We start from the raw sequence: 57,671 nt of genomic DNA on the forward strand, positions 1-57,671 counted from the left end.
AAAACTAGTTTAATACCTAGAAGTGCTGCTGCTAAAGGTCTTGAGTATAGCCAATTATTAGATAAACTTATAGAATACTCTTTAAATTAGATAATACAATTTGAGGTGGTAATTTGATATTTTCAAATCTAAGATTAAATGATAGTGAACCAATTTATATACAAATTAAAAATTATATAAGTGATATGATATCAAAAGGATTAATTCCAGACAATAGTAAGCTCCCTTCTACAAGGGAGCTTAGTCAGCTTTTACAAGTTAGTAGAAATTCCATAGTCTTAACTTATGAAGAACTAAAATCAGAAGGCTTAATCTACTCTGTTTCAGGAAAAGGTACATTTGTTAATTCAAAAAATAAATCTTCGAACACTACATGGTCTTTAAATTGGGATTGTTTAGAGAATACATACTCTAAAAAAGCTAATGAATTAGATATTATAAAAAGTGAAATACCTTGGAGCTCTAACCTAATATCATTTAAAAGTATATCTCCCGATGGAGATTTATTTGATATGGAGGAATTAAAAAAATCTTTTTTAAATAGAATCTCATTAGAAGGTCACAAACTACTTAACTATGGATATGCACAAGGTTATAAACCTCTTATTGACTATTTGCTGGAATATATGACAAATAAGGGGGTTGATATTAATAACAAAGATATATTAATTACAAATGGATTTACAGAAGGCTTTGATATTATTATGTCCTCTTTCACTCAAGAAAAAGACTATATAATCTGTGAAAATCCTACTCACAACACAGCTATAAAAATTATGAAGTCACACAATCTCAATATTTTAGGTGTGGATATATGTGAAAATGGTTTAGATTTCAATATTCTCGAAAATCGTTTAATTGAGTACAAAAATAAAATAAAATTTGCATATATTACTCCTTCTTATCATAATCCAACGGGAATTGTAATGACTCCTGAAAATAGATATAGATTCTATAACCTTATGAAAAAATACAATATAGCAATTATAGAAGATGGCTTTAATGAAGAGTTACTCTACAATAGTTCTCATATATTTCCCATCTGCTCTCTTGATAATATGAATAATGGCGTTGTGTATATTGGTAGTTTTTCAAAAATTTTATTTCCTGGAATGAGGATTGGATGGATATTTGCAGATAAAAAAGTTATAGATAAGTTAGAAAGTGTAAAAAGGTGCAGAAATATACATGTATCTTTTTTAGACCAAGGTATTTTATTTGATTATTTAAGTAATGGGGGATTTGAAAAATACGTAAAAAAAATACGTAAATTCTATGGGGATAAATTTAACTTCGCCTATGAATGTGTAAAAAAATATATACAAACGGAATATATCTTAGGTGATGGTGGCTTGCATATATTTATAAAGCTTAAGAATATAGATACTAGAAAGTTACTAGAAAAATGTTATAAAAAAAATGTTATCTTCATGCCTGGAGATTTATTCTTTACAGATGGCTCTGGTTCTGACACTTTAAGACTTGGATTTTCGAGACTCTCTTTTGAGGATATTGAAACTGGTATAAAAATAATAGGAGAAACTATATATGAAATGTCCTAGGTTAACTAAATATTGTTAGCCTAGTTTATTTTTATGAGGTATAATATATATAGTTTATATGAATCTAACATGGGGGATAATATGAGTAAAAAGTCAAAACGAAAGAAGATTAATAAATTAAAACTAACAATTGTAATAACTGTATTATTTCTTGCCTTACTATCTATATATGAGATATTTTTCTCTAAATCCAACAAAAAAGATAATATAAAAAGTCAAGAAACTATGCAAGATAAAAATAATACAACAGATGATTCTAAAAATAATCAAAACTCTACTAAAAAGCAGGAAGATAACAATATTAAGCCTACTTTTTCATCTTCTTCAATACCAGATAATATAAAAAACAAAATGATTGGTAAATCTATGCCTTCTGATGAACCTATAAGCTTTGATAGTTTATCTTACTTGAAACTTACCTACTACGGATTTGATGAAAAAACTCATCAAGGTGAAATGATAGTAAATAGTGAACTAGCTCCAGAAGTTGTCGATATTTTTAAAGAATTATATGAAAAAAAATATCCAATTGAAAAAATTAAATTAATAGATGATTATGACGCTGTAGATGAAAAATCTATGTCTGATAATAATACATCTGCATTTTGTTATAGAACTGTAGCTGGTACAAATACTGTCTCAAATCATGGTAAAGGACGAGCCATAGATATAAATCCATTGCAAAACCCACATGTTTCTGGAGACAATATTAGCCCTAAGGTAAGCACTGTTTATGCAGATAGGTCTACTTTAAAATTTGGAATGATAAAAAAGGGTGATGATTGTTATAATGCTTTTGTAAGCAGAGGTTGGAGTTGGGGCGGATATTGGAAAAACCCAGATTACCAACATTTTGAAAAATAATAGATTAGAAATAAAGGTGAATTATATGAATTTAATGACATTGGAAAACATAAGTAAAAGCTATTCTGAAAAAAAATTACTTGAAAATATATCTCTTGGTATCAATGATGGAGAAAAAATAGGACTTATTGGTGTAAATGGTACTGGTAAATCTACTTTACTTAAAATTATTGCAGGAGCTGAAGAAAGTGAAACTGGCAATATAACAAAGGCTAATGGTACTAGAGTAGAATATCTTCCTCAAAACCCAACTTATAATGAAAATTCAACTGTTCTAGAACAAGTATTTAATGGGACTTCAGAAGAATTAAAACTACTTGGTAAGTATCAAGAAACTTTAGAAAAACTTAATTCTAATTTTACAGATGAACTAAATAAAAAGTTATTATCTATACATGAGAAGATAGATGCTTTAAATCTTTGGGATTTAGAAAGTGAAGCCAAATCTGTACTTACTAAGCTTGGTATAAATGATTTTAATCAAAAAATAATAGAGCTTTCTGGTGGTCAAAGAAAAAGAGTTTCTCTAGCCTCAGCTCTTATTACTCCTTGTGAGCTTTTAATACTAGATGAACCAACAAACCATCTAGATAATGATACCATCGATTGGCTTGAAGAATACCTAAATTCAAGAAAAGGTTCATTGCTTATGATAACTCATGATAGATATTTTTTAGACCGTGTTACAAATAGAATAATTGAATTAGATAAAGGTAGATTATTTAGCTATGATGGTAATTATTCAATATTTTTAGAAAAGAAAATGGAAAGACTTACATTAGAATCAAGTATGGAAGATAAACGACAGAATTTAATTAGAACAGAGCTTGCTTGGGTTAGACGTGGAGCTCAAGCTCGTAGTACAAAACAAAAAGCTCGTCTACAAAGATTTGATGAACTCGTAAATAGAGACTCTTTCAAACTTGATGAAAATATCGATATATCTGTTGCCTCAAGTAGACTTGGAAATAAAATAATAGAAATACACAATATATCTAAATCTTTTGAAGAAAATACAGTCATAGATAGCTTAGAATATACTTTAGCACGTACAGATAGAATTGGTATAATAGGTAAAAATGGTATGGGTAAATCAACTCTAATAAACATAATAAATGGGAAATTGGCCCCTGATAGTGGATATATCTCAATTGGAGAAACTGTAAAAATAGGTTGCTTTTCTCAAGATGATTCTCATATGGACATTAATATAAGGGCTATAGACTATGTAAAAGAAGCTAGCGATTATATAGAAACTTCTGATGGTACTAGGATTACAGCTTCTCAAATGTGTGAAAGATTCCTTTTTAATGGTACTATGCAGTATACTTTGATAGGTAAACTATCTGGTGGTGAAAGAAGAAGACTACACCTTCTTAGAATTCTTATGACAGCTCCTAATGTACTTCTTTTGGATGAGCCTACAAACGACTTAGATATTGAAACACTAAAAATATTAGAGGAATATCTTGATGAATTTAAAGGTGTAGTAATTACAGTATCACATGATAGATACTTCCTAGATAGAATCTGTAATAAAATATTCGCATATGAAGGAAATGGAAAAATTCATATTTATACAGGTAATTATAGTGACTATCTTATTTATAGAGAAATTCAAGGAATTGAATTTGAAGAGTCTAAAAAAGAATCACTTAAAAATGATGATTCAACTACTCCAAAAAAAGAAAAACCTAAAAATGATAAAAAACTTAAATTCTCATATAATGAGCAAAGAGAGTTTGAAAATATTGATTCTGACATAGAAAAACTTGAATCTAAAATTGCAAAACTTGATGAAAGTACTTCAAAATTTGCAACTGATTTTACTAAACTTCAAGAAATTTTAGATGAAAAATCAAAACTGGAAAAAGAACTTGAGTACAAATATGAAAGATGGGAATATCTAAATAATTTAGCTGACGAAATAGCTAATAATAAATAATATTAAAATATCTAAGTTTAGTGACCTTTACTTTAAGTTTATAAGTTATAAATATTTAAAAGAGCTATATGTCTTTAAAAACATATAGCTCTTTTATAACTATCTTCTAATTTTTATATTCAGATATATCCTATAATAATTCTTTCTTATATGTCTATATCCATTCTTTCAACATAGTGACAATTGACATCAATATGATTTAAAAAAACCAACAACCTTTCATAAAGTGGATGAGATTCTTCTCCATATTTGGATTCTAAGTTTTCACCTATTTCTCTAACAGTCTTTTGACCATCAATTTGTAAAAATACGAAACTAGAATATTCATCTAGCTCTATTTTTTTATATTTAGGTATTCTAGCTTTTAACTTTCTAAAAAATCTTTGAATCTTATGGTCCTGTTTTTCAAGTATAGTTACAATACTATTTTCATCTACTTCATATTCAAGTCCATCAGTAATTTTAAATACAATATCTAAAACATCATTACTCTTGCTCATTATTTTTTACTTTAGATAAAATAATAGGTAATGCTGTAAGTACAACTAGAACTACTAGTAAAGCAATTGCCATTGAATTTGTCGCAGCAAATCCACTTGGTACTTTTGGAGTTATAACTCCAGTTACTTGTAATATTATACCTATTAAACCAATGATAGATCCACCTGCAACAAGACCAGAAGATAAACTTATACCATTAGAAACTTTAGCTTCTTTTTCTTTTTCAGATTTAGATACTAATTCAACAAATAGACGAATTAATGCTCCAACTAATATTATAGAAGTTGTTGCTATTGGTAAATAGAATCCTATAGCTATAGTCATTATTGGTAATTTTAATGCATATAACACAATTGCCATAAATACTCCAACAATAATCATAACCCAAGGTAAACTACCTGACATAATACCAGAAGTTAATGTTGACATTAAGTTTGCTTGTGGTAATGCAAATTGTACATTATCACCAGTAGCTTTAAGTTGGTCAGAAAGTAATAAGATTACTCCTACAACAACTATAACACCAACTATACTTGCAATTGTGAAGTAACGTTGCATTTCGTTTTTACTACCACCAATGATGTAAGTTACTTTTTGAGATTGAGTATATCCTCCAGCTATAGCAATAGCAACAACTATAAATGACCCAAATAAAAGTAATGATTTATTAGCTTCTAAATCAGTCCATCCCATTACAACAAATACTAATGTTACAATAACTAAAGAAGCTATAGTCATACCAGAAACTGGAAGATTTGATGTTCCTATTGTTCCTGTTAAACGTCCAGCTACTATGACGAATAATAAAGATAATAAAAGAGATATGATAGCTCCAATAATTGCCATAGCAATGTTACCAGAAATTAAGAACGCTGCTAAGAATCCAACTACTACTCCACCTAATAAAAGTATCATTTGTATAGATGAACCTTCTTCTGCATCTCCAGTACTTGATTTAGCTTTAAGTGTTTCTTTTATAGAAGCGATTATAGTTGGAATAAGTTTTATTGCACCAATAATACCTCCACAAAGCATCATACCAGCACCTATATATTTTACATAACTACTAGATATAGCTCCAACATCCATTTGATTAAGAGGCATCGCAGGATTATTCCATACCATAGCTCCATCTTTAGCCATATCAGTAAAGTAACCTATTAAAGGTGCAATACCAAAGTTTGATAAGATACTTCCTGCAAACATTGTTAAAGAAACTTCAAGTCCTACTATAAACCCAATTCCTAAAAGTAGAGGGTTTACTTCAATATCAAATTTCCATTTGTAGAATTTACTTCCTACAAGACTCATTACATTGTTTGCTACATTTAAAAATGAACCAGTTAATACAGTGATAAATCCACTTATTACAAATCCAATTCCCATGTATTTAATTGAGTCTCCACCAGCCTCTGAAGCAACAAGTGTTTCAGATATAGCCATTGATTCTGGGTACATAAGTTTACCATGTTCTTCAACTATTAAATAATTGTGAACTATTGCTGCAACTCCTATACCAAAGAAAACACCACCAACTCCAACAGCTAAGCCTTCTAAAAATGTAATTTGGCTTCCAATTAAGATAACTGCTGGTAATACGAAAATGAATCCACTTGCAACAGATTCTCCACCACTTGACATACCTTGGATTAAATTCTTACCAAGAATACCCTTTTGACGAGCAAATGCTCCAACAAAAGCAGAACCTATTATAGCTCCTGGAATACCTGCTGCAACTGTAAGACCAGCTTTCATTCCAGAATAAGTTGTAGATGCGGCAAAAATGGCAGCTAAAATAATACCGATAATCAGTACAGCTACATTTCCACCGGTTCTGGACTTATCTGTGATGTATGGAACGTAATCTTTTCCACTAACCTCACCATAAGCTCCCTTAGGTAATTTTTTGTTCATAAAATTTTCACCCCTTTTCAGTTTGTATATATTATAACATATATACATATAAAACTTAACTTTTTATTATTTTACAAATAGCGAGTAAAAACTATTAAAATTTAATACCATATTATTAATTTCTACTTTTAGATATTTTTATGCTAATTTTCTTTTTATTTTTCGATTATACTAAAAATAATTAAGATAAAAAGTAAAAAAAAATTTTATATTAAAATTAAATTTGTTATAAAAACACTTTAAAACACGGAAAAGTATAAAAAATACAATAATCATCCCTATAAACAGATTTTCACCACAGTAAAAATGTACAGAAAATTCTTTCTTTTATGTCAATTGATTAATTCTTAAAAATAGGTGTCATAAAGAAATTTTTATAGTCCCTTTATAACACCTGTCATAATACAAAATCACTCTGGCAATGCCCTTTTATTTACTTTTCCAATTGGGGTAACTGGTATTTTATCTATCCTCATTATTATCGTTGGAATCATATATGGAGGTAAATGCTCATTTAAATATTCTCTAACTGTTATGTCATTTATTTTTTCGCTATCATTATCATCAATCACATAATATGCACATATATACATATCTCCGTCCTCATTTGTTCTTGATATACAGACAACACTTTTAATTTCTGCAATATTGTTTATTATGTTTTCAATCTCATACAACTCTATTCTAAATTCATCAATTTTTACTTGATTATCCATCCTACCAATATAATCTAAGTTTCCATCATCTAACCATCTTACCAAATCACCAGTCCTATACATTAATTTATTGTGTTCACAAGTTTTGTAAGGATTTTCTACAAATACTTGCTCTGTTAACCCTTTTTTATTTAAATAGCCTCTTGATATTTGGATTCCTGATAAACAGAGTTCTCCTGGAACTCCAATTGGACATAGTTTATTTTTTTTATCTAATACATATGCATAAGTATTAAAGATTGGCTTACCTATTGGTATTTTCCCATACTCTTTATCCACATGAAAAGAAGTTGATACAACAGTAAATTCTGTTGGTCCATACTCATTATATAACTCATAGTTACGTTTTCTATATCCTTTTAATCTTTCTCCTCCAGTCTGCACAACCCTAAGTGAACTATTGTTACAGTTTTGTATAAATAATCTTGCAAACGCTGTTGGTAATGCTAATATAGTTATATCATTTTCCTCACAATACTCATTTACTGTATATTCATCAAATTTTGCTTCTTCTGGCATAATGTTTATTGAAGCACCCATCAATAGATATGGAAATAGTTGTTTCATTACAGCATCAAAACTAAAACTTAAATATATTCCACATCTATCATTTTCTGTAGCACTTATAGCTTCTATACTATAATAACACATGTTTACTAAACTCTTATGCTCTATAGCTATAGTCTTTGGCCTACCAGTTGACCCTGATGTAGATATTGTATATGCACAGTTTGATGGTGTTATTTTTTCAGTTAAGTCATATCTGTTTTTAAATATGTCTTCATCATTTATATCAATTACTATTGTGTTTTCATTTATAACCTTACATCTAAGTTCGTCTGTAGTTATTACTACTTTTGCATTACTGTCTTCAAGAAGGTAATTTAATCTTTCTTCTGGATTACTTGTGTCTATCGGAAAGAATGCTCCTCCTGATTTCATAATTCCTATGGCTGTAACAATTATATTAATGTCTCTTGGCAACATTACAGCTACTATATCTTCACTTTTTACCCCTATATGATTTAAATAACCTGCAAGTCTATCAGTTAATTCATCAAGTTCTCTATATGTCAAATTTCTATTTTCATCTCTAGCACCTACATTATTAGGTGTTCTCTCAACTTGTTCCCTAAATAAATCAATATAACTTCTGTCATATGGTATCTCACATTTATTATCATTAAAATCTTTCAATAATATTCTTTCTTCTTTTTTACATACAAATTCCAAATCTTCTATTAAAATATTGTTATTCCTTATTATCTGTTCTATTATATAATCAAATTGATTTAATATTCTTCTAATAGTTTCTCTTTTATATATAGATGGCTTATATTTTATTTTTATTTTTAATGCCCTTTTAGTATAAACTATTACAGATAAATCATATCCTTTTTTTTCTATGTCATAGTCATATGATAAATCAAAACTTTTAGCTACAAATATTGTATTTATAAGTTTAGTGTTCAAATGATTTTTATTCTCTATATCTGATAGTAAATAATATCCATATTCTAAAGACCTACTCCATTGCCTTTTCAATTTTTTTACAACATCTATAAATTTTTCGCTTTGTCTAACCTTAACTCTTATTGGAATTATATTTATTGTTTTTCCAAAAACTACATCATCTTCATATGTATACTTTTGTAATATCAGTCCATAGATAGTTTCTATAATAGAACTTATGCTTATATTATTCATTTTAGAATACTGAATTAATTTTTCATGTTTTTCAATATCAATCTTAAAAATTTCATCTACAACTTCGTCAGAACAATCTTTATAAAAAAAATCATTTGGAATTTTTGCTAGATTGGTATAATCATCTAGCAAATCCATCCAATAATTCATAGCTCGTTCTAAATTAACTTCATACATATCAAAATTCCCCCTTACTACTAAATCTATAGAAAAAATTCTTTTGGAATTTTATTTTTTTAAGTACAGAAATATATTAATAATACATATGCAAGCTCTAAACACATGAGCTTGCATAAACTTATACTTATATATTATGACTATTAAATTCGTAATATTTATAATGTTTAAAATATATTATAACACATATATGATTTTATTTTCTTACATTTATATAATATATAAATTGTTATTTAATTAATGTATAATTATATTGTTTAGAATATGATATATTATATTAATTAAAATTTTATAAGAAGAAGTTATATTTATTGAAAGGAGTTTTACAAATGAACATTTATGCTCACAGAGGTTTTAGTGGAAAATATCCAGAAAACACTATTCTCGCTTTTAAAAAATGCTTAGATATGGATATATACGGAATAGAACTTGATGTTCACAAGACTAAAGATGGAAAAGTTGTAGTTATTCATGATGAAACAGTCGATAGAACTTTTAATGGACATGGTTTTGTAAAAGACCTTACTTTAAGAAAACTAAAAACCTTAAACTCATCCTTTGAAGGTTACCAAAACAATAAAGAATGTAAAATTCCAACTTTAGAAGAAGTATTAATTTTAATTTCGCCTACAGACTTAATCTTAAATATAGAACTAAAAACTGACAAAGTAAATTACACTAACATAGAAAAGGATGTTTTGAAACTTATTTTAAAATACAATATGAAAAATAGAGTTCTTATATCTAGTTTTAATAGTAATAGCTTAAAAAATTTTCATAAATTAGACCCCAGTATAAAAACAGCTTTATTGTGCTACTTGCCCATAAACAATGTAGTTGAATTTGCTAAATTTCTAGGAAATAGCTATCTTCATCCTCCTTTAATTCTAGTAAATGAATCTCTAGTTGAACTTTGTCACAAAAACTTACTAGGTGTCAATGTATATACTGTAAACGAAGAAGAAGATATGCTACACTGCCTAGCCCTTAATGTAGATGGTATTTTTACTAACTATCCAGATATAGCTTTAAAACTTTTACAATCAAAGCAATACAGCTAGTTATATAGTAGTTTATACTCCTTGACTTTTATATGATTAATATGTACAATTTTATTAAATTTAGCTTGGAGGTATACTTATGGATAACTTATTAAATGAACTTGAAGCTTTAAAAAGTAATTTAGATAATTTACCAATAGAAAAAATAGAAAATTACGATTTGAGTAAGACAGCTTTATTTATAATTGATGTAAATAATGGTTTTGCAAAACAAGGTGCCTTATACTCCCCTAGAGTAGAATCTTTGATAAAGCCAATTGAAATTTTCACAAAAAAAATATCAAATAAACTAAATAAAGTAATTGCATTTACTGATTGTCATACCCCCAAATCTATAGAACTTTTAAGTTATCCAGTTCACTGTTTAGAAAATGATGTGGAAAGTGAATTGGTTGATGAACTTAAATCTATAGAAAATCTACAAGTTCTACCTAAAAACTCTACTAACGGATTTTTCGCACTAGAAAATCTGAACTTTGATGGTATAGATAATATAATTATAGTTGGTGATTGCACAGATATATGTATATATCAATTTGCAATAACACTAAAATCTTATTTTAATCAATATGATATGAAAAAAAACATAGTTGTTCCTATGAATTTAGTAGACACTTATGACATTCCCAATGTTCATCCTGCGGAGATTTTAAACCTAGTATTTTTTAATAGTATGCTTCAAAATGGAGTTAATGTATTAAAAGAAATTCGTTTATAATAAATACTTTATATATTTGTATAGAGATACAGTTTTGATAATAAGATTATTCTATACAAATATTACTTAATACAATTAATTTAACATAACTAAAGTATGTAAATATAGAAATCGCAATTTAAATGTTCTTCTACATGTCTTCTGTAAGAGAAATTAAATTGCGATTTCTATTTTTTACATAATACTAATCAACTATACTGCTTCAATAGTTAAATTTATTTTTTAATAATCGTATTTATTTGTAGTTTCACACATAACTACTTTTATCTTTTTATTAAACATATTCTTATATTCTAATAAAAACTCATTTAATTCTGAGTCCATAAGATTTATTTTTTTATCACTACAAAGCATTATTTTTTCTTGATCTATTATTACATTAATATCATTTAAATCATTTTTTATGAATGTTGTTATACAACTCTTAGGTTGAATTTTTTCACCATATTTCTCATAAAATCCTGCACTCTTTTTAAACGATTCTAAATCTTCTGTAGATACTTTGCTGGAAGTATTATTACTCATAAAACCTGCTGTAGAAGGGTCGATTCCAAAGTTTCTAAGTTGTTTTTCTACTTCTTCAGTGTCCATACCATATCTTTCCATGAACTGTTTTTGTATTTTCATAAACTTTTCTTGAGATATGTCATTATCTTTCATATAATCAAATATTTTTCTTGAAAATTCAGCCATCGACATCTTTCCATCCATAACAGAAAAATATAAGTTATATATGTATTGCTCAAATTTATCTACATCAGAATCTTTAACTTTGTTTTTTAATTCGTTAAAGTCAATTATTCTATCATCAGACATTTTTTATCCTCCTAGCTAAATTTTTACTTGTATAAGATTATACCATACTTCTAATATATTTATATACACACTATTTTTTTAATTTAACCATTTTTTCTGTTGCATCTAATTCACACATTCTTCCTAAAGGAATAGTTATCATTGGTATACAGTGCCCAGATTGTAGATTATATATAGCTGGCTTATTAACCTTCTGTGCAAATTCCTCCAATAGTTCTATTAAATCATCTTCTTTGATACAGTTTTTAAAATCTCCAAAAATTATACCATTACATTCATCCAGTTTTCCTAAAGAATACAATTGAGTTAACATCCTGTCTAATTTATATTGACATTCTCCAATTTCTTCAATAAATAAAATTTTATCCTTTGCATCTATTTCATATTTAGTTCCTATTGTAGAAATTATTAGAGATAAGTTTCCTCCCATTATTATTCCCTCTGCTTTGCCTTCACATACAGTATAAATCTTTTCTTCTTTTGGATTTTCTAAATATAGCTCATCTTTAAATTCTAAAGCATCTACTAGAGATTTATAAGTAAATTCATCCCATTTTGCTACATCTGCTGCCATTATTCCATGATATGGTAAAAGACCACAATTTTTATAAAAAGCTAGATTTAAACCTGTTATATCAGAAAAACCTATAAATGGTTTAGGATTTTGTTTTATTATTTCATAATTTATTTTATCTAGTATTCTTGTTGTTCCATAACCTCCTCTTAAACACATAATCATATCTACTTCTTCATCTAGGAACATCTCTTCTATATCTCTTACTCTAATATCATCATTCCCAGCTAAATAACCTTTATAATTTAGTCCACAACTTTCAGAAAATTTAACTTCATAACCATACTTCTCTAAATTAAATTTTATTTCTTCTAGACTTGTATTTCTCAATGGTCCAGAAGGCGCAATTACTCCTAACATCTAAACACCTCTTATTCTAAAATGATATATTCTAATTTATGCTAAACCTCTCTACTATAATTATAAGACATTTTATTTATACTTGATACAGAATAATGATTTATATAGAATAATATAATTATAATAATGAAGAAAAATAAATTTTTAATATAGTTAGGATGTGTTTTATGATTAATATTAAAGCTCTTTGCCATGATATAAATGATTGGGTTATAGATATTCGAAGAGATTTACACAAAACTCCAGAACTTGGATTAGAAGAATTTCAAACTAAGAAAAAAATTATTAAGTATTTGGATGAAATAGGTATAAGTTATATTGAATATGAAAATCACACAGGATTGACTGCATATATAAATGTAAATCCAAACTTTGAGACAGTTGCTATAAGAGCTGATATAGATGCTTTGCCTATAACAGAAGAACTCAATCCACCTTATAAATCCATTAATCTAGGCAAAATGCACGCATGTGGCCATGATGCACATACTGCTATTTTACTCGGTACTTGTAATATACTATTTAAATTAAAGGATTATTTAAATGTAAATGTAAAGTTTTTTTTCCAACCTGCTGAAGAAACTATTGGTGGTGCCAAACTTATGATAGAAGATGGATGTATGAAAAATCCAGATGTAAATTATATATTTGGTCTTCATGTAAATCCCAATATTGATAAAAGTTTAATTGAACTAAAATACAATACTTTAAATGCATCAACAGATACACTTTGTATAACTGTATATGGCTCAAAATGTCATGGAGCTTATCCACATCAAGGTGTTGATGCTATAGTTATCTCTGCTCATATCATAACTGCTTTGCAAACAATTGTTAGCCGAAATACAAACCCTACTGATTCTGTAGTTATTTCTTTAGGAAAAATTGAAGGCGGAATTAAAGAAAATATAGTTTGTGATAAAGTTATTATAAAAGGAACCTTAAGAACTTTAACCCAAGAAACCAGGGACTTTTCAAAAAAACGAATCAAAGAAGTTTGTTATTTTACTTGCAAAACATTTGGAGGAAAGATTGATGTTGAAATTGAAGAAGGTTATCCTGCCCTTATAAATTCAAATTCTCTTGTGGATTATGTTAAACAAAATGCAGTAGAATTATTTGGAAAAGAAAATATTTTGATTAAAGATACACCTACTCTTGGTGCTGAAGATTTTTCATATTTTTTGAAGTATTGTGAAGGTGCTTTTTATCACCTTGGTTGTGCAAATCAGGAAAAAAATATTAATTCTCCTCTTCATACAGCTACCTTTGATATTGATGAAGATTGTCTTATCACTGGCGTTATGCTTCATGCTAAAAATGTATTATCCTTTTAATCATATACTTCTATCTCCTTTTTATATTGACTCTCACATGGTGTTAGGGTTTACTCTAAAATTACAAATGACAAACCAAATAATTGGAGGTAATATTATGAAACAAAGTTTAGTAAATCCTATAGGAAAAATACGTGTTCAAGGTGAAGAAATTTCTATCGAATTGGATAAAAAGTATATACCTGCATTAAAAGAGCTTGATGAATTTAGTCATTTAAATGTAATCTGGTGGTTTGATGGATTTGATAACGTTGAAGCAAGAAGTATCTTAGAAACTCCAAAACCTTATAAAAAAGCACCTGATGTTATGGGAATATTTGCAACAAGGTCACCTATTAGACCTAATCCAATAGCATTAACTACTGTACAAATTATTAGCATCGACCATGAGCATGGTACAATAAAAATTCCATATATTGATGCTAATGATAATAGCCCTGTTATCGACTTAAAACCATATACTCCAAGTATTGATAGAATTGAAAATCCATCAGTTCCTGAATGGTGCAATCATTGGCCTAAATGTGTAGAAAAATCAGAAGAATTTGATTGGGAAAATGAATTTGAATTTTAGTTTATTTAAAGTAGAGTATTAAATTAAGAGATTTTAATTTAATACTCTACTTTATTATATTTTAATTATATAAAGTATTCGTTGTATTTAATTTTCTTGAATTATATAATTGCTTTTATCCACTTTCATATTGGCAAATTATCTTGTATACTTAATGTAAATAATTATAAAGGAGAATACTCATGACAATATTTAGTCTACAAGCAGCAAATTTATTTGGATGGATAGCTATGGTTCTTGGCGTTATTATGTCAATTAATGATAGTAAAAAGCATTTGCCAAAATTTAAGAACTTAAACTATATTTTCTTTGCTTTTATGGGCTTATTCTATGCATTTACTTTATTTGCACTTGCCCAAAGTTTTACATCACATATATTTAGAATAGTAAATTGTATCATTTATATAATAGTTTTAATTGCATGCAATAAAGTTTCTACAAATAAAAATCTCAACAGTAGTTTTTGGACATTAGTAGGATTTTCAATAAATCCTATTTTAGCAATAATCATTGTATTTTTTATAAAAAACAAAAAATATAATTAGAACAAAATATTTTATTAAGGGTTATTTGATAACTACAAAATATACTTGAGTATATATTATTAGTTTATTATAACCCCCTAAATATCTTCTTTCTTACTAATTCTATAGAATGATTCTATAACTCAACTCTTTCTACTAATGTTAAAACGCTACAATCATTAAACAAGCTTAAAAATAATATCTATCAATGTTTTAAGTATGTTAAACTAGTAAATGTAGCTACTTCTATGTTACAATCTTATATAAATATTGTATATAGCAAAACTGGTCTAATAGATACTAATAGCGTTATATTTTTAATATCAGTTATTTTTCAGTTACAGATTTAATAATAATTAATAATGAGACATAATATTTTTCTGCCTTTTATTAATTGTATATTTACTGTTATCTATTGTTATCATTAATAATAAATTTAAGGGGGATTATATTATGAAGTTATATTTAAGTGCCGATATAGAAGGTACTTGTGGCATTGTAAATTGGGATGAAACAAAGCTTGAATGCGAATTTTCAGAGCACTATAGAACACAAATGAGTAAAGAAATAGCTTCTGCATGTAATGGAGCTACTCAGTCTGGTATGCAAGAAATACTTGTTAAAGATGCACATGATAGTGGCAGAAATATTAATCCAGATATTTTGCCTGAAAATGTCAAAATACTTAGAGGATGGACTAAAGACCCACTAGTTATGATGGCTGGGATTGATGAAAGTTTTGATGCATGTGTATTTACTGGTTATCATTCTGGAGCTACTTGTAATGGTAATCCACTTTCTCATACTATGGATATTGACTATGACTACTTTAAAATAAATGATGAGATAGCATCTGAATTTACTATAAATGCTTATGCTGCTGCATACTATAATGTTCCTGTGGCATTTTTAAGTGGAGATGAAATGCTTTGTGAAAGTGCAAAAAAACTAAACCCAAATATAATCACTGTTCCTGTTTCAAAAGGAATTGGAAATGGCTCAATTTCAATTCATCCAAATCTTGCACTAAAAAAAATAGAAGAAGGTGTTAGAGAATCTTTATCTGGAGATTTATCTAGACATTTAATAAAATTACCAAACAAGTTTAAAATTGAAATAAAGTTTAGAGAACATTACAAGGCTTTTAAAGCTTCTTTCTACCCAAATATGAAGAAAATAGATTCTCAAACAATACTATTTGAAACAGAAGATTATTATGAATTTTTAAGAATGTTGTTATTTATATAAATTTCATGTTATACATAAGGAGTTGATTGAGATAAGTAATAAAAGAAGGATTCCTTTAGGCGAATTTATTTCTGTATTTTTATTTTTTGCTGTTTTTTTTGGTATAACTTTTTGTATTTTCACTGTTATAGGAATTGGCTTCTTATCATTCTTAGGTTTTGAATATAAATCTCTTGGGTCTGTACTAATTTTCTTTTTAATATATTTTTGTATAACTACCCCAATTGATTTTCTATGCACTACCATTTTAGATATATTTAGATATGTAAACAAATTGCCGTATTCAATTTACAAATTTTGCGAATTTATAATTTATTTTATACTAACTTTTTTAGCTATGAACATAATTGATACATTTATGGGTTCAATAACGATTCCTTTAAGTACAGAAATTTTATTTGCCTTACTTTCTTATCTCTTATCTGAATGCATGGATTTTTTTGATAAAGATAAGAAAAAATCTTAATAAAAAGATAGATTACTTAATAGAAGATTTATATATTCCTATTATCTAATCTATCTTTATTTGTGTAATCTTTTATATTTAAAATATAGTTTCTTCTATTTCTTTAGTCATCTTTATAGCATCATCGAAAAATTTATCTATATGCACCACTTCATCACTCACTCTTGAATACTCTGCTGCAAATGCCATTATATGACTTTCTATAGCATCTTTTGCTGCTACTTTTCCTTTTTCTAAGTTTTTACTTGAAACTAATTTAATGAACTCAGCTATGAGATTTCTATCATATTCTTCTACCATATTTTTCTTATTTGATGGATTTATAACTACTTCTTCATTTTTTCCAAATTCTTTAATTCTTATCTCATTTTTATTTAAATCTCCACCAACTTCTCCATGACTAAACATCATCTTTATAGTTCTTCCATTTTCTTTAGTAAATGCACATAGATTAAAAGTAGCTGTTACTCCATTTTCAAATTGTAATATATTTACCATGTTATCTACAACATTATTATCACATCTGTAAACACATCTTCCATATGGGCTTGTTTCAAGTATCTTTAAAAGATTCTCTTTTGTAGGATTTATATGTACAGCTCTATTTATATTTCTGTCATTTTCTAGATAAATTTGTTTTGAAGAATATGGACATTTCTTTTCTACTAAACATTGAAGGCAATTCTGTGCCATTTCTCCCCCAGCATTTTCATTGTTAAGATGCTTTAAACTTCCAAATGCAGAGATTTTTTTACATCTACTACCTACCAAATATAATAGAATATCCATATCATGACAACTCTTCGCCAAAATCAAAGGGCTTGTCTCATTACTATTTCTCCAATTTCCTCTAGTAAAACTATGAGCAAAATGCCAATATCCTATATTCTCATTATATTGTATACTAACTAACTCTCCTAATTTTTTGCTTTCTACAATTTCTCTTAATTTATTGTAAAATGGAGAGTATCTAAGTACATGACAAATCATAAAAATCTTATCTTTATATTTATCACACAGGTCATTTATATGTACTAATCCATCTAAACTATTAGACATTGGTTTTTCCAATAATATATGATAACCCTTTTGAAGAGCTAAACTTGCTACGTCATAATGTCTATCATCATTTGTAGCTATTATGACTGCATCTGCCATTTTATCCTGTTTAAAGAATTCTTCTAGAGTTTCAAATACATTTTTGCTATTTAAGTTATACTTTTGTGCAAACAATTCACGTCTTCCTTCTTTAGGTTCTGCTACAGCAACTATCTCACATATATCAGAATTTTCATAAACATATGGAGCATACGCATATGTACCTCTATTACCTGCTCCAATCACAGCAACTTTTACTTTTTCCATACTTTAAATTATCCCCTTTATATTATTTCTACTACTTTATTATATTCTATTTTTATATATATTTGGATATTTTTGATAAAAGAAACAGCAGTTATAGTTTTTTACTTTTAACTGCTGTTTTGACTTAATATGCTATACCTTTTTAGCTTAATATTATTTATTTTTAATATAAACTTTGATACTATTTGTTCATTTATTTTGCTTGTCAATTTCTTTATCCAATTTGTCTAATTTTTTATTGTATAAAAACATATAAAATGCTGCTGAAAATACTATTACATATCCCACAATACTTAGTGTATCTGGATAAACATTAAACAAGAATATACTCAAGATTGCTGAAAATATTATATTACTATAGTCAAATATAGAAATTTCTTTGGCTGGCGCATACTTATATGCTAAAGTTATACCAAATTGACCTAAACTTGCAAATACTCCACCCAATAACAAATACACAAGTTGCATAAGAGTCATTGGTTCATACACTGCAAAAGCTATTGGTCCTACAGTAACTAATGAAAAAACTGAAAAGAAAAACACAATTGTATAATAATCTTCTCTATCTCCAAGAATTCTTAAACAAGTATATGCCATTGCTGCAAATACAGCTCCTGCGACTCCTCCTAGATATGGAATTACTTCAACACTAAATGTTGGTTTTATTATAAATAAAGCTCCTATAAATGCAATTATAATTGCCCCTATCTGTTTTATGTTTATTTTTTCTTTTAGAATAATTGCACAAAATATAACTACGAGAAAAGGACTCATTTTATTTAGCATATTAGCATCTGAAAGCATCAACTTATCAATTGCATAATAATTAAATATAACTCCTAAAGTTCCAAAGATTGACCTATATAAAAGAACCTTCATATTTTCTTTTTTACCTGTTAAACTTCCTTTATGTTTTATAATAAGCCAAAACGCTATTATAGCCGATACCAAGTTTCTAAAAAATACTTTTTGAAAACTTGGCAAATCGCCTGCCAGTTTTACAAATGCAGACATCATTGCAAAACCAAGAGCTGATGCCATTATAAACATTATACCTTTTATTCGATTTGATTTGATTGTACTACTCATATTTACCTCTTTTCTATAAAAATACATAAACCTATATTTAAAAACTACTTAAAAACTAAAATTTATAAATTGAAATAATAATTATCTAAATATTCCAATTTATACTATAATTAAAAGTATAAATTATGTCAAGTAACTAATAAACCTTTTCAATTAATAACAATAATAATTATAAGTAAAAAGTTATATCTTTTTATAGATTATTCTCCAAATATATAATATAATTCTATATAGTATAGACTTTTTTTAATTTATTATTTAGATTTTTAGTGGATTTTTTAATTATGGAGGTATTTAAAATATGGAAATAAAAAGATATGAAGGAACTGGAAGAATGAGTAGAGCTGTAGTTCACAACAATACAGTTTATTTATGTGGACAAACTCATGCTGAAGGAGGAGTAGTTGAGCAAACTACTGAAGTTTTAAATAAAATAGAAGATTTATTAAACAAATACGGTTCAGACAAACAACATTTACTATCTGTTACTATTTATTTAAGAGATATGAAAGACTTTGAAGCTATGAACTCTGTATGGGATGCTTGGGTTGAAAAAGGATTTGAACCTGCTAGAGCTTGTGTTGAAGCTAGACTTGCTAGAGAGCACTTATTAGTTGAAATGAGCGTTGTTGCGGCTACAAAATAATTTCTTTAACTTTAATAAGTAAATATAATCACTTTAACCTATAAGGAGATATAGTATTGATTTATACTATATCTCCTTATTATTTAATTTATTAATTTAATTATTTTCTATTGGCACTATCAATCTAGATGGGTATTTACTTCCATGATAAATTGTATTTTTTGCTTTTATATACTCAATACTGTTATAACCATCTTTAGTGTTACTATTTTGGAATATAAAGTTTTTTGCACTAGATGTTATATCTAACCTAATTCGATGTCCAGTTTTAAATGTATTTGATATTTTTGAAGTTGTTATTGTGAACTTATAAATTTCTCCTTCTTCCATAAATTCTGACTTATAAAAACTATTTCTGAATCTAGCACTTAGTATACCATCAGCTAATTTAATTGAGTTTCCATCTGAATCCACATCCATAATTTTTATGACCCAATCAGTATCTTTTGCAGAACTTGATGCAAAGAATTCCAACTTTATATCACCTGTTATAGTAAATTCTTCACTAAAAGCATCTGATGTATAACACAACATATCACTTCTTTTCTCCAAATCTTTATAATTATTTGGAACTCCCACTTCATTTTCTGACATATCAATCAACTGTATTGAAGGGTCTTTTGGATTATATATGTAGCTATCATAACTATATTTTGAACATTCTTCAAAAGATAGTTTTCCATCCCCTAAAGATGTATTAGCATTTCCACCACTTATTAAATAGATGCTTTTATCTATTTTATTTTCTATTGGCCAATTTTCTGCCATCTTCCATTCATTCGAACCTACTGAATAATACTCTATTGGAGCAGTCTTATCTATATCATTTTCTATTCCTTTTAAGTATTTATCAAACCATAATAGATAGTTATAGTCTACATCATACCTCAATGAATTATCTCCAAAAGGAATATCATTTATATCCCTTATAGTGTTTGAATTATGCATCCATGGACCTAATATAGCCTTTCTCTTTCCTCTTTCATAATTTTTTATTACATCCAAAGCTTCTGTAGTACCCATACCATTATCATCATACCATCCAGATATGACTAATGCAGGCACATTTATTTTATCTTTTTTTAGATGCCAATCCATCCTATCCCAATATTCATCCTTTTCTACTCTTTTTATCCACTCTTCTAAAAATTCTATTCTATATCCAAGTGCTTCAATAGGTATATTTTGTATTGGTCTTATATTTAAAACATCATCCCAGTCATCTCTTATCATTTTACTTCTATCAACTTTATTTCTTGATACCATAAATGCCCATGCAAGCATTCCAGATACAAAAGCTCCACCTTTTCTTGGTATATCAATGAAAGGGCTACCTGCTGTAACTATACTAATTAAAGCTTTTAGGTGTTTGTTTCCTGAAGATGCAGCTGCCCATTGAACATAACCAAGGTATGATGCTCCCAGCATTCCAACAACTTCATTTGACCATTCTTGTGCTACTATCCAATTTATAGTACTATCTCCATCTTCTCTTTCATATATCATAGGCTCCCACTTACCTTCTGATTCATTTCTTCCCCTGACATCTTGTATTACAACAGCATATCCCCTTTGTACATACTTATAATATATTTCTTTATCATTTTCTTTTCCATATGGAGTTCTCATAAGAATTGTGGGTACTTTTTTAGTAGAGTCTTCAAACTTAGGAAGATATACATCTGTAGAAAGTTTTATTCCATCTTTCATATCAATCATGTAATTTCCATCAAATTTTATAGGATATATCTCTTCATTTTCATGTGTTTTTTTCCACTCTTTTAATATCGTATAATCCTCATATCCATCCATAATTAATATAGTACAAGTTTCCCTAGACAAACATATAAATCCAACTACTTTATTATCCAAAACAATTACATCTAAAGGAAATTTTTTATTTCTTTGAACCCAGATATAGTCATTAAACTTAGAATATGTTTCTCCTAACTCATTTACAACTATACTTTTGTCTGTGTTTATTAAACTATTGCTATAAACATTAAATTTTTCAAATAAAAATTTCAAATCTATTTTTGTAAGATTTAAATAATATGTGCCTTCCTCTTTACTCATAGGTTTTATTTCTTCTATTTCATTTGTAAAAGGATTCAGCTTTTCAATAAGTAAAACTTCGTCAAATACTACATTACCACTATATAAACCAGATATATATAACTTAAACTTTCTCAATAAAGTCACCTCCTATAGACCAAGAAACATTTTTATTGCATATGCCACCGATATGCCTGCATAATTTCCTAATACTCCACCAATTACCCCCATAACTACAGCTACACTTACAAGCGAATTCCATTTTGCTGAAGCAGCTACTAAAGCTGATGTTGGACCATCAGCAATTGCTCCTACTATAGAAAGTATTACATATTGGTACTTTATCTTTAACATTCTAGTTACAAATAGATGGAAGGCAAATGAAGCAAATATTATGCTAAAGCAGTAAAACGTTATAGTAAAAGTTGAACCTAAAAACTCTTTTATATCTACTGAAAATCCTATTGTACATAAAAAGAATAATGCAACAAATAATCCTAAATCTAAATTACCCTTTAATTTTTTTACTGGTTTTAACTGAGCAATTATAATCGAAATTGTTGTAACTAAAAGAATTCTTGCTGCACTACTAAAACTTGAACTAAAATATCCTGAAAGTATTGTTGCAATCTCTGTAACAACAAAACCTATAGCCAACATCCAAGCAATATCTTTTATACTCCACTCTTTTGATTGCATAAATTCTTCGTTCTGGCAATCTTCTAATTCCGATTCTTCTACATGATATGGCCAAAACTTTTGAAATTTCTTCGAATTTTTTAATACTGCTGGAAGTGCAAACATAAATATTAATGTTGGAACTCCAATTACATAATCTGCTGCATTTGCTGCTGCTAGAGTCTGCCTACTTACATTAAGACCAGTTCCAATAGCTGTAAGATTAGCGCTTCCTCCAGTATATGTACCTACAAACATCCCTGCGACTTTCCATCCTTCTGATATTTCGCCTGCAAATACCAATCCAAATAAAAACGCCATTATGCTTACTGTCAATACTGCCACAAAAATTGCTATTAAAGGCTCTCTTGATAGCTTTGTCATTTCTTTTAAGTCAACACTCATCAACATTATAGTCATGGAAACTGGTATAGCATATGTAGAAATAGTTCCATATAATTCTGTACTTACTGGAACTACTTTTAAATTTGAAAGTATTATTCCCATTATGATTATTGTAAGTGCTGGTCCTAAGCTTTTAGTTACTTTATATTTTTGTAAGTAAAGTCCAAATGCAATCATAGCTGTCATTATTGCAAGTATACTACCTGTACTTGAAAAAAGTGTATTCATATTTAACCCCCTAATTTCATCATAAGTTCACTTCTATTCCTAAACCTGGTTTATTTACAAGATTCATAATATCTCCATCCATTTCAAATCCTCCAGATATACTTTCTAATTCTTCACAAAACATAAAACTATCAAGGTCAGCTTCTGTTATATTCTTCTTAGATGCTATTAAATTGGCTGCTGCTGTTATACCAATCCTTGTTTCAAGCATACATCCTAACATACAATTAACCCCACTTGCTTCAGCTATATTGTTGATTTTTATTGCAGGATAAATTCCGCCAGATTTCATTAACTTGATATTAAACGTATCAACTGCATTTTTCTTTATAGCTTTAATTGCATCTATTGGTGAATGTAATGACTCATCTATCATAATCTTGGTATTACTCTTATTTCTTATGTAGGCAGTTCCATCTAAATCCCAATGTGGAAGTGCTTGTTCAATCGCATCAACACCAAATTTTTCTAGTTTTTTGATAGTATTTATACTACTATTTACATTCCAACCTTGATTTGCATCTATTCTAATTCTTATATTATCTCCAACAGCTTCTCTAATTAATTTTACAGCTTCAATATCTTCTTCAGGTCTTATTCCAGCTTTAAGCTTCAATATTCTAAAACCTTCTCTAACTCTTCCCAGTGCTTCTTCCGCCATTTTCTCTGGTTTATCTATACCTATAGTTACATCTGTTTGAACTTTGTTATCATATCCTCCAAGAACCTTATAAAGAGGTACATTCATAATTTTACCTTTAAGGTCATACAAAGCTATATCAATTGCTGCTTTAGCAGAAGTATTACCTATTATGATTCCATCCATAATTGTATGTATAGTTTCAATATCCAATGGGTCTTTACCTATAAGTTCCTTCTTAAACATAATTAATATAGAAAGTACAGTATCTAAAGCTTCACCTGTAACTGCTGCAAGAGGAGCAGCTTCTCCAAATCCATAGTAACCTTCATCAGTCTCAATTTTTAAGATTATGCTCTCTCCATATTCAATTGTTCCAAACGAAACTACAACAGGCTTTCTTAATTTAATTCTTAATTTCTCAAATTTAATATCTGTTATTTTCATGTTAACCTCCTTATTTTTGAAGTAATAATTTAATTTTTTTACTTTTACACTTCAAATTATATTATTACTTCAATACTTCTGTCAATATAATTTACTGAAAATTTACTTTTTTCTAAAATATTCTACAATACCACCCTTTAAATTAATAATCATAAATTAAATTCTTCTGCATTATATTAATTCATCAATAATTTATTTTTATAAGATTTTATTTGCATCTCACTAATTGCTAATTCTTAAAATCTTCCATGCATCTTTCTTGCTACTACTTCTATGTTATGCTATAATTACTTTGTTTTAATCGAATATTTTGTATAAATTTTATTATTTGGAGGTTCTTATGCTAGGGGAAAAAATGAGAAATATAAGAAAAAACAAGAAAAAAACACTAAGTGATGTTTCCAAATTGACAGACTTATCTATAAGTTATATATCTCAAATCGAAAGAGATGCTATCGAACCATCCCTGTCTTCATTAAGAAAAATCGCTGAAGTTTTAGATACTCCTTTATATATGTTTATGGATGATAATAATACTGATGATTTAGTCATCAGAAAAGAAGATAGAGTTATGATGAAGTTTCCAAAAAGTGAAATGTTTTATGAGATAGTATCTCCAATGCCAACAGCTGATTTTGCACCTTCAATTTTACTTGTAGAATTTGAACTTAATCCAGAAAGTGAAGATGCTAAAGATTGTATCTATCATGCATCAGAGGAAATCATGGTAGTAACAAGTGGTATAGTTGATATTTGTATGGGTGAAAAAATAGTAAGATTAAATCCAGGGGACTCAACATTTATAAAAGCCAATGTACCTCATAAAATCATCAATCCAAGTAAAGATACAATAGCTCGTGGATATGGTGTTATATCACCTCCCATTTGGCCGATAAAGTCCAAGTAAATATCTATAATACAATTGTTTAATACTTAAAATGTTTAATACATAGAACCAAAACGTAAGCTCTTTTAAAATTAATGTATCTACTCAAATAAAAATAGCTATTTGACTAATTCAAACCATTTTAATAATGGCAAATAGTAAATAGCTATTTCTAAATTGTATTTTAAATTGTAACAAAAATTAATATTAATTAAATTTAAATTAAACCGCTATATCATTTAATACTTTGGCTTTAACAACTCTTATATTTTTCATACTTTTATATATATCTTGAATCTTATCTTCTTGTTCTCTCAATAATCTATGAGCTTCATATATATCTACAAACTCAAACTTTACTACATCATTTGGTTTTGCTTGTGACAACTTATATAAATCTACACTTATAACATTCCCTATTTTAGTATAGCCACCACTAGTCTGTCTATCTGATAGCATTATAATAGGTTTCCCATGTCCAGGTACTTGTATAGCTCCATAAGAAATACCATCAGAGATAATATCTGCTCCATTAAGGTGCTTTATACTCTCTCCATCTAGTCTACAACCCATTCTATCTATTTCATTTGTAACTTTGTATTCATTTGATAAGAATTTTTCTACTTCATCTTTAGAAAAAGCATCAAATTGAGGGCCTTTTACAATTCTCAGTACTATTTCTGAACTATAATTTGGAATATATTTTGAATTTAATTTTTTATTTATTGTAAAATCTTTTTCCTGAGCAAAAGTATTTATATAATCGCCTTTTTTAAGTGCTCTACCTTCAAATCCACCAATCTTAGCTCTTGTATAAGTTGATTTACTTCCCATTGCAAGTGGCACATCTATTCCACCAGCTATTGATACATATGCTCTAGCTCCTGATTTTACACCTCTAAATGATAATATGTCACCAGGATTTATTTGATATGACCTCCAATTTTGAATCTCTTTTCCATTTATTCTAGCTCCTAAATCTCCGCCAGTTACTGCTATTTGTGTATATTCATCAAAGGTAATTGTAGGACCTAACATTAGAACCTCCAAAGAAGCTTCATCTTCAGAATTTCCAACTAATATATTTCCTACTCTATGTGCATATTCGTCCATTGCTCCACACCCAGATACACCATATTGTCCATATCCAACTCTACCTCTGTCTTGTATTAATGTTTGGAAACCTCCTAATTCTACTTTAAATCCCATATATACCACTCCCTGCATTATCACTATTTTTAAACACTTAAATTATTTTTTTCAATTTCTATAAATTCATCTAAAGTTATTGGAACAAACTTTATAAAATCTCCAGCTCGAAGTAAAATTTGCTCTTCTCTATTTTCATCATATAGTTTTAAAGGTGTTCTCCCAATTATTTGCCATCCACCAGGGCTATCTATAGGATATACACCTGTCTGAGAACCAGCTATTCCCACACTTCCACCGTAAATTTTAGTTCTTGGTACTTCTAATCTAGGTGTAGCTATTCTTTCATCCATTCCACCTAGATATGGAAATCCAGGAGTAAATCCTAACATATATATTAAATACTCTCTGCCTGTGTGTATATTTATGACTTCATCTACAGTCAGATTATTGTAGCTTGCAACAGTTTCAATATCTATACCAAATACCTTATCATAACATACTGGAATTTCATGCATTTTAGGTTTTGGTAGCTCTATACTTTCTAAATTATTTTCTATTTTTTTTAAACTCTCAATTAAACTATCAAAATCTATTTTCAAGGGATTGTAACTTATCATAAGTGACCTGTATGTTGGCACCATTTCTGTAACAATACCTTTAAGATTTGATATTTCTATCGCTCTCATAAACGAAATTACTTTTTTATTTATATCTTCTGATATCTCATTTCCAAATTCAGCAACTACTGCTTTGTCTCCTGATAGCAAGTATCTAGTTTCCATAAATGTCACCTCTTCTAAATTAAGCAAATAAAGTACTTAGACTACTAAGAGAAGTTATTCCTGCATAAGCAGATATTAAAACTACTATTAATCCAAATATCAAAAGCCATGTAGGATGTTTATAATCACCAACAATATCTTTTCTCTTAGATGCTATAAGCATTATTCCTAAAGTTATTGGAAGTATTAAACCATTTAAAGCACCTGCTAAAATTAATAGAGTTGCTGGTTTACCTATAAATGCCATTATAAGTGTTGATATAGCTATAAATGCTATTATAAAGTACTTTTCATTTTTTGCTATAAAAGGATTTAGCGTCTTTAAGAAGGAAACTGATGTATAAGCAGCTCCTATAACTGATGTAATTGCAGCAGACCATAATACAAGCCCAAAGAATTTATATCCTATCGCTCCTGCACTAAACTTGAAAGCTGAAGCTGCTGGATTTTCTGGGTCAAGTTGAAGCCCTTTTGAAACTACTGCTAATATTGCTAAAAATAGAAGTACCCTCATCATAGTTGCAACCAATATCCCTAAAAGAGATGATTTAGTTATTTCTTTTATATTTTCTTCACCTGTTATTCCAGCATCTATTAATCTATGTCCTCCAGCAAATGTTATATATCCTCCAACACTTCCTCCAAGTAGAGTTATTATTGGAAATATCAATGTCTTTGGATTTTCTGGTTTTACCATTCTATAAACTGCTTCTCCAACAGGAGGATGATTTGATATTGCTACATATCCAACTATAATTATCATGCCTAATGCTAAAAACTTAGTTATCTTATCTACTAAAGAATTTGAATTCTTTGACATAAATACAAATATTGCTATTAACCCACTTAATATAGTTCCTAATGTCATATTCATATTAAACATTACATTCATACCAAGTGCAGCTCCACCAACATTTCCTATATTAAAAGCTAATCCACCAAGGCCTACTAAAAAAGCTACAAAGTAACCCAAGCCAGGTACTATTTTATTTGCTATATCTTGACCTCTAAGCCCTGATACACCAATTACTCTCCATACATTTACTTGAGCTCCTATAAAAAGGATAGTTGTAATTAATACTACAAATGAAAAACTTGGCCCAAAATCTTGAGTAAACTGTGCTGTCTGAGTTAAAAACCCTGGCCCAATTGCTGATGTTGCCATTATAAATGCGGCTCCTATAAGTGCCCCAACGTCTTTTTTACCTTTTTCTTTATCAGTAATATTTTTTGTACTCATATTTTATTTCCCCCTCATATTATCAACCTTACAATATGTCCTCTGATGAACAAACTTCCATATTTTCTAATGGACAAACTTCTATACTTTCTAATTCAAAACGTTTTCTTATTTCTTTAACAAACTCTATTGCCTTTGGATTGTCTCCATGCACACATATAGAGTCTGCTTTAATATGTATAATTTCACCAGTTATAGTTTCCACTGTTCCTTCTTTTACCATCTTAACAACTCTATCTATTGCAGTTTCTGTATCATGTATAACGGCTCCTTCTACATTTCTTGGAACCAAAAAACCGTTGCTATCATAGGCTCTATCTGCAAATACTTCATTTGCAAACTTAAGTCCAATCTCTTTAGCTGAACTTATCATTTCACTATTATATAGCCCTAACAAAGTAATATCTTTATTAACTTCATATATAGCTTCACAAATAGCCATGGCTAAATTTTTATCTTTTGCAGCCATATTGTATAAAGCTCCATGTGGCTTTACATGCTGTATATTACATCCATTTGAACTTGCAAATGCCATTAATGCTCCCAATTGATACTTTGTATAATCTTTAGCTTCTTGTTTTGTTATTTTCATCTCACGTCTTCCAAATCCTATTAAATCTAAAAAACCTGGATGTGCTCCTATTTTAACTCCATTTTCTTTGGCAAGTTTTACTGTTTTATCCATGTGACTAGGATCTCCTGCATGAAATCCACAGGCTATATTAGCTGATGAAATATATTTTAAGACTTCTTCATCTAAACCAATCTTATATGTTCCAAAACTTTCTCCTAAATCGCTATTTAAATCTACTTTATACAATTTATGACCCCCCTTGCTAACATTTTGATAGAATAAGTAGTTTTAATTTTTAAATTTTGTTTATTATATATATTGCATGAAATATTTTATTACTTGTATGCATTTTTATTTTTCCAACTATTTCAATACATTTAATTAATATAATTTTACCATTTAAGGAATTTTTTTGCAATTATTTTAAATCGACATTCATTTGTAGTTCTTTTTCAAAAAACATTTTTCCTATTTTTTAGTTAATAATTAATTATTTATAGATAAATTATAGCTTTTGACTTTCATTTTTAAAGCATTTTTCAATTTTAATAACTTTATATGCAAGACAGAAGTGTTTTTTTTCATTCATTTGTTTATTTCATCTATATAATTATTTATTTTTCTCCATAGAATGTCTTTACATTCCCTTAAATACTTCATTACATACTTTGAAGAGCAAAATAAAAATATGTATACTAAATGCACGTTAAAATATTATTTTAAAAAAACGACAATATTTGTACATAATGTAGACATATAAATTTATAAATTATACAATAGTATTATTAAGATTATATATTTTTTAACATAAATTTTATATTGGAGGAAAAACAATGGAAAAAAACTATACTATGCCAATATACCAAAAGATAGCTTTGGATATTGCAAATAAAATATATACAGGTGAAATACAGGAAGATTCAGTATTGTTTGGACGCTCTGTTTTGGCTGGTAAATACAACGTATCACCAGAAACTATAAGGAGAGCTGTTAAAATTTTAGAAGATATTGGTGTTGTTAAAAGCATAAAAGGTAAAGGTGTTATTGTATTATCACCAGGCAAAGCTTCTTCTTTTATAAAAAAATATAGAGACATTACAAATATATCATCATATAAATCAACACTTTACAATTTAATAGATACTAAATCAAATCTAGAAAATGAAATCTTAGATACTATAAATAAAATTATAGATTATTCTAATAGACTCGAAATAATAAACCCCTTAGTGCCCGTTCAGTTCACAATAAATTCTAATTGTAAGTACATTGGCCAAACAGCTGCACAAACTAAGTTTTGGCAAAATACAGGGGCTACAATCGTTGCAATTAAAAGAGGTGAGGAACTTATAATCTCTCCTGGTCCATATATTGAATTTTTAGAAGGAGATATTCTTTTGGTTGTTGGAGACCAGCATATTTATAATTCTATACCAATGTTTTTATACGAAAATGAAAAATAGATTATACTACTTGGTTACAACTATACAAAAATATAAATTTGAGAATAAAAAAGTAAAAATAAAAAAGTAGAGCTTTACAAAAGCCCTACTTTTAAATTCAAATGCATCTAACCTTTAAAGGTCTTGCTCATCTTCTTTTTCCCAACTTAAAGCTCTTGACACAGCTTTCTTCCAACCTTTATATAATCTACTTCTCTTCTCTTCACTCATATTTGGATTAAACTCTTTTTCGACTGACCATTTTGATGTAATTTCATTTCTTCCAATATAGAATCCTACACACAATCCTGCTAAATAAGCAGCTCCCAAAGCTGTAGTTTCTACTATTTTAGGTCTATCTATATCTACATTTAGTATATCTGACTGGAATTGCATTAAGAAATTATTATTACTTGCTCCTCCATCAACCTTTAATGACTTTAATTTTAATTTTGAATCGTGTTGCATTGCTTCTAATACATCTTTTGTTTGGTACGCAATTGATTCCAATGTTGCTCTAATTATATGCTCTTTTTTTGCACCTCTTGTAATACCCAATATTGACCCTCTAGCATACATATCCCAATATGGAGCACCAAGACCTGTAAATGCAGGTACTACATACACACCATTAGTATCTTCTACTCTATTTGCATAAATTTCACTATCGCTTGCAGATTCAATCATTTTAAGTTCATCTCTAAGCCATTGGATAGATGCCCCTCCAATAAATATACTTCCTTCTAATGCATAAGTTACTTTTCCATCAACACCCCAAGCAATTGTTGTAAGCAAACCATGTTTAGATTTAACTATATTGTTACCTGTGTTCATAAGTAGAAAGCAACCTGTTCCATAAGTATTTTTTGCAGTACCTTCTTCAATACAATTTTGACCAAACAAGGCTGCTTGTTGGTCTCCTGCGCATCCAGCAATAGGTATTTTAGCTCCTGATAGCATACGTTCATCTGTATGACCATAGACATAGCTAGAAGGTTTTACTACTGGTAACATACTTATTGGTATATCTAGTTCTCGTAGTATGTCTTTATCCCACTCTAAGTTATTTATATTGTACATCATCGTTCTAGATGCATTTGAATAATCTGTTATATGTACTTTTCCACGCGTTAAGTTCCATATTAACCATGTATCTATAGTACCAAATAATAATTCGCCTTGTTCTGCTTTTTCTCTAGCACCTTCTACATTATCTAGTATCCACTTTATTTTTGTTGCTGAAAAGTATGCATCTATCAAAAGACCCGTTTTTTCCTTTATCGATTCCTCTAATCCTTTACTTTTGAGTACATCACAGATTTCTGATGTTCTTCTACATTGCCATACTATTGCGTTATAAATCGGTTTCCCAGTATACCTACTCCAAACAATGGTAGTCTCTCTTTGATTAGTTATACCTATTGAAGCAATTTCTTCTGGTCTTATACCTGCTGTTTCTATGACCTCTCTCATTACCCCACTTTGTGAACCCCATATTTCCATAGGGTCATGTTCTACCCAGCCAGCTTTTGGATAAATCTGTTTAAATTCCTTTTGCGCAATTTTTACTATTTCACCTTTTTTATTAAATAATATAGCTCTTGAACTAGTTGTTCCTTGGTCTAGTGCCATTACATACTTCTTTTCCATCATTTTACTCTCCTTATCATATAATAATATTATTAACTTATTAAAAAGAAAAATCTAATATTACATAATTTTAGTACATATTCCTGTTTAAATATAAAAAATATAAATTTAATTAGATTAAATACTTATATAATAAGACATTTATTTTACATCATATCTATATATTAATATTATACATTATAGCTTTCATATTGATTAATAAATTTTAAAGGTTTATAATAAACAGTGTTCATAATAATTTTAATAGAAGAGGTGGTCATATGCCTAAGATTTTAGAAAACGTTAAGGAAGATATACTAAAAGTGTCTCGAGATATGATTTTGGAAGAAGATTACTCAAATATTAGTATAAGAAAAATAGCTCAAAGGTGTGGTATAAGCGCAGGTACAGTATATAATTACTTCAAATCAAAACAAGAAATAATAGAATATATTACAAAATCAGAATGGGATTTATTGATAAGGCGAATTGAATACTCTAATAAAAATAGTGATAATTACATTGAAAAACTAAATATTATCTTTACAGAAATAAGAAATTTTATAAACAAGGTTCATAATATTCAATATGATGATTTTTTAGATACTTTTGGAGTGGAAAGATTTATCGAAATGAAAAAACATAAAAATGATTTTCATGAGCAACTTTCAAATAAAGTATATGAAGCTTTAGAACAAGAAAATTTCTTTAATAATGATAAATTAGTATGTAATATCATAATCAAAATGTTTTTTTCATACTCAACATATCTTCATATAGAATTTGAAGATTTAAAGCCATATATTGAAAAATTAATACATTAAGGTGGTGTTTACCTTGAATTCTAATACTAGTGTTCAAAGCAAAGATAATAATCCAAAGTTATTTTTAGTACTCACTCTCTATCTTCTAGGTATATTTATGGGAGCTATTGATACTGGAATAGTATCACCAGCAAGAACAATTATACAAAATAGCCTAGGTGTAAATGAAAAAACAGGAATTTGGATGATTACTATATATACACTAACATATGCGTCTGTAATCCCTATCTCTGGTAAATTAGCAGATAAAATAGGAAGAAAATATGTATATTTAGTTAGTATATTTCTATTTGGTAGTGGTTCATTAATCTGTGGATTATCATCATTATTTTCCAACTTTTATATTTTACTAATTGGCCGTGTTATACAAGCTATTGGTGGAGGCGGAATTATGCCAATTGCTACAGCAGAATTTGGAACCACTTTCCCAGAAAACAAAAGAGGCATGGCTTTAGGTTTAGTTGGAGCAACCTATGGTATTGCAAATATTTTAGGCTCAAGTATAGGTAGTACAATACTAAGTATATTTGGAACTCAAAATTGGAAATGGTTGTTTTTTGTTAATCTTCCAATATGCTTGGTTATAATTATTGGAGGAATACTATTTATTAAAAATAATAAGTCTCCATCTACAGAGAAAATAGATAAATTAGGAACATTAATGTTGATATGTATAATAGTATCTTTGTTATATGGTCTTATGAATATAGACTTTTTTAATTTTAAAAATTCTATACAAGATACATCAGTTTATCCTTATTTATTGACATTTATAATACTTATACCTATTTTTATATTTGTTGAAAATAAAGCTAAAGACCCTATTTTGAATTTCGAATATTTTTTAAATCCAAGAATACTAATAGTACTCATTCTATCTTTAATTGTTGGCATTGGAATGATGGGTATGGTATTTGTTCCACAATATGCTGAAAATGCATTAAAAATAAATGCTGGTTCTGGTGGATATTTTGTTGCCATATTAGGATTATTTGCAGGTATCGCTGCCCCTCTGAGTGGAAGACTTATCGATAAATTTGGTGCAAAAAAGATACTATTACTTGGATTTTCAGTATCTATGATAGGCTCTCTTTATCTAGTTTTAATTGCACTAAAAACCAATACAGTATTTAGTGTATGTGTAAGTCTAATATTTATGGGATTAGGAATGGGATTTACTATGGGAACACCTTTAAATTACATGATGCTTTCAAATACAAAAATAGAAGAATCTAATTCTGCACTTGCAACACTATCTCTGATACGCTCAATTGGAACTTCAATTTCGCCTGCAATAATGATTGGATTTATAGCACATGCGGGATTATCTGTACAGGATAATATTATGGATATAGTTGGTAAGCCATCAACACCTAAAATAGTTCAACTTGAAGAACTTGAAACTATGATAGATGATTTAAAGTCAGACCCAGAAATGGCTAAGAATTTAAAAAATATTTCTATACCAAATATGAACGATTCATCAAGTATTAATATGGATATGACAGATGGCAAACTACCAAAATACTTACTAGACAAAGTTCAATCAGCAGATACAACCAATATTACCAACATCACAAAAGAAATATCAACAACAATGTTTGATGAAAAAGTTCCTTCTGTAATTACAAAAATAGAATCAAATGTTCAAAAAGGAATAGATGGTACTCAAAGTGGAATAAATGGTATTGAGAAAGGTGAAAACAAACTAAACAGTGGCATCAAAGGAATTCAAACTGGTATTGACAATATGGTAAAAGCTAGAACTGGTATTAATCAAGGAATAGCTGGAATAAAAAAAGGTATCGCTGGAACTGATAAAGGCATAAAAGGTATGGAACAAGGTATAAAAAAACAAGATAAAGCTATAAATGAAATGACACTTGCTTATAATAAAATACCTACAATACCACAAGGTACTACTCCTCCTGATAACGAAAATTCATCAAATAATCAAGAACAAAATAACACTAGTAGTTCTGACTCAAACAGTAATAAAAATGATTCTACAGAAAATAAAAATAATAATTCTAGTGAGAATAAACCAAATTTAAATGAAAAAAAAGAAGCTCTAGATGCTCAAATACAACAACTTAAAAAAGCAAGAGCTGAGTTAAATACCAAATTACAAAAAACTAAGTCTCAAAGAAAACAATTAGGTAAAAAACTTAAAAACATGGAATCTCAAAAGAAAGAACTTCAGACAAAATTAAATGATTCCATGAATAAAAAACAAGACATGGAAAAAGGTTTTGACACAATGGAGCAACAAAAAAAATCGCTTCAATTAGTTCTAGCAAAGACACAGGAAGTAAAAGATGAAATACCAAAAGCTTTTAATAAGTCAAAACTCGATTATATAAATTCTATAGAAAACAATAAAATAAAAATAGAAAATACACTACAATCTACTCTAAATTTAGGATTTAGACAGATGTATATAACAGTTTTTTGTGTAAATTTACTTGCATTCATAATATTGTTATTCTATAAAGAAAACAAAACTAGATAAACAAGTCCAATAGTATTATATTGTAAGCTTATGCTATATTTTAAATATTTGAAATTCTTTATCTTTAACTAATATAAACTACAATATAATACTATTCTCTTCCTAATATCTATTCTTAATATAATTTTTATATATTCTTCATTATTAGAAAATTATATTTTCATATCCAAGTATACTTTAAAAGTAATCTATAAAATATATTATTAAAACTACTTTATTTTCAATATCTACTTTTGCCTATTAAAAGATATCTATAAATCAAAATAAACCATATATTTTCAATTATAATATGTTAAAATCATAGTATGAGTATATTAATTTAAGCAAAATGTCATTTAGACTTTATTTTAGTAATTTTATAGAACAAAAGGAATATATCTCGATTTTTAATGTCATTTAGACTTTTATTTATGAAAAGAAAGGAGTGTGTTCATGGATACTTTAGGAAAAAGAATTGCTTATTTGAGAAACTCCAGAAAACTTACCCAGCGTAAACTTATGGATATTTTAAAATTTGAAAACTTAGGTAAGTTTGAAACTGGAGGTAGGAAGCCTAATTGCGATATATTAATGTCAATAGCTGATTATTTTGATGTTAGCACTGACTGGCTTCTATATGGAAAAGAAAAAGTAAACTCCAATAATAGTGTTGAAGAAAATAAGGAAGATTATTTGTATAATCTACATGTAACTGATGACGAAATGATGATATTAAATCTCTATAGGCAATTGAATGAACGTGATAAAATAAAAATAGAAGGAATGCTAGAGTTTAAGATATCTGAATATAATGAATTAGAAAAACATTCTCCTTCTGATAGTAACGATAAACCAGTTTAAACATACATAACTTGATACGAATTTACATCATTTATAAAGATTCTTTTTTTGTGCTAAATTGACAACTAAAATATGGATATTAAGTTGCTCAAATAAACTATAATTTAATTACAAACACATTTATTGTAGTTAGATTAACATATCCATATTTTAGTTTATATGTTTTTTATATGTTTTTAAAAATATTCTATCTCACTATGTAATTCTTTCTATCTCTAATTAATATATTATTTATGTCTTTAATTCTTCCAACATCTTTTTATATACAATTGTACATCCTTTGTAATTTTCCTCTCTAAGAAGGATTGAACATGAAGTAGAATATTTAGTTAAAATATCCAGTTTTTCCATGTTTAAACTTCGTACACCATTGAGAGCTGTAATAAAATCATCAATTGCTCTACAGCACTCTATTACCCCTTCTGAATCTAATTTACACATAATAATATGCCCCTTCTTCATATATTAGTTATTAATATTAATCTTCTTCTGAATATTCTATATTAAGCAATTGATAAATTGATGATTTATATTTTTTTCCTGTTCTTCTGCCATTTAAAATAGCTGACAAATAGTTTTCATTAACACCGACTTTTTTTGCTAATTCTCTTTGAGTCATGTTTAATTCAATAAGCCTTTGCTTGACCTGTATTCCCAAAAAAGGTATCCATTTTTTTCGAGTATCCATTTAATCAAGTTTCCTTTCTAAGTGGATTTATATTTAATTTTATTATTAAATTTATACACCTCCCTCTGTTTAGTATATTTTTTAAATATGTACAAATATTAAGTACATGAATTTATTTAATACTAAATAAGATTTTTTGATTACTTTGTGCTAAAATTAGGATGTAATTTCGTATCATTAAATTAATTATAAGGTCACTTTGACCTTAAGTCAATATTTTTATGTCATTTTGACCTTAATTTTGCAACTATTTATATTTTAAAAAGTCTTTCTGACATTAATTGAATGGAGAGTGTTTATGGATACTTTAGGAGAAAGAATTGTTTATTTAAGAAAAACAAAAAAACTTAAGCAATATGAATTAGAAGAAATGTTAAACTGTGATAATTTGAGTAAATTTGAAAGAAATATTAGAAAACCAAATTATGAGATATTAAAATCCATAGCTGATATATTTAATGTTTCTGTAGACTGGCTATTAAATGGAGATAATATATCACAAGAATCAAATTTAATTTGCGATTCCTCACCAAACTATCCATTTAATAGCATAAGTTCTGATGAAATAAAACTTTTAAAAAACTTTAGAAAACTAAGTGATTATGATAGAGCAAAAATAGAAGGTATGATTGAATTAAAACTTCATGAATATGAAAAAGAGAAAGACTTTGAAAAAACTGAGTATAATAAAAATAAAGATAAAAAAATAGATGAATAATTTTTATGTTGCTTTTGATACGATTTTACATCATTTCTTTGCTCTAATATTTTTATTTCATTTATTTTCTTTTTTATAGTTTTATGATAAAATAATTAGTATATTTTGCTTTACTTGAATGTAATTATTTATACAAAAGTCAAACATAATATAAATGTAGTAAATTTTTAGTTTCAAGTAATCTCTCGTTATTATAACTAAATATTTATTAAAATTAGGAGGATAAAATGGGCTTAAAAGACAAATTCGCGCAATCATTTGCTAGATCAAAAACTATGAGTGGCCCTGAGAAAAAGGCTAATGAAATAATGGGTAAATTACTTCTTAAGAAGGCTATATTACCTATCGTTTTAATGTTCGTGATAATAATCGCTGGAGCTATGCTGAAAATCAATTCTTGGGTTACACTTGGCATAAATTTAGTTATTGCTGTTGGTGCTTTCTTCTACATAAGAAATTCTAGTAAAAAGTATCAAAACTTTAAACCTTATGTTGGCAATTTGATTAGTTTAGAGAAAAAAGGTAAAAAAGAGTATGTTGCTATCATAAAACAAGGTAAATTACCAGTTAAATTACAAATTGCTTATGGTGGTGAAGACCTTGAACATATTAAGAAAAATCAAATGGTTCAAATAAGTTATAATCCAGATGCTAAGATAGCTATTTTAGTTAACAGACAATAATTTTATAGTTTAATTATAAAAAGAGGTAGCATTTAATGCTACCTCTTTTATATTTGTTCATTTTTTCAATTTTACCAATATATGTTGTTGCTCCTCCTAGTTTTAGCCATTTTACTATTAGGTCTATTAGGATTCTGTTTTCTTTTCCTTCGTATATATATCCAACTGTTCCTTTCCTGACAGTGTATGTCCTGATACTATTGCAACTTTCATACTATTTATCACCATCCCTAAATTGTTTGTAAGTTTGGTTTAAGCCTATTGCAACTCCCCAGCAAATCACTCCTTGTAGTACTGCACTAGCATTTAATCCTAGTATCCATATTGAAAAACATATTCCAAGTGCCAATAACACAATTGGAATATATTTATTATTTAGTTGTTTATATCTTTTACAACCTTCTCCTATAATATAAAGAGCAGCTACTAAGATTAGTAACTGCTCTGGTATAAAGTTCATTAAATTATCCATATATCTTCCTCACATTAAAATAACCTTGCTTGAATTGCAAAGACAAAGAATCCTACTAACATGGTAATTATTTCTCCTACTAACCATTTTAACATAGTACTAATTTTTACTTCTTTAAAGCTATAAACTTTAAATTGGTAACATATCTTTTATATCATTTATTAAACTAACTCTAGCAGTATTTACACTAACACATAACTCATCTATTGCCCCTTGGACATTAGTAGAATTAAGTTTACTTACTGTATTATCATAACTTGTTTTCTCTGCTGTTGTTTCTATACTATCAAGTCCTTGTTTTACCTCATTTACTGCATTTACAAGATTTGTTTTGTCTGTCGTATTGAGTAGTGTTGTATCTCCTATTTCACTATTAATTTCTGTCTTATTATCATCAATTTTAGTATTTAACTCTGTTTTAGTAGTTTCTATATCATCTGTCAAAGATATTTTAGTTATATCTATTTTTTTATCTAATTCTTGTATGTCTTTTAAAGTTGCTAAAATAACAGTTGGGTCAACCTTTAAATTTACACTTGATGTATTAGAAACTACCAAAATAATTCTTATAATTAAATCTTTTACACTTCCAGAATCAGCAGTTGGTTTATAAGTCTCTGGATATTTAGATACAGCTATAAGCTTATTATCTGAATCAAATATCCCAACTTCCCTTATCATAAATCCACCAATACTACCTGGTATTACAGTTTCTATAACTATCCAATTAGAATTTTCATCATCTATTTTTACATTACTTATATCACCTTCCCAAACAACCTTTTTAAGAGATGTTTGTTCCTCTGTTGGATTGTATTCATTTCCGCCACTATCTCCAAGTTGTAACTTCACTAAATCTACTTTCTTGCCAAGAGCAGTAGCATTTGCAATGGATGCTTTACCTGCTTTAGTCAAAATAGTATAGTATTTTTGCTCTGCCAATTTATATCGCCTCCTGTTTAGGATATAATATTACTTTTTCCATACTTCTATCATTTCCTGTAGTAATACTTATTTCTCCAAATATATCTATGTTTGATGGTGTCCATGGATATACAGTAACTGTTTCTCCTGTATTTACAGCAGTTCCACAAAATAATTCATTTTTATTCAACAAAATCATTTTAAACCTATGTTCTAAATGACATGGCTTTACATTTTCTAATACTTTATCCAACTCTACAATTGAATTATAACTACAATTATTAACTACAAATTCTAGTATAAATATAAATTCATTGCTAAGAACTTCTACTTCAACATTAGTCTTTGTATAGGCCTCACAGATGTTTTTTATAACCTCTATTTTAGTTGTTCCTAAACTTCGTATTTTGGCTTTTATGTTACTTCTTCTAGTTTCATAATTTAAATCTTCATTATTTTGAATACAAAGTATTTGTTCCCACATATCAAGACCCCATGTGGATGTATCAACAAACATTTGATTTATAGTATCATCAATATTTTCCTTCAATAAAGATAATTCAGCATCATAAGAGTTTTGTATTGCTTCAACTATATAATTTTTATAAAATGATGGAAGTTTATCAATTAATTTCATAAAACTTCCACCTCACTAAAATTTAAAGTTGTAACACTAGGTATTTTATCATCCTCAATTTCTATGTTATCTGTTGAATTATTTACAAGTAAATTACTTAAATCATGGACTCCAGAAGTACTTATTAAAATACCCAAAATTTTTGTATAAACAATTTCTCCAGTTATGGTTCTAAAATATTGATTTATTTTTTCCAAAAAGCTATTTTTTACCATATCCAAAGTGTATCCATCTTCTAATTCCATAGAAGCACTTATACTTATATTTAGAGGTACTGGAGTAGTTACTGTTAAGGTTGGCCCTATTGGCATTTCTTCTTCAATATGTTCTCTACATTTATTTATTATTTCTTCTTCAACAGACTGATTATTTTGACCAAATAGAAGAACTTTAACCGTTCCAGCACCATTCCATCTTGGATATACCTTTGCATTATATACACCATCAACCTCTAAAGCCCATTCTTCATAATGAGCTTTATTTCCACTTGTTGCTTGATTCTTTTGTATTTTGAAAAATCTTTCTCTCAATTCTTCATCAGTTTCAATTTCTGTGCCACCTGAAAATTTATTTATATTTGTTATCTTTTCAACCCCAAATATAGTATCATTTAACTTAAATTCACAGTCAGATGGTAGATTATATTTAGTTCCAATTTCTAATGCTTGAACTGGACTTATATTCCCTTCTTCATCACCAATTACAACATCCTTTATTACTACAAATAATAAATCTTTATAAGAGATAATTGTTCCATTTGCTATTTCTACACCATTATCTCCTATAAACTCAACTTCCCCAGTAGCTTCACTACCAAGTTTTCTATATACACCAAACTCATTTACTCTTTTATCTAGTAATTGGTCATAAGTATCTTCAATAAAGGCCATTTTATGTATATTAGAAAGTTCAACATACATTTTAGCAAGTTCAAAGTTATTTCCAGAAACCATACCATTTAAAAAAGAGCCTTCTCCTTTATAAACATCTAGATTTATATTTTTAAGAGTTCTATTCTTTATTACTTCATAGGTTTGTTCACTATACATTTATTTCCACCTCCCCATAGATAGTGGATATTTTTATATCTGCACTTAATATATCTTTTTTAAAGTTAGTGTTTACTACATTTACTTGTAAAATGTATGGATTCATCAATAAAGCTTCTTTTATATATCTGGATGCTTCACTTTCTGTAAGGCCTTTGCTGTACTTTTGTCCTATTAAATCAGTCAATTCAGTTCCATAATCATCTGAGTAAATTTCATGTTCGTATTTATTTGTTTTTATACATTTATAAACCCAAACTCTTATGGCCTCATTTTTTTCAACAGTCTTAAAATCACCATTTTCTAATATTGGTTCATCTTTTTCAAAGTCCCATGCTACCTCACGGAATAACCCTAATTCTTCTTTTTTAGGGATTTCATAATCCTCTGGAACACCTATAAATGGAAATATTATATTAGACATTATAAACTCACCAACTTACTTACTATTGCAAATTTTTCTCCAACTTTAAACATTATTACTGTATCTCCTTTATTGAGTTGGCTAGTAAGTGGTTCCTTCAATTCATGGGTATGATTATCAAACTGTTTTGTTATAAAATCCTTTGTTGCTCTATCAAACAACCAACAGTCTATAAGTAAATTGTCTTTATCTAAAATTATATTGTTCATTGATACTTTTAAATCAGGCAATTTATTTACTATTATTCCAATAAAAAAAGAAGGTTCATTATGAAATTTACCTTCTTCTCTCATTATTCCAATAAATTCATTGATTGGATTAGCCACTATATCACCACCTTTTATAGAACTCTTTTTGCATTATGAAAATCTTTTCTCTTACTTAATTTACTTATTTTTACCACATCTCCAGTACTTGGAGCATGTATAAATTCTCCATTACCTATATACATCCCAACATGATGAACTTCTTTTCCAAAAAACACTAAATCTGAGGGTTGTAAATTATTTTTACCTACATCTTTTCCATGTCTAGATTGCTCTTTAGATGTTCTTGGTAATTTTACCCCTACTTTATTAAAACAATATACCATTAGACCAGAACAATCAAACCTATTTGGCCCAGTGGCACCCCACTTATAAGCTTTTCCTCTATGCTTCATGGCCTCATCTATAACTGTCTTAGCTCTTCCTGATGCATTGATAGAATATGTGCCATCTCCTATAACTGCTTTTCCATTCTTTTTACCCCAAACATTACATTCTTTGTTACTAGCCATCAATATATCAAAGTGATACACTCCATCTTTTATATTTATTGCTCCTCCTCTATCAGTAACAGTATAGACTTTTCCATCTCTAGATGTACCAGTTCCCTTTACTTGTATCTTTGTTCCAAATTTGATACTCTTTGGTGCTGCGCAAGTATTCTTTTTAGGGTCTAGTCTATTACCTTGTGCATCATAAAGTCCACCTTCCATAGAATTATTTGCAGGGTAATATGCAGTAAATAAGGCTTTAACCTCATTCCCATTCATAATACCATCACCACTATCAACAAGTTCCTTTTGCTCATCTTGCCCTACAGACTTTTCATCCATAATATTTTGAAAATTAAGTTCTAGTTCAATTTGATAATCTCCATTTTGCCATGTATGTTTATCTGTATCTATATAAAATAACCCTACTAACTTAGTATATGAATCTTTTACTTTTACACCTCTACCAGTTACACAACTTGTATCTCCATATCCTTTTAGAGAACAAGTCCTTTCAATTCCTTTAAACTCACTTTCTATATCTGTTGTACTATTTTCTTGTTGTTGTATAACTTTTTGCATTATTACATTTACTTCTTTAAATAGTGAATCATTAACCTTTTCACTAATCTTATTTCCATATTGGTCAACTACCAACACTTTATTTTTTACATTTTCCATACTTTCTGAAAAAGTTGTATTGATAAGGTTAAATCCTTCTTCAAAAGTAACATTTAATGTAACAGTTCCTTTCTCAATAACATTAAATTTATCAAGATTAGCTTCTATCATATATTTTTTCTTTGTAGTCTTACTTGCTTCTGTATAAGCACTCATTATGGTATCATATCCATTTACAGATATAAACATTTTAGTATATTTTACATTTGTCTTTGGTATATTCCCAATTGCAAGCTTATTATCTGCAAATACTTGCTTTGCAATATCCTCTACTAACTTGTCCTTAAAATTATAGGACACTTCACTTTGTAAAAGTAAAAATCCCATATCTTTAGCTGTAAAATTGATGTTAACACTACTTGAGTCTTTAGACCTATTAATTATCATTCCTCTAAAAAGTTCTTTTTCATCTACATAAAAACAAACTGTACTAGCTATTGGAATATCAATCTGTTGAAAATTAATATCAGAAGCTGACTGTACTATAGAAAACTCTAATGTTCGTGATGGAGACTTATAATCTCCAGACCAAGAAACTGTATCTACAATATTACTTATATCATATATATTTCCGTTTTTTATGTGTACCCAAATCTTTATAATAAAAAATCACCTACCTTTTTATTTAACTTTGAGTAATTTTTTATAACAATTACACTACTTTTTAGGATTTGCTCTAGGTATCTGTAGTCTTTTATATTCTCTTAAATCCAATGAAAAGTACACATCTCTTGTGCCATCTTTTTCTTCATAGCTAAAACCTTCTATTATCACTTCCATATTTATATTTGTTTCTGTAACTGTAAATCTCAATATGAAACCTTCATTCATCCATCTTTGGATTTTATTTACACAATCATAAGGTGATGGAAATCCGTTATAATTACAGAAAGAATATTCTTTATTTGGAAAAAAACTAGATATATTGATACTTCTAAGGGCTACTCCTCCAAAGGTTGCTACTTCTCCAACTTTAAGTATATTTGATGAGTTTATAGTTGCTTTTCCATTTATACTTATTGATGCTGGTATTACTGGAAATCTAAACCTATCTTCAGCTTGTCTAAGCCACATTTCCATTATAGAACACCTCCTAGTTGTGCCATTTGTATGCTTGCAACTAATTTTGATGTTACTTTTTCAATATCAGCTTCTTCTCTAATTACTATTGTATCAGCTAATTTGGCTATGCTTATATTTCCACCATTTTTTCCACTTCTATATTGATTTGCTTCTTGCTTAGTTAAAACCATTTCACCTTCATGAAGTCTTGCTGAATATTCATTGTAAGGTACATAGTTTAATCCAAATGCAACTCCTGCTGCATCCCCAGCCTTTGTTCCAGCAGATGGATTCTCTTTATAATTTTTTTTGCTTTTTTCCACTAAATTTAAAACAGTTCCTGTTATACTTCCATTTTTCATCTTATTAACCATAGTTTGCCACCACTTGCATATATCTTTAACTATTTTACACACTTTATCTAGTATGTTAAAGAAAGCTCCTAATATAGGCTCTATAATTTTCCATCCAGCTTCTAACAAAGGTCCAAGTGTCTCCCATACTGTTTTCCATATAACTCCTAATGTTTCTATAAAGTTATTTATTTGAGGAGCATATTCTCCTAAAAAAGTAAAAATTCTTGTAATAATAGGACTAACAGCTTCTACAACAGGTCCAATCAATTGAAATGCAGTTGTTACCACAGTACCAAATATACTTATTATACCTTGTGCAACTGGTGATTTATTATTTATACTGTCTAATAATCCATTAACTAGATTTACTATAGGAAGTAATGAATTTGTTAATGCTGTAAAATCAATATTTTGAGCAAGCATCTGACCTGTATTACCTATTGCTCCTGGAATATGCCCTAACGCTGTAGCTGTCTGAGTTTCAATCGGATTTTGTTTATTTTCAGCAATCTTTCTTCCATTCATTACATCTGCTACTTTTTGAGAAAATCCACCCAAACTTTGTGGTACCTTTTCTAAAAATGAATTTATCTTTTTTAATCCACCTTGTAATATAGTATCAAATGGTTCAATCATGTTATTCAATCCCATATCAATATAAGTTGATGCACTAGACAATAAACCAGGAATTGTACCAGCCATTTCACCAGCTAATCCATTTTGCTTCTCCTTTATACCTTTAAGCGCATCATCAAATGTTTTATAATTTTCTCCAACCAAAGTATTAAGAGCATCCATATTTCCTTTTGATGCACTTACAAAAGCTGCTGACACATCTTGTTCACTACTAGTATCCATATTTAGTGCTCTGACATCTACCATAGCCTGAGTTATATCCTTTGATTTACTAGTATCTCCTCCACCAATCATCATTGCCTTAGTACTCATTGAGATAACTTCACTAGGATCAAAAGGTGTTTTTAATGCAACATCTTTTACTATATCATCATAATACTCATTAGCTTCAGACTTAGCTTTAACCTTATCTTTAATTCCTGTGGTTCTTTGAACAACATTAGTTAAAACAGCTTTTTGATTTTGTCCTTTACCTACTAAATCTACACCTTTTTTTACAGCTTCGCCTACTGAAAATCCATTAGTAATATCAGATATTTTGTCTTTTATTCCTCCTAATACACTACTTGCTTTATCTTTTATTGAAATAGCCCCACTCCATACTCTCCCAGCAAATTGCTTTAATTTTGATAAAGTACCTATTAAAACATTTTTAGCTAAGTCTTTAACTGAAATGGCACTAATCCATTTACTATTTTTAATTTTATTTAATATATTTAGTGTATTTTGGACGAAGTTACTTCCTTTTACATCCATCACTAATCTACTATTAAAAATTTTATTCTTAAATCCAGGTAATTTATCAGTAACCATTTTTTTAGGAACATCTAGTGTTCTAGTTTTGACACGCTGAACAATATCTTGTACAGTTTTTATTTTTGTAGGTTTATTACCTCCTGCTTTCTTAACCTCAGAATTATCATTTTGTGACCTTGCATTTGGATGTGTATTTCTTCCTTTTTTACTATTTGCAACTTGTGATAATCTAACTAACTTACTTCTAGCCTTTTCTGCACTGCTTCCAATTATCTCTAAGTCTTCACTAAAGTCTTTACTTGCTGAATTTGTATTATTCATACTTACAGTCATTTTTTCTATGGAAGAATTTACACTTTTTATACTGTCTTTCATTTTTTTTATAGAAGAATTTACACTACTTATACTATTACTTGCGCTAGCCATAGAACTCTTAATATTATTTGCCATTGCATTTGTTGAAGGAGAAACAGATACAGTAACTCTTCTAAAAGTTTCAGTAACTGCTATGATTTGTTTCATTTTAGGAGTGTAATTATCTGTAAGATACATATTTATACTTTCTTCCTTTACATTACCCACTATATACCACCTCCCGTCAAAGGACAAACTCCATATCCATTCTTCATTTTCTCAACTTCTTCCTCAATTTCTAAGGCGAAAAAAGCTTCAATAAGCTTTAATTCGCCTTTATCCATTGCATAAAAAAGGGACGGTCTAATACCTTTTTTCTTCCAATAATAATACATTATTGTCGTTTTAGTATCCGTCCCTATTAGTTTTTTACCTCTTCTATTACTGCATTTTTACCATAACCCATTACATCTTGAAGGATTCTGTATAAATTAGTAATTTCGCCTGGTAACAATAGCTTTCTCGCTAATTCCTTTGGAGTTGGAGCCTTAAATTTATCCATTAACTCCTTATTTTTAAATAAAAGATTTCCATCTAAATCACATATACCTTCTATAACTGTAAGCATCTGCATTTCTGGTAAATCTATATCTGTTTTCATATTCTCATCAATTTTAAGACATGTATTTTGTATCTCTTCATCTTTACTTATCGTTAAAGCTCTACACATTACTTTAAACTCTTGGCCAAATACATTAGATAGTCTTTTTAGTTCAACTATTGTACTTGGTCTTTCTAAATTTTCTGTATCTGCATTTAAAAGTAAGTCTACTATATTTATATTTTTTTGTAATCCATTTTCACTCATTATTATTTACTCCTTTATCAATAAATTTCTATTCACTGACTATTTATATTTATTAACTATCTATATTTATCAACTCTTCACACAAAACTAAATTATATCAAGGAAATCATACTCAGTAAATGTAAAAGGAGCTTCTATCTCTCCTTTTACTCCAACTTCCCAGTCAGCTAAAGTTAAGTCATCAAAAGCTATATTTTTCACGGCTATTCTTTCCGCTCCATAAGAATCTGGGTCATTTAACTTAGATATAGCTACAAATCTAGGTTCAGAACCTCTTTTTATTTTTTCTCCAATTAGCTTATGCAATCTTGAGCTAACATGATATAAAGTTATTGAACCTTTCCCTTTGTATCCCATATACTTCGTATCAGTTCCCATTTGACCTGCTATTATAATGTCTTCTTTTGTAAATTCCATCTTTGCTTGAAATTTCTTTACTTCTGCTACTTTATCTCCATCAAGCCAAAGTTCTCCCCAAGTACCACTCATTACATTTCTAGCTTCCATATTTGCCATATTAATAATCCTCCTATATTTCTATTGATAAATCTATATCTTCCATAGCATCTAACATCTTTATTTTTGCTATTAAGAATACTTTTGAGCCTGTATTAGCTTCTCTTATTTCTTGCTCTTTCATATTAGATATGTCTATATTTTTAGATTTTAAATACTGTTTTTGTGATTCTATATCAATATCTATAATTGAACCAGCTTCTATTAATTCTTCTTTTTCTAATTCCTCTAGATATTCTTTTATAGCCACTATTAATATACATTTATTATCATAACTATTAGGAATCTTGCCTATATAATCATCTATTATTACTTTCTTTATATCATTATTTATAATATCCAAAGTGTCAACTATCTTGATTTTTTGGAACATCGCTCCTTTTTCTTCAGTTAAATCAGTTAAAGAATTTATTCCTCTAGCAATTCTTATAGCTCCAGCTTCTTTAATAAGAATAAGCTCTCCATTATTAACTTTTGACTCTGCATCGGCTTTAGTAATTTTAGGTATATCAACAACATCACTAAGCTTAGTATAAGTTATTGATTGACTTAAAGGTGTCCCTGTTATAATACCAGCTATCCTACTCGTAAACTCATCAGCACTATACTTCTTTGTTCCAACTAGTGCATCTTCTGTAGTAAAATTAATTATTCCCTCATGATTTCCTGCAACTTTGCCCAATATAGCTTTAACTTTAACTTTGTCTGTATCTCTAAGTTTAATTATCCAGCTTTTGATAACAGTCTTATCAGCTTCTATTGCTTTAGGCATGCATAAATAATTAAATTCTTTAGTTTCTAAAAAGTCTAAGGCACTTTGAACCTCTTCCTCTTCTCCTAGCACATAAACTAATACTTTATTTGGTGCATTGACATTTCCCATCAAAGCCATATTTATATAGTCTTTATTTTCAACAGATAAATCAGCTGGTATATCTTCTTTTTCATGTATTTCATTGAATCCTAGTGCTTTGGTATCTTTAAGCACTATTGCAATTATTCCTCTAGCTGAACGCTCTTTAACAGTTGTAGCTAGCTCCTTAAATGATATATTGATACTTGGTAATCCTATAGCCATACTATCACTCTCCTAAGTTTAAATTTATTTCTTCCATATTTTCATATACTTCTTCTTCCTCATATATACTATCAAGAAAGTTTAATGTAATTGAAAAGTTCAATGTATAAATTGACTCTTCTTTTTTAATACTTTGTTCAATTTTAGTTATATTTAATTTTCTATTTCTTACATTTACAGTTCTATTAAATAGTTTATCAAGTTCATCTGAAACTTCATACATTCTTATATTATTTGATTGTGGTCTTGGTAAATATTTTATAGACATAACAACATCTTTGTTGTTTGTCTTTAACATTATGGGTGTGCAAAGAGCTGATACCATACTTACAAAAAAACAAGACCCTTCAGAGCCTTGCACACTTTCATCATCAATAAAAATACTTTCATCAAAACTTTTTTTAAGTATATCAATAATTGTTTCTAATATTTCTTTGTATTTAAGCAAATAATCACCACTCTATCACTAAATATTTTTTTACTTAATGTGACAATCTTCTTATGAGTAGCATAAGTAATTTTTAAAGATACATCTAATTTCTCTATTGTTATGTTCCCTCTATATTTTTAGGTAATATCATATTTTTCAATTCCTCACCTCCCTCACTATAGATTTCTTTCACAATAACATTATCTCACATATTTTAGAGGGTGTTGTTGCTATAGTGTATATAAAGTGTCGTAAAAGTGTTATGTTTTTTATAATATTTCACTTAGCTTACAAATCATCTTTTTCTTTAAGTTGTAGCAAGAAGTTCTATCTAAATGCAATTTCATAGAAATATATGTCATGTTATTTTTTGTCTTACTATTATAGAATAGATTAAAAAATTCCATTTCCATATCATTTAGACAAGTTAGAGCATTTTCTATTTTTTCCTTTTCTATTTCTATATCATCTTTTTCCATTTTTAATTTTCTTAATCTCTCCTCTTTTTTTACAACTTCATTTTCAACAGAAGAGCTTATATTATATGTAGTACTAGTCTTTTCAGTATAAACTACAGCTCCACATCCAAAGTATTCATTTTCACATCTTTTTATATCTAGGTTAATATTCTTTATCTTTACATCCAAATACTTGTAATTATGTAATCTTTCATCTGTTTCCTTAAGTAATATATCTTTTTTATTATCCATTATATTTCTCCTTTTTATATTTTATTGTCTTTAGCTTTAACTTTATAATGATAGTTTCTAATCAATAGTTTTATTGCAAATTCCACAATCTTTAAAGAACATTTTGTTCTATATATATTCAAAAAATTTTATCTATATTTTGTTCTAAAATAACAGAATTTTTTTATGCAAAATGAATCATAAATTTTTATGTTTCTTTCTATTCTTGATACATAATTATTTGTAATTCCTACTTTTTTCAAGTTTAGCTTGTGCCAGACTCATAGATTCTCTGTAATCTTTTAAATTATTTTTAAACATGCTTTTCTCCTCCTAGTATAATTAAGAATATTTTGTTCTTATCTATTACCATTATATAGAATCGTTTGTTCTTTATCAATATTTTTTAGAAAAAATTATTCTTTTTTCTTTTATTAGTTTTAATTTTTAGAACAATTTGTTATAATTTATACATAAGGTGGTGTTATAATGTTTGCCAAAAGATTAAGAGAACTTAGAAAGGAATTTGGATTTACTCAAAGAGAACTTGGTGAAAAAGTAGGAGTTTCTCAAAGAGTTTTAGGATACTATGAAACAGAAAACAGATTTCCTGATGAACATATTTTAAATAAATTGGCTGATGTATTTAATGTATCAGTTGATTACCTTCTTGGAAGAACCTTGGTTAAGGAAAATATTGACACTGTTGCGGCACATAGAAAAAATCCACATGAAGACTTGCCTGAAGAAGCTCAAGAACAACTTAATGATTATATAGAATTTTTACTAGATAAATATAAAAAAAAATAAACTATATAATGAGCAGATTTATTTCTCTGCTCTTTTAATATAACTTTTCATCAAACATACATTCTATATTAGGGGGATTTTTATGAATAATTTGGATAAACTTTTTGAATTAGCTTCTCAAGAAGAGATAGTAATTCATTATACCACTCATATTGCAGGTGACTTAGAAGGATTATATATAAACAAACATGGTATAAAAGTTATATCATTACTCAATAACTTAAAACAAAATACCAATAAACTTACATCCATATTAGCAGAGGAACTTGGACATCATTTCACTAGTTTTGGATACTATATATCCTCTTATAACGATTATTACACAAAAATCATTATAGACAAATGTGAAAATAAAGCTTTAAAATGGGCTTGTGAATTTTTAATTACAGAAGAAGATATAATAAATATAATTAATTCTGGTATTACTTGTGTTTATGAAATGGCTGACATACTTAATGTAGATATCAAATTTTTTCAAAAAAGATTGGAATTCTTATCATTAAAAAAACAAGCTTTACCACTTGGTAATGATAAATATCTTGTATTAACTAATTTGCCATATTTCTACATATTTGATCCAATTTCATAATAAAATGGTAGTGATTTTAATTGACTTAATAGCAAAAATCTATATATTTATTTTAGCAAATTTTGGTTTCTATAAACTCAATATTAATATATAATAATGATAGCACATTATTTAAAATTCTAAAAACAAATACATGCTTTTTTAAGAAAGGTTGTTTGATGAATGTATAAAGAAAAGTTTTTTGATAATTATTTTAAGTTCTTAGCACTATTTTTTTGGCCAATTATGTGGTATAAGTGGATAGTAATTTCAAATGGTACCCTTGAAAATACATTATTTACTGCTTATACAATTGTTGCAATTATTTACATCATTTTATATTCAAGATTTATAATAAAATATAAAGACATTACACAAATAGATTTCTTTTACAGGATAAGCACTTTACTTGCATTTATGTTTACTCTTTTTAGTTTTTTAATATATCCAAAGAGTTTATTTTTCTTGTATCTAAAGATAGTTTTTACTGGAATATATTTTTATTATTCAATAGTAAAAACACTTAAATTTAAACATGAAGAAGGAATAGTGGGAATTATGGCCTCAATTCTATTGATTGTAATCACCTTGTTCTATTAAATCTAAGTCTATTTGACTTAATATGACTTTAAATGTTAGACATATACATCGTTTTCTGATATTATTTAAGTTGGTAGCTTTATATTAATAATGAAATACACTATAAAAGGAGTTAACTATTATGGAAAATATGGAAAAACAAGTTTTAGTAACAGTTGGAGAAAAAGAGATAACTAATATCGATATTGAAAATGCATTAAAATCATTAGACCCTTATCAAGCAATGCAATTTAAAACTGAAGAAGGAAAAAAACATTTATTAAATGATTTAGTAAACCAAGAACTATTCTTCTTAGATGCTAAGGAAGAAAAATTAGATGAAGAAGAAGTATTTAAATTAGAAATGAAAAAGATAGAAGCAAATGTATTAAAGCAATTTGCTATAAATAAAGTTTTATCTAGTGTTGATGTAACAGAAGATGAAAAAGTAAAATTCTTTGAAGCTAATAAGAGCTCTTTTTCTAAACCAGAAAGCGCAACTGCTAAACATATACTAGTAGATAGTGATGAAAAAGCTAAAGAAATACTTGCTCAAATAAAATCAGAAGAAATATCTTTTGAAGATGCTGCTATTAAACATTCTTCTTGCCCATCTAAAGATATGGGTGGTGATTTAGGAACATTCGGTAGAGGACAAATGGTTCCTGAGTTTGAAGAAGCTGTATTCTCTATGGCTAAAGGTGAAGTAAGTGAGCCAGTTAAAACTCAATTTGGATACCATATAATAAAGTTAGAAGACCTTCAAGAAAGTACAGAATCTACATTTGATGAAGTTGAAGCTGAAGTTGAAAAAAGTTTATTATACCAAAAACAAAATGAAGTTTATGGAAATAAAATAAATGCTCTTAACGCTAAATATGGAAATCTTGTAAAATACAACGACTAATAATAAAACAACAGATAAAAAAAGCTGTCTTATCTATAATTCTTAGAAAAGACAGCTTTTATATTAAAGTTTAAGAATTTAATTTCATATTATTATTCTTTTATTACAAAGAATAGAAGTAGAAACTTGAAAAGTTTCAAAAAATTTTCTAATTATCATCTGCTAAATTTTTATATCCACGTATTATCTCATAACAATAACCTATTACATCTCTTCTTTTTATTATTCCAATAAATGTATCTTGGTCATCTATAACAGGAATAAAATTTTGATTTAAAGATTTTATTACTAAATCTTCAATGTCTGCATTGATGGAAACAGGAGAATTATCCATTTTTCTATTGATATCTGTTACTGGAACATCTTCCAATCCTTTTAGGTCCAGATTTAAGTCGTTTTTTAATGTCCATAAAAAATCACCTTCTGTTATAGTTCCAATATATTTACCCTCTTTGCTTATTATTGGAATCGCAGAGTATTTGTGATATTCCATTTTTTCTAGGGCTTGCCTTATAGTGTAGTCTTCATATATATATGCTACTTCACTTTTTGGTGTTAGAAAGAATAATATGTTCATTACACTACCCACCGTTACCGAAAACTTACAAATATTATCCAATATTTATAATGTTACTTTTTTGCAGTAACTTTCTCCTTTCTCATTTTCTAAGTATTTTTTAGATACTATACGCTGTAACAAGCGTTTTTCTTTTAATAGCTTTAAATGTCTATGCTTTATTAATATTTTTGTATGGTCTATCAGCGTCACTTATTCTTTTTATAGAAAATTAACTAGAGATTAATTGACTTAAACTTAGCCATAATAATTTTACTCTACACTATTAATTTTAACATATTTATCTTATTATTAATGCCTTTATTTTAATAATTTTAATTTATTTTGAAATTAATTTAGTTTCCAAAAAACTGAAAAAACCGCTAAACGATTAGCGGCTTATCTGTCATATTACTAGAATACTAATATATATGAATTTTTAATTATAATCTAACTACATTAGCAGCTTGAGGACCTTTAGCTCCATCTACTACTTCGAATTCAACACTTTGTCCTTCTTCTAATGATTTGTATCCATCTCCTGTTATAGCTGAGAAATGTACGAAAACATCTCCTTCACCTTCTACAGATATAAATCCAAATCCTTTTTCATTGTTAAACCATTTAACTACACCAGTTTTCATTAATAAATCCTCCTAAAAAAACACAATTATTTAGCTACTATTTCCTGTAACCTTATTACTACTTTATCACATATAGCTATGTTTGTCAATTATTATTATTTTTATACATTAATAAGCATTTTTTTTAATTTATAATATTAAATCATTGTTATCTTTTATACTTTATTTTTCTTTATACATTTTTAATAGTTTATTTTTATTATATGGAATCTTATAGATTTATCACTCCAACCTAAATCCCATGGCACAAGCATTCTATCAGTATTATGACAGGTTACCAAAGGATATCCTCTTGAATCCAATCCTGTTACAGTTGAAACATGTGTTATTCTACCTTTTTTTTCATATCCTACAAAATCTCCAGGACGTAGATTATAAGCTTCTTTGTAAACATCTTCGTAAGAACCTTTAGCTATTAATGAGCCTCTTCCACTATAGAGAGCATAATTTTTAAAAGCTTGTGCATTTACCCATGCTTTTGTTCCTGCTCTTTCACTATAATTCCAAATTGAATTTTTCTTAAACTTTCCACTTTCAAACATTATCTGTGATGCAAAGTTGGCACAATCTCCACCTTCTGGATTATAATCTCTATAATTTGGATTAAACTTCATACCATGTTCTTCGTCTGCTGCTGCTCCACAGTATTTATGTGCATAATCTATAGCCTTCTTTTGCTCCTCTGTGAGCTGTAGCTCTACAGCATTTTGTTGACCAATATAGCTTCTTATATCATCAGATTTTATATTTTCTAAATTTAAAGAATCTGCAAAAGGGTCTGTATACCACTCTTTAGTTATGACATATTGATTATCTATGATTTTTACATTTAGATAATGATATGTACCTATTCTAAATGCATTTTCTTTGTCCTTTTGATTTTCATATGAGTACTTATACTCAGTTGATACAGAACATATTATGCCATATAAGTCTTTTTCTTTTTCTTTTATTTTTTTAACTTTGACTCTTGTTTTTATATCTTTAAACTTTACACCTTGTTTACTAGACCAATTTTCTAAATACTTCATCTTTTTTACTTCATTTTCATAAGCCCAAAGACCAAACTTTTTTTCTGTCTCATAAAGGCCTTTTAAAATATTTTCATTTTTCTCCAATATTGCCTTATTTCTGTAGTCAAATAAATTTTCAAGCAATAGCTTATACTGGTCTTTTACATCATCACCTTCAACAGTAGCAGATTCTATAACTTTTTCTTTCATATTTTTCATACTTAAATCATTAATTAAAAATACACCTGCTGTAGTAGCTAAAGATAAAAATACAAATGCCATTATACCTTTGATGTACTTATTTTTATTTTTCAGTATTTTCAAAGCTACACCTCCCAAATAGTACACCTTACGAATAAATTCACAAAAAAGCTGTTATTATATACAATAATTTTCATATTTAATAATTCTCTATCTTATTATGTCCAATATTAAAAATTAATTGTATTGATACACTGTTTTTTTTACAAATTTTTATTTTATAATCTACTTTTTTCTTTTTTTTATAGTAATATATATGTATATAAATATTTTGTTATCATTATGATTAATACATACTAATGGAGGGTTTTTTATGCAAAAAAAAGTCGCAGCAATTAATGACTTATCTGGAATAGGAAAATGTTCATTATCAGTTGCTATACCTATACTTTCAGCATTAAAGGTTCAATGTTGTCCATTTCCAACAGCTATACTTTCAAGTCAAACTGGTTATCCTGAGTTTACATTTTTAGATTGTACTGATGAGATGGTAAAATATTCAACTGTTTGGAAAAATTTAAAAGTCAACTTTGACAGTATATATAGTGGTTTTTTAGGTTCAAAACATCAAATTGAAATAGTGGCAAATTTTATAAATGATTATCCAAATGCTTTTATTGTAGTTGACCCTGTAATGGGTGATAATGGAATTATGTATCCAATCTTTACAGAAAAAATGAGACATGAAATTAAAGAATTAGTTAGACATTCAGATTTAACTACTCCTAATTTAACAGAAGCCTGTTTCTTAACTGGAAATGACTATACAAAAAAGGATTATAATAGAGATGAACTTATAAATATTGCAAAGTCTGTATCTTCTTTAGGACCTAGTAAGGTTGTAATCACAGGCATATTAGAAGATGATAATATATTAAATTTAGCTTATGATAGAGATACTGACCATGTATTTTTTACATCAGTTAAATACAATAATTGCTCTTATAGTGGAACAGGAGACATATTTACATCTATACTTTGTGGTATGTTAGTGAATAAACATGATTTGGGAATGGCTGTTAATACAGCAACTGACTTTATATATAAAACTATAAATTACACATCTCAATTTGATACCAATAGAAATGATGGGGTTATGTTTGAAAACTTTTTATCAGATTTAACTAGTATATAAAATTCAAAAAAATTATCCATTTTGCAAATACCTATAATATAAAATTTAGGTGTTTAAAAAATGGATATTATTTATTAAATTATTGGTATTTCAATTGTTACCATGGCACCACCAGTTTTTATAGAGTTTTCAATATACAAAGTCCCATCATGTTTTTGGACAATATTATTTACAATGTATAGACCCATACCGTAATGAGATTTAGAGTTCCTACTTAAATCACCTGTATAAAATTGTTCTTTAGCTTTTGATAAATCTTCCTTAGAAAAACCTCTTCCACAATCTGTAATTACAAATTTTAAGTATCTTTGATTTACTAATACATCAAAATATAAATTACTTTGATTTGTTGAATAATCAATAGCATTTGAAATTATATTCATAATAGCTCTAAATAATAATTCTCTATCTATTATTATATTCTTAGGTAAATCATCTTGCTTATAAAATTCCACACTTAAACTTTTTGTACTGGAGAGTGCTTCTATTTGCACCAAAACATCCTCTATAAATTTATCAATATTAATACTTTCTTTATTAATCATATAACCTTTATCTGCTTTAGATATGTATATTAGAGTATTAATATATTTTTCTATCTGAGTAGCGCTATTTGCTATATATTCCATATATTCTAATAGCTCAGCATTTTCATTTATTTCAATTAATAAATCAGTATTTCCATGTATAATGGTTAATGGTGTCTTTATATCATGTGCTAATGCAGATATCTGTTCTTTTCGAGTTTCTTCCAGTCTCCACTGCTTTTCTAAAGAATCTTTTAATGCTAACTTCATTTTTTCTATAGAAAAAAGAACATTGTCAATTTCATAAATATCACTAGACTCTATTGTAAAATCTAAATCTTGCTGTTGTATTTTTTCTGTAGCATTTTTCAAAAGGTCCATTTTTGCATTAATTT

Annotated in this window: 58 protein-coding genes (2 of these 58 running past the window's edge); 23 read left to right on the top strand and 35 right to left on the bottom strand. The window is 28.0% G+C overall.

Annotated features, from left to right (window positions below; all coding sequences use genetic code 11):
• The 4 genes from KGF41_RS06375 to KGF41_RS06390 all read left to right on the top strand — a co-directional run.
• Positions 1–90: the final stretch of a D-alanine--D-alanine ligase gene (locus KGF41_RS06375; RefSeq protein WP_227827278.1), read on the top strand. The gene continues 810 nt to the left of window position 1, outside the view; only the last 90 of its 900 coding nucleotides appear in the window; the start codon falls outside the window, past its left edge; the stop codon is at positions 88–90.
• A 23-nt stretch (positions 91–113) separates the two neighbouring features.
• The gene (gene ddlR, locus KGF41_RS06380) at positions 114–1,562 is read left to right on the top strand and encodes a transcriptional regulator DdlR (protein ID WP_227827277.1); all 1,449 of its coding nucleotides are present in this window, start codon (positions 114–116) and stop codon (positions 1,560–1,562) included.
• Positions 1,563–1,643: 81 nt separating this feature from the next.
• A complete protein-coding gene (locus KGF41_RS06385) occupies positions 1,644–2,426 on the top strand; it encodes a M15 family metallopeptidase (protein WP_227827276.1) in 783 nt (260 codons plus the stop codon).
• Between the two features lie 25 nt (positions 2,427–2,451).
• Positions 2,452–4,371, top strand: coding sequence for an ABC-F family ATP-binding cassette domain-containing protein (locus KGF41_RS06390; RefSeq protein ID WP_227827480.1), 1,920 nt, complete (start codon positions 2,452–2,454; stop codon positions 4,369–4,371).
• A gap of 146 nt (positions 4,372–4,517) precedes the next feature.
• On the opposite strand, the gene KGF41_RS06395 is transcribed toward KGF41_RS06390, so the two are convergent.
• The 3 genes from KGF41_RS06395 to KGF41_RS06405 form a co-directional block, all read right to left on the bottom strand.
• Positions 4,518–4,871 carry a PqqD family protein gene (locus tag KGF41_RS06395; protein ID WP_227827275.1) on the bottom strand — a complete coding sequence of 118 codons (354 nt, stop codon included), beginning with the start codon at positions 4,869–4,871 and terminating at the stop codon, positions 4,518–4,520.
• Positions 4,858–6,786 (bottom strand): OPT family oligopeptide transporter, encoded by a 1,929-nt coding sequence (locus tag KGF41_RS06400; protein WP_227827274.1) that lies wholly within the window; start codon positions 6,784–6,786, stop codon positions 4,858–4,860. Before KGF41_RS06400 ends, KGF41_RS06395 begins: the two co-directional genes overlap by 14 nt.
• Before the next feature lie 410 nt (positions 6,787–7,196).
• Complete coding sequence (locus KGF41_RS06405; protein WP_227841939.1) at positions 7,197–9,386, bottom strand: amino acid adenylation domain-containing protein; 2,190 nt, start codon at positions 9,384–9,386, stop codon at positions 7,197–7,199.
• A 329-nt stretch (positions 9,387–9,715) separates the two neighbouring features.
• Here KGF41_RS06405 and KGF41_RS06410 point away from each other — a divergent pair, with 329 nt between their 5' ends.
• The gene (locus KGF41_RS06410) at positions 9,716–10,447 is read left to right on the top strand and encodes a glycerophosphodiester phosphodiesterase (RefSeq protein ID WP_227827272.1); all 732 of its coding nucleotides are present in this window, start codon (positions 9,716–9,718) and stop codon (positions 10,445–10,447) included.
• Positions 10,448–10,526: 79 nt separating this feature from the next.
• Positions 10,527–11,165 (top strand): isochorismatase family cysteine hydrolase, encoded by a 639-nt coding sequence (locus KGF41_RS06415; RefSeq protein ID WP_227856513.1) that lies wholly within the window; start codon positions 10,527–10,529, stop codon positions 11,163–11,165.
• 222 nt (positions 11,166–11,387) lie between these two features.
• On the opposite strand, the gene KGF41_RS06420 is transcribed toward KGF41_RS06415, so the two are convergent.
• Together KGF41_RS06420 and KGF41_RS06425 are read right to left on the bottom strand one after the other, a co-directional pair.
• Positions 11,388–11,981 carry a DUF3867 domain-containing protein gene (locus KGF41_RS06420; RefSeq protein WP_227434304.1) on the bottom strand — a complete coding sequence of 198 codons (594 nt, stop codon included), beginning with the start codon at positions 11,979–11,981 and terminating at the stop codon, positions 11,388–11,390.
• Positions 11,982–12,051: 70 nt separating this feature from the next.
• A complete protein-coding gene (locus tag KGF41_RS06425) occupies positions 12,052–12,915 on the bottom strand; it encodes a S66 peptidase family protein (protein ID WP_227827270.1) in 864 nt (287 codons plus the stop codon).
• A gap of 167 nt (positions 12,916–13,082) precedes the next feature.
• Between KGF41_RS06425 and KGF41_RS06430 the strand changes: the two genes are divergently transcribed.
• The 5 genes from KGF41_RS06430 (at position 13,083) to KGF41_RS06450 (ending at position 17,064) form a co-directional block, all read left to right on the top strand.
• Positions 13,083–14,252 carry a M20 family metallopeptidase gene (locus KGF41_RS06430; RefSeq protein WP_227856514.1) on the top strand — a complete coding sequence of 390 codons (1,170 nt, stop codon included), beginning with the start codon at positions 13,083–13,085 and terminating at the stop codon, positions 14,250–14,252.
• A gap of 97 nt (positions 14,253–14,349) precedes the next feature.
• Positions 14,350–14,826, top strand: a complete 477-nt coding sequence (locus KGF41_RS06435) for an SAM-dependent methyltransferase (RefSeq protein WP_227827268.1) — start codon at positions 14,350–14,352, stop codon at positions 14,824–14,826.
• 182 nt (positions 14,827–15,008) lie between these two features.
• Positions 15,009–15,371: a hypothetical protein gene (locus KGF41_RS06440; RefSeq protein ID WP_227827267.1), complete on the top strand. Its 363-nt coding sequence runs from the start codon at positions 15,009–15,011 to the stop codon at positions 15,369–15,371.
• 432 nt (positions 15,372–15,803) lie between these two features.
• The gene (locus KGF41_RS06445) at positions 15,804–16,598 is read left to right on the top strand and encodes a M55 family metallopeptidase (protein WP_227827266.1); all 795 of its coding nucleotides are present in this window, start codon (positions 15,804–15,806) and stop codon (positions 16,596–16,598) included.
• 22 nt (positions 16,599–16,620) lie between these two features.
• Positions 16,621–17,064 carry a regulatory YrvL family protein gene (locus KGF41_RS06450; RefSeq protein WP_227827265.1) on the top strand — a complete coding sequence of 148 codons (444 nt, stop codon included), beginning with the start codon at positions 16,621–16,623 and terminating at the stop codon, positions 17,062–17,064.
• Between the two features lie 78 nt (positions 17,065–17,142).
• Here KGF41_RS06450 and KGF41_RS06455 read toward each other — a convergent pair whose 3' ends face one another.
• Both KGF41_RS06455 and KGF41_RS06460 read right to left on the bottom strand, forming a co-directional pair.
• Positions 17,143–18,429 (bottom strand): Gfo/Idh/MocA family protein, encoded by a 1,287-nt coding sequence (locus KGF41_RS06455; protein WP_227827264.1) that lies wholly within the window; start codon positions 18,427–18,429, stop codon positions 17,143–17,145.
• 189 nt (positions 18,430–18,618) lie between these two features.
• Complete coding sequence (locus KGF41_RS06460; RefSeq protein ID WP_227827263.1) at positions 18,619–19,518, bottom strand: DMT family transporter; 900 nt, start codon at positions 19,516–19,518, stop codon at positions 18,619–18,621.
• A 301-nt stretch (positions 19,519–19,819) separates the two neighbouring features.
• On the opposite strand from KGF41_RS06460, the gene KGF41_RS06465 reads away from it, so the two are divergent.
• Positions 19,820–20,164: a RidA family protein gene (locus KGF41_RS06465; RefSeq protein WP_227434296.1), complete on the top strand. Its 345-nt coding sequence runs from the start codon at positions 19,820–19,822 to the stop codon at positions 20,162–20,164.
• 96 nt (positions 20,165–20,260) lie between these two features.
• Here the strand turns inward: KGF41_RS06465 and KGF41_RS06470 are convergent, their stop codons facing one another.
• Genes KGF41_RS06470 through KGF41_RS06480 form a run of 3 tightly spaced genes read right to left on the bottom strand, consistent with a single transcriptional unit; the run spans position 20,261 to position 24,617 of the window.
• On the bottom strand, positions 20,261–22,357 hold the full coding sequence (locus tag KGF41_RS06470) for a CocE/NonD family hydrolase (protein WP_227827262.1): 2,097 nt from the start codon (positions 22,355–22,357) through the stop codon (positions 20,261–20,263).
• 12 nt (positions 22,358–22,369) lie between these two features.
• Positions 22,370–23,530 carry a DUF819 family protein gene (locus KGF41_RS06475; RefSeq protein WP_227841942.1) on the bottom strand — a complete coding sequence of 387 codons (1,161 nt, stop codon included), beginning with the start codon at positions 23,528–23,530 and terminating at the stop codon, positions 22,370–22,372.
• A gap of 19 nt (positions 23,531–23,549) precedes the next feature.
• Positions 23,550–24,617: a dipeptide epimerase gene (locus tag KGF41_RS06480; protein ID WP_227841943.1), complete on the bottom strand. Its 1,068-nt coding sequence runs from the start codon at positions 24,615–24,617 to the stop codon at positions 23,550–23,552.
• 340 nt (positions 24,618–24,957) lie between these two features.
• On the opposite strand from KGF41_RS06480, the gene KGF41_RS06485 reads away from it, so the two are divergent.
• A complete protein-coding gene (locus tag KGF41_RS06485) occupies positions 24,958–25,524 on the top strand; it encodes a helix-turn-helix domain-containing protein (protein WP_227841944.1) in 567 nt (188 codons plus the stop codon).
• 201 nt (positions 25,525–25,725) lie between these two features.
• On the opposite strand, the gene KGF41_RS06490 is transcribed toward KGF41_RS06485, so the two are convergent.
• From KGF41_RS06490 to KGF41_RS06505, 4 genes are read right to left on the bottom strand one after another with little or no spacing between them, the layout of a single operon-like run.
• Complete coding sequence (locus KGF41_RS06490; protein ID WP_227841945.1) at positions 25,726–26,712, bottom strand: biotin-dependent carboxyltransferase family protein; 987 nt, start codon at positions 26,710–26,712, stop codon at positions 25,726–25,728.
• Between the two features lie 29 nt (positions 26,713–26,741).
• Positions 26,742–27,437, bottom strand: a complete 696-nt coding sequence (gene pxpB / locus KGF41_RS06495) for a 5-oxoprolinase subunit PxpB (RefSeq protein WP_227841946.1) — start codon at positions 27,435–27,437, stop codon at positions 26,742–26,744.
• Positions 27,438–27,456: 19 nt separating this feature from the next.
• Positions 27,457–28,677 carry an NRAMP family divalent metal transporter gene (locus KGF41_RS06500; RefSeq protein ID WP_227827256.1) on the bottom strand — a complete coding sequence of 407 codons (1,221 nt, stop codon included), beginning with the start codon at positions 28,675–28,677 and terminating at the stop codon, positions 27,457–27,459.
• Positions 28,678–28,705: 28 nt separating this feature from the next.
• Positions 28,706–29,497, bottom strand: coding sequence for a LamB/YcsF family protein (locus tag KGF41_RS06505; RefSeq protein ID WP_227827255.1), 792 nt, complete (start codon positions 29,495–29,497; stop codon positions 28,706–28,708).
• A 587-nt stretch (positions 29,498–30,084) separates the two neighbouring features.
• Between KGF41_RS06505 and KGF41_RS06510 the strand changes: the two genes are divergently transcribed.
• A complete protein-coding gene (locus tag KGF41_RS06510) occupies positions 30,085–30,714 on the top strand; it encodes a TrkA C-terminal domain-containing protein (RefSeq protein ID WP_227827254.1) in 630 nt (209 codons plus the stop codon).
• 114 nt (positions 30,715–30,828) lie between these two features.
• Here KGF41_RS06510 and glpK read toward each other — a convergent pair whose 3' ends face one another.
• Positions 30,829–32,343: a glycerol kinase GlpK gene (gene glpK, locus KGF41_RS06515; protein WP_227839535.1), complete on the bottom strand. Its 1,515-nt coding sequence runs from the start codon at positions 32,341–32,343 to the stop codon at positions 30,829–30,831.
• Positions 32,344–32,603: 260 nt separating this feature from the next.
• Here glpK and KGF41_RS06520 point away from each other — a divergent pair, with 260 nt between their 5' ends.
• From KGF41_RS06520 to KGF41_RS06530, 3 genes are all read left to right on the top strand, one after another.
• A complete protein-coding gene (locus KGF41_RS06520) occupies positions 32,604–33,146 on the top strand; it encodes a TetR/AcrR family transcriptional regulator (RefSeq protein ID WP_227827252.1) in 543 nt (180 codons plus the stop codon).
• A gap of 4 nt (positions 33,147–33,150) precedes the next feature.
• The gene (locus KGF41_RS06525; protein ID WP_227850167.1) at positions 33,151–35,658 is read left to right on the top strand and encodes an MDR family MFS transporter; all 2,508 of its coding nucleotides are present in this window, start codon (positions 33,151–33,153) and stop codon (positions 35,656–35,658) included.
• A 432-nt stretch (positions 35,659–36,090) separates the two neighbouring features.
• Positions 36,091–36,498 (top strand): helix-turn-helix domain-containing protein, encoded by a 408-nt coding sequence (locus KGF41_RS06530; protein ID WP_227827250.1) that lies wholly within the window; start codon positions 36,091–36,093, stop codon positions 36,496–36,498.
• A 231-nt stretch (positions 36,499–36,729) separates the two neighbouring features.
• On the opposite strand, the gene KGF41_RS06535 is transcribed toward KGF41_RS06530, so the two are convergent.
• Positions 36,730–36,939: a hypothetical protein gene (locus tag KGF41_RS06535; RefSeq protein WP_227827249.1), complete on the bottom strand. Its 210-nt coding sequence runs from the start codon at positions 36,937–36,939 to the stop codon at positions 36,730–36,732.
• A 37-nt stretch (positions 36,940–36,976) separates the two neighbouring features.
• Positions 36,977–37,186 (bottom strand): helix-turn-helix transcriptional regulator, encoded by a 210-nt coding sequence (locus KGF41_RS06540; RefSeq protein ID WP_227434281.1) that lies wholly within the window; start codon positions 37,184–37,186, stop codon positions 36,977–36,979.
• 298 nt (positions 37,187–37,484) lie between these two features.
• On the opposite strand from KGF41_RS06540, the gene KGF41_RS06545 reads away from it, so the two are divergent.
• Positions 37,485–37,904 carry a helix-turn-helix domain-containing protein gene (locus KGF41_RS06545; protein ID WP_227827248.1) on the top strand — a complete coding sequence of 140 codons (420 nt, stop codon included), beginning with the start codon at positions 37,485–37,487 and terminating at the stop codon, positions 37,902–37,904.
• Positions 37,905–38,131: 227 nt separating this feature from the next.
• The gene (locus KGF41_RS06550) at positions 38,132–38,587 is read left to right on the top strand and encodes a hypothetical protein (protein WP_227434279.1); all 456 of its coding nucleotides are present in this window, start codon (positions 38,132–38,134) and stop codon (positions 38,585–38,587) included.
• 214 nt (positions 38,588–38,801) lie between these two features.
• On the opposite strand, the gene KGF41_RS06555 is transcribed toward KGF41_RS06550, so the two are convergent.
• From KGF41_RS06555 to KGF41_RS06620, 14 genes are all read right to left on the bottom strand, one after another.
• Positions 38,802–39,059: a phage holin family protein gene (locus tag KGF41_RS06555; protein WP_227841947.1), complete on the bottom strand. Its 258-nt coding sequence runs from the start codon at positions 39,057–39,059 to the stop codon at positions 38,802–38,804.
• A 129-nt stretch (positions 39,060–39,188) separates the two neighbouring features.
• Positions 39,189–40,001: a phage tail protein gene (locus tag KGF41_RS06560; RefSeq protein ID WP_227841948.1), complete on the bottom strand. Its 813-nt coding sequence runs from the start codon at positions 39,999–40,001 to the stop codon at positions 39,189–39,191.
• A gap of 1 nt (position 40,002) precedes the next feature.
• A complete protein-coding gene (locus tag KGF41_RS06565) occupies positions 40,003–40,620 on the bottom strand; it encodes a putative phage tail protein (RefSeq protein WP_227850166.1) in 618 nt (205 codons plus the stop codon).
• A complete protein-coding gene (locus tag KGF41_RS06570; RefSeq protein WP_227850165.1) occupies positions 40,617–41,669 on the bottom strand; it encodes a baseplate J/gp47 family protein in 1,053 nt (350 codons plus the stop codon). The genes KGF41_RS06565 and KGF41_RS06570 overlap by 4 nt, the downstream gene beginning before the upstream one ends.
• Positions 41,662–42,093 carry a DUF2634 domain-containing protein gene (locus KGF41_RS06575; RefSeq protein ID WP_227841951.1) on the bottom strand — a complete coding sequence of 144 codons (432 nt, stop codon included), beginning with the start codon at positions 42,091–42,093 and terminating at the stop codon, positions 41,662–41,664. The genes KGF41_RS06570 and KGF41_RS06575 overlap by 8 nt, the downstream gene beginning before the upstream one ends.
• Complete coding sequence (locus KGF41_RS06580) at positions 42,093–42,419, bottom strand: DUF2577 family protein (protein ID WP_227841952.1); 327 nt, start codon at positions 42,417–42,419, stop codon at positions 42,093–42,095. The genes KGF41_RS06575 and KGF41_RS06580 overlap by 1 nt, the downstream gene beginning before the upstream one ends.
• Before the next feature lie 14 nt (positions 42,420–42,433).
• Positions 42,434–43,918 (bottom strand): NlpC/P60 family protein, encoded by a 1,485-nt coding sequence (locus KGF41_RS06585; protein WP_227841953.1) that lies wholly within the window; start codon positions 43,916–43,918, stop codon positions 42,434–42,436.
• A gap of 270 nt (positions 43,919–44,188) precedes the next feature.
• Entirely contained in the window at positions 44,189–44,611 is a 423-nt protein-coding gene (locus tag KGF41_RS06590) for a hypothetical protein (protein ID WP_227841954.1), read from the bottom strand.
• The gene (locus KGF41_RS06595; protein WP_227841955.1) at positions 44,611–46,923 is read right to left on the bottom strand and encodes a hypothetical protein; all 2,313 of its coding nucleotides are present in this window, start codon (positions 46,921–46,923) and stop codon (positions 44,611–44,613) included. Before KGF41_RS06595 ends, KGF41_RS06590 begins: the two co-directional genes overlap by 1 nt.
• Before the next feature lie 193 nt (positions 46,924–47,116).
• Positions 47,117–47,563, bottom strand: coding sequence for a phage tail assembly chaperone (locus KGF41_RS06600; protein WP_227841956.1), 447 nt, complete (start codon positions 47,561–47,563; stop codon positions 47,117–47,119).
• Positions 47,564–47,650: 87 nt separating this feature from the next.
• Positions 47,651–48,079, bottom strand: a complete 429-nt coding sequence (locus tag KGF41_RS06605; RefSeq protein ID WP_227841957.1) for a phage tail tube protein — start codon at positions 48,077–48,079, stop codon at positions 47,651–47,653.
• A gap of 13 nt (positions 48,080–48,092) precedes the next feature.
• Positions 48,093–49,157 carry a phage tail sheath subtilisin-like domain-containing protein gene (locus tag KGF41_RS06610; RefSeq protein WP_227841958.1) on the bottom strand — a complete coding sequence of 355 codons (1,065 nt, stop codon included), beginning with the start codon at positions 49,155–49,157 and terminating at the stop codon, positions 48,093–48,095.
• 4 nt (positions 49,158–49,161) lie between these two features.
• Positions 49,162–49,605, bottom strand: coding sequence for a DUF6838 family protein (locus KGF41_RS06615; RefSeq protein WP_227827233.1), 444 nt, complete (start codon positions 49,603–49,605; stop codon positions 49,162–49,164).
• A gap of 251 nt (positions 49,606–49,856) precedes the next feature.
• Positions 49,857–50,297, bottom strand: a complete 441-nt coding sequence (locus tag KGF41_RS06620) for a hypothetical protein (protein ID WP_227827232.1) — start codon at positions 50,295–50,297, stop codon at positions 49,857–49,859.
• A 468-nt stretch (positions 50,298–50,765) separates the two neighbouring features.
• Between KGF41_RS06620 and KGF41_RS06625 the strand changes: the two genes are divergently transcribed.
• From KGF41_RS06625 to KGF41_RS06635, 3 genes are all read left to right on the top strand, one after another.
• Positions 50,766–51,086 carry a helix-turn-helix domain-containing protein gene (locus KGF41_RS06625; RefSeq protein ID WP_227827231.1) on the top strand — a complete coding sequence of 107 codons (321 nt, stop codon included), beginning with the start codon at positions 50,766–50,768 and terminating at the stop codon, positions 51,084–51,086.
• 82 nt (positions 51,087–51,168) lie between these two features.
• Positions 51,169–51,675 carry an ImmA/IrrE family metallo-endopeptidase gene (locus KGF41_RS06630; protein ID WP_227827230.1) on the top strand — a complete coding sequence of 169 codons (507 nt, stop codon included), beginning with the start codon at positions 51,169–51,171 and terminating at the stop codon, positions 51,673–51,675.
• Positions 51,676–52,384: 709 nt separating this feature from the next.
• Positions 52,385–53,140 (top strand): peptidylprolyl isomerase, encoded by a 756-nt coding sequence (locus KGF41_RS06635; protein ID WP_227827479.1) that lies wholly within the window; start codon positions 52,385–52,387, stop codon positions 53,138–53,140.
• A 148-nt stretch (positions 53,141–53,288) separates the two neighbouring features.
• On the opposite strand, the gene KGF41_RS06640 is transcribed toward KGF41_RS06635, so the two are convergent.
• The 3 genes from KGF41_RS06640 to KGF41_RS06650 all read right to left on the bottom strand — a co-directional run bounded on the left by KGF41_RS06640 (position 53,289) and on the right by KGF41_RS06650 (position 55,677).
• On the bottom strand, positions 53,289–53,717 hold the full coding sequence (locus tag KGF41_RS06640; protein WP_227434263.1) for a CBS domain-containing protein: 429 nt from the start codon (positions 53,715–53,717) through the stop codon (positions 53,289–53,291).
• 422 nt (positions 53,718–54,139) lie between these two features.
• Complete coding sequence (locus KGF41_RS06645; protein WP_227434262.1) at positions 54,140–54,340, bottom strand: cold-shock protein; 201 nt, start codon at positions 54,338–54,340, stop codon at positions 54,140–54,142.
• A gap of 182 nt (positions 54,341–54,522) precedes the next feature.
• Entirely contained in the window at positions 54,523–55,677 is a 1,155-nt protein-coding gene (locus KGF41_RS06650; RefSeq protein ID WP_227827229.1) for an amidase domain-containing protein, read from the bottom strand.
• Between the two features lie 250 nt (positions 55,678–55,927).
• Here KGF41_RS06650 and KGF41_RS06655 point away from each other — a divergent pair, with 250 nt between their 5' ends.
• Positions 55,928–56,749: a pyridoxamine kinase gene (locus tag KGF41_RS06655; RefSeq protein WP_227856515.1), complete on the top strand. Its 822-nt coding sequence runs from the start codon at positions 55,928–55,930 to the stop codon at positions 56,747–56,749.
• 74 nt (positions 56,750–56,823) lie between these two features.
• On the opposite strand, the gene KGF41_RS06660 is transcribed toward KGF41_RS06655, so the two are convergent.
• On the bottom strand, positions 56,824–57,671 hold the 3' portion of the coding sequence (locus KGF41_RS06660) for a sensor histidine kinase (protein WP_227827227.1). It continues 544 nt past the right edge of the window; the window shows 848 of its 1,392 coding nt (coding positions 545–1,392); the start codon falls outside the window, past its right edge; it ends in the stop codon at positions 56,824–56,826.

The sequence above is a fragment of the Clostridioides sp. ZZV14-6150 genome (genome assembly GCF_020657875.1).
Lineage (GTDB): Bacteria > Bacillota > Clostridia > Peptostreptococcales > Peptostreptococcaceae > Clostridioides.

Coding starts and splice junctions, on each gene's coding strand:
- KGF41_RS06385 (WP_227827276.1), top strand. CDS start 1,644: ATGAGTAAAAAGTCAAAACGAAAGAAGATTAATAAATTAAAACTAACA.
- KGF41_RS06390 (WP_227827480.1), top strand. CDS start 2,452: ATGAATTTAATGACATTGGAAAACATAAGTAAAAGCTATTCTGAAAAA.
- KGF41_RS06395 (WP_227827275.1), bottom strand. CDS start 4,871: ATGAGCAAGAGTAATGATGTTTTAGATATTGTATTTAAAATTACTGAT.
- KGF41_RS06400 (WP_227827274.1), bottom strand. CDS start 6,786: ATGAACAAAAAATTACCTAAGGGAGCTTATGGTGAGGTTAGTGGAAAA.
- KGF41_RS06405 (WP_227841939.1), bottom strand. CDS start 9,386: ATGTATGAAGTTAATTTAGAACGAGCTATGAATTATTGGATGGATTTG.
- KGF41_RS06410 (WP_227827272.1), top strand. CDS start 9,716: ATGAACATTTATGCTCACAGAGGTTTTAGTGGAAAATATCCAGAAAAC.
- KGF41_RS06415 (WP_227856513.1), top strand. CDS start 10,527: ATGGATAACTTATTAAATGAACTTGAAGCTTTAAAAAGTAATTTAGAT.
- KGF41_RS06420 (WP_227434304.1), bottom strand. CDS start 11,981: ATGTCTGATGATAGAATAATTGACTTTAACGAATTAAAAAACAAAGTT.
- KGF41_RS06425 (WP_227827270.1), bottom strand. CDS start 12,915: ATGTTAGGAGTAATTGCGCCTTCTGGACCATTGAGAAATACAAGTCTA.
- KGF41_RS06430 (WP_227856514.1), top strand. CDS start 13,083: ATGATTAATATTAAAGCTCTTTGCCATGATATAAATGATTGGGTTATA.
- KGF41_RS06435 (WP_227827268.1), top strand. CDS start 14,350: ATGAAACAAAGTTTAGTAAATCCTATAGGAAAAATACGTGTTCAAGGT.
- KGF41_RS06440 (WP_227827267.1), top strand. CDS start 15,009: ATGACAATATTTAGTCTACAAGCAGCAAATTTATTTGGATGGATAGCT.
- KGF41_RS06445 (WP_227827266.1), top strand. CDS start 15,804: ATGAAGTTATATTTAAGTGCCGATATAGAAGGTACTTGTGGCATTGTA.
- KGF41_RS06455 (WP_227827264.1), bottom strand. CDS start 18,429: ATGGAAAAAGTAAAAGTTGCTGTGATTGGAGCAGGTAATAGAGGTACA.
- KGF41_RS06460 (WP_227827263.1), bottom strand. CDS start 19,518: ATGAGTAGTACAATCAAATCAAATCGAATAAAAGGTATAATGTTTATA.
- KGF41_RS06465 (WP_227434296.1), top strand. CDS start 19,820: ATGGAAATAAAAAGATATGAAGGAACTGGAAGAATGAGTAGAGCTGTA.
- KGF41_RS06475 (WP_227841942.1), bottom strand. CDS start 23,530: ATGAATACACTTTTTTCAAGTACAGGTAGTATACTTGCAATAATGACA.
- KGF41_RS06480 (WP_227841943.1), bottom strand. CDS start 24,617: ATGAAAATAACAGATATTAAATTTGAGAAATTAAGAATTAAATTAAGA.
- KGF41_RS06485 (WP_227841944.1), top strand. CDS start 24,958: ATGCTAGGGGAAAAAATGAGAAATATAAGAAAAAACAAGAAAAAAACA.
- KGF41_RS06490 (WP_227841945.1), bottom strand. CDS start 26,712: ATGGGATTTAAAGTAGAATTAGGAGGTTTCCAAACATTAATACAAGAC.
- pxpB (WP_227841946.1), bottom strand. CDS start 27,437: ATGGAAACTAGATACTTGCTATCAGGAGACAAAGCAGTAGTTGCTGAA.
- KGF41_RS06500 (WP_227827256.1), bottom strand. CDS start 28,677: ATGAGTACAAAAAATATTACTGATAAAGAAAAAGGTAAAAAAGACGTT.
- KGF41_RS06510 (WP_227827254.1), top strand. CDS start 30,085: ATGGAAAAAAACTATACTATGCCAATATACCAAAAGATAGCTTTGGAT.
- glpK (WP_227839535.1), bottom strand. CDS start 32,343: ATGGAAAAGAAGTATGTAATGGCACTAGACCAAGGAACAACTAGTTCA.
- KGF41_RS06520 (WP_227827252.1), top strand. CDS start 32,604: ATGCCTAAGATTTTAGAAAACGTTAAGGAAGATATACTAAAAGTGTCT.
- KGF41_RS06530 (WP_227827250.1), top strand. CDS start 36,091: ATGGATACTTTAGGAAAAAGAATTGCTTATTTGAGAAACTCCAGAAAA.
- KGF41_RS06535 (WP_227827249.1), bottom strand. CDS start 36,939: ATGTGTAAATTAGATTCAGAAGGGGTAATAGAGTGCTGTAGAGCAATT.
- KGF41_RS06540 (WP_227434281.1), bottom strand. CDS start 37,186: ATGGATACTCGAAAAAAATGGATACCTTTTTTGGGAATACAGGTCAAG.
- KGF41_RS06545 (WP_227827248.1), top strand. CDS start 37,485: ATGGATACTTTAGGAGAAAGAATTGTTTATTTAAGAAAAACAAAAAAA.
- KGF41_RS06550 (WP_227434279.1), top strand. CDS start 38,132: ATGGGCTTAAAAGACAAATTCGCGCAATCATTTGCTAGATCAAAAACT.
- KGF41_RS06555 (WP_227841947.1), bottom strand. CDS start 39,059: ATGGATAATTTAATGAACTTTATACCAGAGCAGTTACTAATCTTAGTA.
- KGF41_RS06565 (WP_227850166.1), bottom strand. CDS start 40,620: ATGAAATTAATTGATAAACTTCCATCATTTTATAAAAATTATATAGTT.
- KGF41_RS06570 (WP_227850165.1), bottom strand. CDS start 41,669: ATGTATAGTGAACAAACCTATGAAGTAATAAAGAATAGAACTCTTAAA.
- KGF41_RS06575 (WP_227841951.1), bottom strand. CDS start 42,093: ATGTCTAATATAATATTTCCATTTATAGGTGTTCCAGAGGATTATGAA.
- KGF41_RS06585 (WP_227841953.1), bottom strand. CDS start 43,918: ATGATAATTAATAGGTCTAAAGACTCAAGTAGTGTTAACATCAATTTT.
- KGF41_RS06590 (WP_227841954.1), bottom strand. CDS start 44,611: ATGGAAATGTGGCTTAGACAAGCTGAAGATAGGTTTAGATTTCCAGTA.
- KGF41_RS06600 (WP_227841956.1), bottom strand. CDS start 47,563: ATGAGTGAAAATGGATTACAAAAAAATATAAATATAGTAGACTTACTT.
- KGF41_RS06605 (WP_227841957.1), bottom strand. CDS start 48,079: ATGGCAAATATGGAAGCTAGAAATGTAATGAGTGGTACTTGGGGAGAA.
- KGF41_RS06610 (WP_227841958.1), bottom strand. CDS start 49,157: ATGGCTATAGGATTACCAAGTATCAATATATCATTTAAGGAGCTAGCT.
- KGF41_RS06620 (WP_227827232.1), bottom strand. CDS start 50,297: ATGGATAATAAAAAAGATATATTACTTAAGGAAACAGATGAAAGATTA.
- KGF41_RS06625 (WP_227827231.1), top strand. CDS start 50,766: ATGTTTGCCAAAAGATTAAGAGAACTTAGAAAGGAATTTGGATTTACT.
- KGF41_RS06630 (WP_227827230.1), top strand. CDS start 51,169: ATGAATAATTTGGATAAACTTTTTGAATTAGCTTCTCAAGAAGAGATA.
- KGF41_RS06635 (WP_227827479.1), top strand. CDS start 52,385: ATGGAAAAACAAGTTTTAGTAACAGTTGGAGAAAAAGAGATAACTAAT.
- KGF41_RS06640 (WP_227434263.1), bottom strand. CDS start 53,717: ATGAACATATTATTCTTTCTAACACCAAAAAGTGAAGTAGCATATATA.
- KGF41_RS06645 (WP_227434262.1), bottom strand. CDS start 54,340: ATGAAAACTGGTGTAGTTAAATGGTTTAACAATGAAAAAGGATTTGGA.
- KGF41_RS06655 (WP_227856515.1), top strand. CDS start 55,928: ATGCAAAAAAAAGTCGCAGCAATTAATGACTTATCTGGAATAGGAAAA.